The sequence below is a fragment of the Streptomyces sodiiphilus genome (genome assembly GCF_039529215.1).
Lineage (GTDB): Bacteria > Actinomycetota > Actinomycetes > Streptomycetales > Streptomycetaceae > Streptomyces > Streptomyces sodiiphilus.
This window is the reverse complement of record NZ_BAAAMJ010000068.1, coordinates 1-53,750: the sequence shown is the minus strand read 5'-3', so window position 1 is coordinate 53,750 and position 53,750 is coordinate 1. Positions and strand designations below refer to the sequence as shown.

The following is a 53,750-nucleotide window of genomic DNA, read 5'->3' as shown; positions in this document are numbered from 1 at the left end:
GGGCGACAGCCAGTGGTGGAGCGGTATGGGCGACAGCCTGAGCAACACTCTGACCCGCACCGTCGACCTGGGCCACCGGGACTCCGCCACGCTGGAGTTCACCGGCTGGTGGGAGATCGAGGAGGACTACGACTACCTGTACGTCGAGGCCTCCCGGGACGGAGGCAGCACCTGGACGGCGCTCGACGGCACCGCCGACGGCGAGACGGTCCCGCGGGACGGTTCGGACCGCCCCGCGCTGCACGGGCACTCCGAGGGCCACGCGGCCATGTCCTACCCGCTCGACGACTACGCCGGTGAGACCGTCGGACTGCGGTTCCGCTACCAGACCGACTCCGCGGTGGCCGAGCTCGGCTTCACCGCGGACGAGATCACCATCACCGCGGACGGCGAGGTGATCTTCGAGGACGGCGCCGAGGACGGCACGGGCGACTGGGCCGCCGACGGCTTCGAGATCGTCGGTGCCGCCATGACCGACGAGTACGCGCAGTTCTACATTGTGGAGAACCGCCAGTACGTCGGCTACGACCGCACGCTGAAGGTGGGGCCGTACAACTTCGGCTTCCTGGACCAGCGTCCGGACTTCGTGGAGCACTTCCCCTACCAGAGCGGGATGCTGGTGTGGCTGTGGGACACCTCGCAGCGCGACAACAACACCAGTCAGCATCCCGGTGAGGGCCTGGCCCTGCCGGTGGACGCCAACCCCACGCCGGAGTACTGGGCGAACGGCGCGATGATGCGCAACCGGATCCAGACCCGGGACGCCACGTTCGGCCTCTACCGGACCCCGGCGCTGACCCTGCACAGCAACAGTGAGCCCACCACGCTCCCCGCCAAGCGCGCCAACCCGGTCTTCGACGACCGGCGCGGCAGCTACTGGACCGAGGAGAACCCGATGGGCAGTGTCCGGGTTCCGGACACCAACACGCGGATCACCGTGCTGCACCAGCCCAGGAAGGGCGGCACCATGACCATCATGGTGACGCCGTCCTCGCTGCGCTGATCATCCGGCCGGTCCGGTGACCTGATCACCGGACCGGCCGGCCCCGCGCCCCGCTCGCCGGGGCACCACGGTTTCGTCACCGCACCGCCACCGCATCCCCGTGGTGCCGCCCCCGGGCCCGCGCAGTTCCGGGATTGGATGGGGCCCGCGGGGCGGGGAACCGCCGGGCCGGTGCCCCTACCGGTCGGTGGCCGTCGCCCGTCATGATGGCGGAGTACGCGGCAAGGCGCCGCGGGCCCGGCGGAGGGAGGTGCTCATGGCCGACGGAGGCTTCGTCCGGCTTCCGGACGGAAGCGTGGTCGTCGCCCTCACCCTGCCCAGGCCGGAAGGGCCGGGCAGGGTGCGGGTGCTGGTGCACGCCCGCAACCGGGCGCGGGCCCTGACGCGGCTGCGCAACGCGGGGTTGCGCTCGGTCTACCTGCGGGGAAACGCCTCCCCGCCCACCCCGGACGCCGTCACCGCCGTGCTGCACCACCCCGAGGGGATGGTCTGGCGCGGCTCTCCCGAGGACCTCACGGAGCCGTGGCAGCCCGTCGCGGCCCTGCTGCGACTCGCCCGCGCCCTGCCTTCCTGAGGATGCGCCCCACGGCCGGTGCGGCCGGCTCAGTCCCGGACGACCGGGGTCCCGGTGAGTTCCACGCCCGCGTCCGCCATTTCCCGCAGGGCCGCGTCCACGGTGGGGCGGCTCACTCCGGCGGTCAGGTCCAGCAGGACCCGGGTGCGGAAGCCGGCCCGCGCGGCGTCCAGTGCCGTCGCCCGGACGCAGTGGTCGGTGGCGATGCCCACCACGTCGACCTCCGTCACGCCCCGCTCCCGCAGCCAGTCCGCCAGTGAGGTGCCGTTCTCGTCGGTGCCCTCGAAACCGCTGTAGGCGGCCTCGTGGGCGCCCTTGTCGAAGCACGCCTCGATCGCGCCGGAGGCGACGGCCGGGGCGAAGTTCGGGTGGAAGCCCACGCCCTCGGTGCCGGACACGCAGTGGGCCGGCCAGGACCGTGCGTAGTCGGGGGTGTCTGAGAAGTGGTCCCCGGGGTCGATGTGGTGGTCCCGGGTGGCCACCACGTGCCGGTAGGCGGGTGAGGCGCCGCCGATCAGGTCGGTGACCGCGGCGGCGACGTCGCCGCCGCCCGACACCGGAAGGCTGCCCCCTTCGCAGAAGTCGTTCTGCAGGTCGACGGCGATCAGGGCGCGCTGCATGGGAAGACCTCTCGGCTCGGTGTTGCTCTTCCGCGTGGACGGGGCGGAACGTGCGGACGAGGCCCTCGCGGAGCCTCACTGCCGACCTTACGCCCGGTCACCGGTACTCGGTGGGGAGCACCGGCTCCCCACGGGAGAGCTGGGTGGCCGACAGCGGCAGCCCGGCCCTGGACCGGATGTGCCGTTCGCGGGCGGCCGTCAGCGGCTCGCGGGCCACCGCCCGGCCGTCCCGCATCAGCTCCGCGGTGACCAACCGGTCCGTGAGATCCGCGGGCACCGGGCCGGTGCCCACGACCTCCGCCTCCGCGGTGCCGTCCGCGCCCCGGCGGCGGGCCGCCCACTTCTTCCCGGGCACCGACAGCTTTCCGCCCAGGGACTTCTTCGCCACCGGCACCAGCGGCGCGTCGGGCCCGTCCCCCGCCGCGCGGGCGACCAGCTTGTAGACCATCGAGCACGTGGGGTGGCCGCTCCCGGTGACCAGCCGGGTCCCGACTCCGTAGGCGTCCACCGGCGCCGCGGCCAGCGAGGCGATCGCGTACTCGTCGAGATCGCTGGTCACCACGATGCGGGTGTCCCGTGCCCCGAGCTCGTCCAGCTGCTGCCGTACCCGGTGGGCGACCAGCAGCAGGTCACCGGAGTCGATGCGGACGGCCCCCAGCCGCGGTCCGGCCACCTCCACCGCGGTCCGTACCGCCTCGGTCACGTCGTAGGTGTCCACCAGGAGCGTGGTGCCGGTGCCGAGGGACTCCACCTGGGCGGTGAAGGCGTCCCGTTCGGAGTCGTGCAGCAGGGTGAAGGCGTGTGCGCTGGTGCCGGCGGTGGGCAGGCCGTAGCGGAAGCCGGCCGCCAGATTGGAGGTGGTGTCGAAGCCGCCGACGTAGGCGGCCCGGGAGGCGGCGACGGCGGCAAGTTCGTGCGTGCGGCGCGCGCCCATCTCGATCAGCGGGCGGCCGGCGGCGGCCACCGCCATCCGGGACGCCGCGGCGGCCACCGCGGAGTCGTGATTGAGCACCGAGAGGATGACCGTCTCCAGCAGCACGCACTCCGCGAAGGTGCCCTCCACCTGCAGGAGTGGGGCGCCGGGGAAGTACACCTCGCCCTCCCGGTATCCCCGGACGTGGCCGCCGAAGCGGAATCCGGCCAGCCAGTCCAGGGTCGGCGCGTCCACCACGCGCTGTTCCCGCAGGAAGTCCAGCATGGCCGGTTCGAACCGGAAGTTCTCCACGGCGTCGAGCACCCTGCCGGTGCCGGCCACGACCCCGTACCGGCGGCCCTCGGGGAGCCGGCGGGTGAACACCTCGAAGACGGACCTGCGGTGCGCGGTCCCGGCCCGCAGGGCGGCCTGGAGCATGGTGAGCTCGTACTGGTCGGTGAAGAGGGCTGTCGAGGGCACGGCCACCGGCAGCGTCGGCTCTGCGTCGTTCATGAGCCCACCCTAGCCCCATCTCGTCAGTCTGACGATATTGGCTCGCGGTGGGCCGTGTCACGCTCGTTTGGGCTTCCGGCGCCCTCCGATGGCAGCATGGGGGTGTGAATGCCATCCCCGTGGAGATCGAGCGTCCGGAGTCGGCGCAGGCGCCGGAAGAGGTGCCCGCGCCGGAGGTTCCCTGGGTCACTGTCGTTCACAACGACCCGGTGAATCTGATGAGTTACGTGACGTACGTCTTCCAGGCGTACTTCGGGTACCCGAAGGACAAGGCGAAGAAGCTCATGCTGGACGTGCATCACAAGGGGCGCGCGGTGGTCTCCAGCGGCAGCCGCGAGGAGATGGAGCGCGACGTGCAGGCGATGCACGGCTACGGCCTGTGGGCCACGTTGCAGCAGGACCGCTGATGCCGGGCTACTTCGAGGCGGCGCACGGCGCCGGGGGCGGCGCGGTCATCGCCCTGGACGAGGTGGAGATCTCCATTCTGCGGAGTCTCGCGGTGCAGTTGCTGGAGCTGATCGGCCCCGGCGGGAGCAACGGCGCGGACGAGGAGGACCCGCTGGCGGCGCTGATGGCCGACGGCCCGAGCGAGCCGCCGTCCGACCCGGTGCTGGCCCGGCTGTTCCCGGACGCCTACGGAGGGCCCGGCGAGGCCGAGGGCCCGGAGAACCGGGAGCTGTCCGCGGAGTTCCGCCGGTTCACCGAGGAGGAACTGCGGGCCGGCAAGCGGGAGCGTCTGCTCGCCATGGTGCGCGGGCTGGACGCCGCCGGCCGGGACGCGCGAGGTGGCGGCGCGGGGGCAGGGGGAGCGGTGCTGGCGCTGAAGCCCGAGGAGTCCAGGCAGTGGCTGACGGCGCTGAACGATCTGCGCCTGGCCATCGGGACCCGGCTGGGGATCACCGACGAGGAGACGTCCGACCGGCTGCTCCAGCTTCCGGACCGCGACCCGGACAAGCCGCTCGTCATGGCCTATCTCTGGCTCGGCGGACTCCAGGAATCATTGGTCGAGACTCTGCTGCCCTGAGGAATTGCGCCCTCCGGGGCGAGTCGCCCAAAGAATTGCCAGGCGGCGCCGGGGCGAGTCGGAGGGTGTCCCATTAGTGGACCAGGACCGCCACGTCAATACGCAGAGTGAAGCCTTATTGTCCGATATTCGGACCGGTGAAATAGATGCATGGGGCATGTGCCCGGTATGGTGGTAAATTACTTGTCGGAAACCTGACCGTTATCCGAACGTGTGATCCCTGTCACATGGATGTCGTCGCGCTGCGTGGTAAAAACACCAAATCCGATTTCCGAGCCGGGGCTCACGCGCGTGCCCGGGCGCTGTCGGTGCATTCATCCCTGTCCCCGCAGCATCAGCCAGAGGTAACCCATGGCAGACGAACAATCGTGGACCGATCGGGTCGATGAGGGCGTCAACAGCGTCTTCGGCCCGGTCTCCGACTTTCTCGGCGACATCGTGTTCTACACGGTCGACATCGCGGGGACCAGCTTCCCGCTCATCGTGGGCTGGCTGGTCGTGGCCGGCATCGTCTTCTCCGCGTACTTCGGGCTCGCTCAGGTCCGTCACCTGAGGACCGCGTTCCGCCTGGTGCGCGGGAAGTACGAGCAGAAGGACGCGCCGGGTGAGGTCACCCACTTCCAGGCGCTCAGCTCGGCCGTCTCCGGCACCGTCGGCCTCGGCAACATCGCCGGTGTGGCCATCGCGATCTCCATCGGCGGCCCGGGTGCCACCTTCTGGATGATCCTGTGCGGTCTGCTCGGCATGGCGACCAAGTTCGTGGAGTGCACGCTGGGCGTGAAGTACCGCGAGGTGCACGCCGACGGCACCGTCTCCGGCGGTCCGATGCACTACCTGCGCAAGGGCCTGGCCGAGCGCGGCCTGCCCCAGGTCGGCAAGGTGCTCGCCGCCCTGTCCGCCGTCATGATCCTGTTCTTCACCTTCTTCGGCGGCAACCTCTTCCAGGTCAACCAGAGCCTGGAGCAGCTCGCCTCGGTGACCGAGGACCACACCGGCTTCTTCGCCGGCTCGGCGGGCGCCCTGTTCTACGGCGTGGTGGTCGCCGCGCTGGTGGCGCTGGTGCTGCTGGGCGGCATCCGGTCGATCGGCAAGGTCACCAGCCGGCTGGTGCCGTCCATGGCGATCATGTACGTGGCCGCCTGTCTGCTGGTCATCCTGTTCAACGTGACCGAGGTGCCCGCGGCGGTCTCCACCATCATCAGCGGGGCGTTCAACCCCGAGGGCGTGGCCGGTGGTCTCATCGGTGCCCTGATCATCGGCTTCCAGCGCGCCGCGTTCTCCAATGAGGCGGGCATCGGCTCCGCCCCGATCGCGCACGCCGCGGTGAAGACCAAGCGCCCCGCCACCGAGGGCCTGGTCGCGATGATCGAGCCCTTCATCGACACCGTGGTCATCTGCACCATCACCGCGCTGACCATCGTCATCGCCTCCGGTCCGCTGTACCTGGAGACGCGCGAGGCGGCGGCCGCCGGTGAGAGCGTCGGCGGTACCACCATGGGTATCTCCATCACCTCGGACGCCTTCTCCACCGCCCTGCCGTGGTTCCCGGCGCTGCTCACGATCGCCGTGATCCTCTTCGCCTTCTCCACGCTGATCACCTGGAGCTACTACGGCCTGAAGGCCTGGAGTCACCTCTTCGGCGCGAGCAGGACCAGCGAGACGATCTACAAGGTCTTCTTCAGCGCCATCGTGGTCATGGGCGCTCTGGTCTCCCTGGACACCCTGGTCGGCCTCTCGGACTCCGCGCTCTTCCTGGCGGCCCTCTTCAACATCATCGGCCTGTACTTCCTGGCACCGGTCGTGAAGAAGGAGCTCGTCAAGGTCCTGGAGTACATCCGGCGGCGCGACGCCGGCGAGAGCGACGAGGAGATCGACGCGAGCGAGGCCGCTGCCGAGGGCGGCCCCGAGGGCAAGGTCGGCGTCACCAAGTAACGCGCGGCATCCGGCCCCGGGGTACCCCGGGGCCGGACGGGCCCGGACCGTACCGCTCGGGGTGCGGTCCGGGCCCTGCTGTGCCGTCCCGCCGGTGTGTCTAGAGTTGAGGCCATGCTGACCATCACCCAGGAGCTGCGCGACGCCATCGTGGCGCACTCGCGCAAGGACCACCCGGACGAGGCCTGCGGTGTCATCGCCGGGCCCGCCGGAACCGGCCGGCCCGAGCGGTTCATCCCCATGCTGAACGCGGCCCGGTCGCCCACGTTCTACGAGTTCGACTCCGGTGACCTGCTGAAGCTGTACCGCGAGATGGACGACCGGGACGAGGAGCCGGTGGTCATCTACCACTCGCACACCGCCACCGAGGCCTACCCCTCGCGCACCGACGTCGAGTATGCCAATGAGCCCGGGGCCCACTACGTGCTCGTCTCCACCGCCGAGTGCGGCAACGACGAGGGGCCGGTGTCCTTCCGCTCGTTCCGGATCGTGGACGGCGCGATCACCGAGGAGGAGGTCCGCGTGGTCGAGGCGTACGGTATGTGAGACGCGGTTGACCGCATCATGGAACACCCTTACGAAACCGGGGCCGGGAATCGTTACGATGAGCCCATGGTTGACCCTGACGTGATGACTGAGCCCCCGAGCCTGCTGCTCGTGGCGCGCCTGCACGTCGACCTGTGCCGCCTCGCCAGCGCCATGTGTCAGCGCCGCGCCGCCGTGCCCGCCTGACCACGGCGGTCCTCCGACCGCACCAGCACGCCTCCCTCTTCTCACCCACAGGAGTACACCCATGGCCATCGAGGTCCGCGTCCCGACCATCCTCCGCACCTACACCGGCGGCCAGAAGGCCGTCCAGGGCAGCGGCCAGAACCTGTCCGAGCTGTTCACGGACCTGGAGGCCCAGCACCCCGGCATCCAGGAGCGGCTGGTGGAGGACGGCGAACTGCGCCGCTTCGTCAACGTCTACCTCAACGACGAGGACGTCCGCTTCCTGGACGGCATCTCCACCGAGCTGAGCGACGGCGACAACGTGACCATCCTCCCGGCCGTCGCCGGAGGCATGCGCTGATGCGCTTCGACTCCCCGCTGGCCGCGGTGGGCCACACCCCCCTGGTGCGCCTGCCGCGGCTCTCGCCGTCCGAGGACGTGCGGATCTGGGCCAAGCTGGAGGACCGCAACCCCACCGGCTCGGTCAAGGACCGCCCCGCGCTGTTCATGATCGAGCAGGCCGAGAAGGACGGCCGGCTCACCCCCGGCTGCACCATCCTGGAGCCGACCTCGGGCAACACCGGCATCTCGCTGGCGATGGCGGCCAAGCTCAAGGGCTACCGGATCGTCTGTGTGATGCCGGAGAACACCTCCCAGGAGCGCCGCGAGCTGCTCGCCATGTGGGGCGCGGAGATCATCTCGTCCCCGGCCGCCGGCGGCTCCAACACCGCGGTGCGGGTCGCCAAGGAACTGGCCGCCGAGCACCCCGACTGGGTGATGCTCTACCAGTACGGCAACCCCGACAACGCGGGCGCGCACTATGCCACCACCGGCCCGGAGATCCTTCATGACCTGCCCTCCATCACGCACTTCGTGGCCGGGCTGGGCACCACCGGCACCCTGATGGGGGTGGGCCGCTACCTGCGCGAGCACCGCCCCGGGGTGCAGATCGTCGCCGCCGAGCCGCGCTACGACGATCTCGTCTACGGGTTGCGCAATCTCGACGAGGGCTTCGTCCCGGAGCTCTACGACTCCTCCGTGCTGACCAGCCGGTTCTCCGTCGGGTCGGAGGACGCCGTCACCCGCACCCGTGAGCTGCTGGCCCAGGAGGGCATCTTCGCCGGCGTCTCCACCGGCGCCGCCCTGCACGCTGCCATCGGTGTCGGCCGCAAGGCGCTGAAGGCCGGCGAGAACGCCGACATCGCCTTCGTGGTCGCCGACGGCGGCTGGAAGTACCTCTCCACCGGTATCTACACGGCGGCCACCACGGAGGAGGCCGTCGCGCGCCTGCAGGGCCAGCTCTGGGCCTGAGGGCCCGCCCGCCACAGCGAAGCACCGCACCCCCCGGCGGCCCGCCCGGCCGTGCCGGGGGTGCGCTGTTTCCGGCCGCCACCCTCCTCACGCAGTGAACCGGGGCGAACGCGTACAGTCATCCCTGTCCGTTTCGTCCTGACCGTACAGGGAGCGCCCGGTGAGTGTGCGCAGTTTCTCCGGCCACCACACGACCGTGCAGCCCACCGCCTGGACCAGGATCACCGCCCCGGGATCGGTGCTGCGGCAGGTGGACTGGGTCCTGGTGGGTGCCGCGCTGACGCTGACCGCGCTGGGCGCCCTGCTGGTGTACTCGGCCACCCGCGGGCGTACCGATCTCAACAACGGCGACCCTCAGTACTTCCTGCTGCGCCACCTGTTCAACATCGTCGTCGGACTGCTGCTCGCCGCCGCCGTGGTCTGGGTCGGCAGCGCCCGGGTGCGTGATGTGGTGCCCGTGCTGTACGGCGGTTCGTTGCTGCTCACGGCTCTGGTGCTGACGCCGCTCGGCTCCACCGTCAACGGCTCGCAGCGCTGGATCGAGGTGGGGGCCGGCTTCGCCTTTCAGCCTTCCGAGCTGGTCAAGATCGGGGTGATCCTGGCCATCGCGGCCCTGTTCGCCACGCGGATGGAAGCCGACGAGCGGCCCGCTCCGGACGCCCGTACCGTCCTGCAGGCTCTGCTGCTGGCCGCCGTTCCCGCCGTGCTCATCGTCCTCACCCCCGACCTCGGCCAGACGATGGTGATCGCGACGATCCTGCTGGGGGTGCTGCTGGCCTCGGGTGCGTCCCGGGGGTGGATCATCGGTCTGCTCGGCGCAGGGGCGGCCGGAGCACTGGCGGTCTGGCAGCTCGGCCTCCTGGACGAGTACCAGATCAACCGCTTCGCCGCGTTCGCCAATCCGCAGCTAGATCCCTCGGGCGTCGGCTACAACACCAATCAGGCCCGTATCGCCATCGGATCCGGCGGCCTGACGGGCACCGGCCTCTTCCACGGCATGCAGACCGCGGGCCAGTTCGTGCCCGAACAGCACACCGACTTCATTTTCACCGTCGCCGGTGAGGAGCTCGGCTTCCTCGGGGCCGGGTTGATCATCCTGCTGATCGGGGTGGTGCTGTGGCGGGCTGTGAAGATCGCCAAGGAGTCCCCCGACCTGTACGGCAGCATCGTCGCCTCCGGCATCGTCACCTGGCTGGCTTTCCAGTCCTTCGAGAACATCGGCATGGCCCTGGGCATCATGCCGGTGACCGGCCTTCCGCTGCCCCTCGTCAGCTACGGGGGAACCTCGATGTTCGCCGTGTGGACCGCGATCGGCCTGCTCGTCGCCATCCGGGCGCGCTCCCGTCCGCGCGCCTGAGCGCACACCGGGCCGCTGGTGATTCCGCCCACACCCCAGCCCGCCACCGACCCACCGGGGGCAGTTGCGACTTACAGTCGTTCGAACCCCACCACCGGAGGTTCCCCCGCTCATGAAGCTCACCGTTGTCGGCTGCTCGGGATCGTTCCCGTCCGCGGACTCGGCCTGCTCCAGCTACCTCGTCGAGGCCGAGGGTTACCGAATGCTGCTGGATCTGGGTAACGGCGCCCTCGGCGAGCTGCAGAAGTACAGCGGCCTCTACGACATCGACACCATCGTGATCAGCCACCTGCACCCCGACCACTGCATCGACATGTGCGGGTACTTCGTGGCCCGGTACTACCGGCACGAGGGCGGCCGGTGCGCGCCCATTCCGGTCTACGGTCCCGAGGGCACCGAGCGCCGGCTGACCACGGCGTATGCGGACACCCCCTCCGAGAAGTCCATGAGCGAGGTCTTCGACTTCCGGACCCTGGCCCCCGGCGACGTCTTCCGGGCCGGGCCGCTGACGGTCCGGGCGGAGCTGGTCACCCACCCGGTGACGGCGTACGGCTTCCGTATCGAGCACGGCGGCCGGGTGCTCACCTACTCCGGCGACACCGGGCTCAGCCCCGCCCTGACCGAGCTGGCCCGGGACAGCGATCTGTTCCTGTGCGAGGCGTCCTTCACCCACGGCAAGGAGGACCTCCCCGAGGTGCACCTGAACGGCCGCCAGGCCGGCGAGTACGCCCGTGACGCCCGGGCCGGGCGGCTCGTCCTCACGCACATCCCGCCGTGGACCGACGCCCTCACCAATCTCCGCGACGCCCGTGCCGTCTACGACGGCCCCACCGAACTGGCCCATCCCGGCGCGGAGTACGAGGTCTGAGCCGTCAGGGCGGGCACGGTCACCCGGGGTCCTCGTCCGGTTCGCGGCCCGGGGTGGGGAGATCGAACCGGGTGATGGCGAAGCGGAAGACAGCGTAGTAGACGACGCCGAAGCACAGTCCCACCAGGGCCAGCCCGGCGGGATTGGCGGCGATGCCCAGGTTCAGCAGGAAGTCGATCGCCCCGGCCGAGAAGCCGAAGCCGTGCCGCATCTCCAGCGACCACGCCAGGGCCAGGGAGACCCCGGTCAGCACCGCGTGCACGGCGTAGAGCACGGGGGCGATGAACATGAAGGTGAACTCCACCGGTTCGGTCACCCCGGTGACGAACGCGGTCAGGGCGACGGAGAGCATCATTCCCCCCACGGCCTTGCGGCGCCCGGGGCGGGCACAGTGGTACATGGCCAGGCAGGCGGCCGGGAGCGCGAACATCATGATGGGGAAGAAGCCGGTCATGAACTGACCGGCGGCCGGATCTCCGGCGAGGAACCGGGCGATGTCGCCGTGCACCACGTTGCCGTCCGCGTCGGTGAAGGAGCCGGCCTGGAACCAGGGGAAGGAGTTGAGCAGGTGGTGCATGCCCACGGGTACCAGCGCCCGGTTCAGCGCGCCGTAGATGCCCGCCCCCGCCGAGCCCGAGCCGGCCAGCCACTCGCCGATGTGGTGCAGCCCGGAGCCCAGCACCGGCCAGATGTAGCCGACGGCGATGCCCAGCAGCAGCCCGGCGAACGAGGAGAGGATCGGCACCAGGCGGCGGCCGCCGAAGAAGCCCAGCCAGTCGGGAAGCCGGGTGCGGTGGAAGCGCTGGTACAGCAGCGCGGTCGTGACGCCGATGATCACGCCGCCGAGCACGCCGGCGCTGACCGGTTCGCCGGTGGCGGGGTCATGGAACGCCTGGAGCACATTGCCGAAGACCAGGTAGCCGGCGACGGCTGCCAGTGCCGTGGAACCGTCCGACTTCCGGGCGAAGCCGATGGCGATGCCCACGGCGAAGAGCAGCGGCATGTTCTCCAGCAGGGCCCGGCCGCCCGCCGCCATGAAGTCGGCGGCCCGCCGCACGAAGTCCGGCAGGACCTCGGCACCGAGCATGTCCTCGGCGCCGAGCCGGACCAGCAGCGCGGCGGCCGGCAGCGTGGCGATGGGCAGCATCAGGCTGCGGCCGATGCGCTGGGCGACGGCCAGGGCGCCGGACCCCCGGCGCGGCCGGGTGTCCTCCCCGGTGACGGGCGCGGCGGACATCTGCTTCCTCCCGGTGGGATGACCACCACCTGACCCGAATGGTCTACACCAGTGGTCGGCCGGGTCTCTTTCTAGCACGGTGGGAGGGGGACGAGGGGGGAGGTCGAGGCTCGTTCCACGGCGCGTGGCCGCGGATGTGCCCCTGGAGGTGGAGATGACCGGCAAGGCGGAACAGATAGTCGCCGGCCTGGGCGGAATCGGGAACATCATCGAGGCCGAGGGGTGCGTCACCCGGCTGCGCACCGAGGTGGCGGACCCCGCGCTGATCGACGAGGCGGCGCTGCGCGCCGCCGGAGCGCGCGGCGTGGTGATGATGGGCCGGGCCGTCCAGGTCGTCATCGGCACCGATGCCGACCCGATCGCCTCGGACATCGAGGACATGAGATCGGAGACCTGAGCGAGTCCTCTAGGCTCGCCTGCATGTCTCGTATCGACGGCCGAACGGCCGACCAGCTCCGCCCCGTCACCATCGAGCGCGGCTGGAGCAAGCACGCCGAGGGCTCCGTCCTCATCTCTTTCGGGGACACCAAGGTCCTGTGCACCGCCAGCGTCACCGACACCGTGCCCCGCTGGCGCCGCGGCAGCGGGGAGGGCTGGGTCACCGGCGAGTACGCGATGCTCCCCCGGGCCACCAACACCCGTGGGGACCGGGAGTCGGTCCGCGGGAAGATCGGTGGACGCACCCACGAGATCTCCCGCCTGATCGGCCGCTCGCTGCGCGCCGTGACCGATCTCAAGGCCCTGGGGGAGAACACCGTCGTCCTGGACTGCGACGTGCTGCAGGCCGACGGCGGCACCCGGACGGCCGCCGTCACCGGCGCCTACGTGGCGCTCGCCGACGCGATCGCCTGGGCGCAGGACAAGAAGCTGGTCAAGTCCAAGTCCCAGCCGCTGACCGGCACGGTCGCCGCCGTCAGCGTCGGCATCGTCGCCGGCGTCCCGATGCTCGATCTCGCCTACGAGGAGGACGTGCGTGCCGAGACCGACATGAACGTCGTCTGCACCGGGGACGGCCGGTTCGTGGAGGTGCAGGGCACCGCCGAGGGCGAGCCCTTCGCCCGGGAGGAGCTGAACGCGCTGCTCGACCTCGCGGTCGCCGGCTGCGCCCAGCTCGACGGCGCGCAACGACTGGCGCTCGGGACGACCTGACCGGATCTCACCCGCACGGACGCGTCGTCCGCGGGTAAGAGCTCTGCATGCATACATACCGTCGTACTGCGGTGGCCGTTGTGTTGACCGCTGCCCTGTCCGCCGGCACGGCCGCCTGCGACGCGGGGCAGCGGGCGATGGACTGCGCCCGCCTCGCGGGCTCCATCGCGAGCAGTGTCGAGCAGCTCACCCTCGCGGCGGGCGACGCCGCGGACGCCGAGGACATGGGCAGGTTCACCGACGCCATAGAGAAGGAGGCACAGAAGATCAAGGACGACACCGGCGACGCGGATATCGCCGCGGCGGCCGACTCCGTCCTGGAGGCCGTGGAGAACGTGCGCGAGTCCATGGAGACCGACGAGAATCCCGACCTCGGCCCCCTCGGGGACGCCGTCGGCGAACTGACCGCCGTCTGCACACCCGGCTGAGCGGGACCGGGCCCGCGGGCGGGATAATCGCGGCATGCCACGCCTCGTACTCGCCACCCGCAACCAGCACAAGATCGGCGAGCTCCGCGCCATCCTCACCGGTGCCGGGCTCGCCGTCGAACTCCTCGGTGCCGACGAGGTCCCCGGCGCCCCGGAGGTCCCCGAGACCGGCGTGACCTTCGCGGAGAACGCTCTGCTCAAGGCACACGCGCTCGCGCGCGCCTCGGGGCTGCCGGCCGTCGCCGACGACTCCGGGCTCTGCGTGGACGTCCTCGGCGGCGCGCCGGGCATCTTCTCCGCCCGCTGGGCCGGACGGCACGGCGACGACCGCGCCAATCTGGAACTCCTGCTGGCCCAGCTGGAGGAGATCGGGGCACCGCACCGGGGCGCGCACTTCGCCTGCGCCGCCGCGCTCGCCCTGCCGGACGGCACCGAACGCGTCGCCGAGGGGCGGCTGCGCGGCACCCTGCGGCACACCCCGGCCGGCGAGGGCGGCTTCGGCTACGACCCGGTCCTCCAGCCGGACGGCGACACCCGCACCTGCGCCGAACTCACCCCCGGGGAGAAGAACGCCATCAGCCACCGCGGGAAGGCCTTCCGCGCCCTCGCCCCGCAGATCGTGGAACTCCTGACGAAGACACAGCCGGCTGAGCCGGGCACTTGACCGGACGGTCAGACCGAGCTGCGGGCCGGGGAGGTGCCGGAGAGGTAGGCGGAGACCACCACGTTCGCCGAGTACGACTGCCGCTCGCGGTCGAACGTCCCGCCACAGGTGATCAGCCGCAGTTCGGCCAGGCCGTCCTGACCGCCCTCGTAGACCTGCACCGGGTCGAACTGCTCCCGCTCGATCACGTCCACCCCGATCACGGTGAACTCCGCCACGCTGCCGTCCTCCCGCGTCACCCGCACCTCGCTGCCGGGCTCCACCGCGCTCAGCGAATAGAACACCGCCTGCCCGGTGTCCGTGTCGACGTGGCCCACCACCAGGGCGGGCCCCCGGGCGCCCGGTGTGGGCCCGCCCGCGTACCAGCCGGCCACGTCCGGCAGTTCGTAGGGCGGCGGGTCGATTCCGCCGGTGGCGTCCACGCCACGCTCCATCACCTGGGCCCGCACCCCGATCGAGTCGATCTCCAGCAGCACCGGGGCGGGGGCGCCGGGCAGCGGCTCGTGCGGGGCCGGCAGCGGCCGGCCGTCGGTGAGCCGGGACACCGAGGGGCGCTCGCCCAGCACCGTGCGCGGTATCGTGCCGGTCTCCGTCAGGTCGCGGCCCCATTGCCAGAGCACCACCAGCAGCAGCGCCCACGCCACGCAGCTGACCAGGCGGCCGGCACCTCCGGTGCGGGTCGCCCCGGCCATCAGTGCTCCCGCGCGCGCCGCGCCCGGCGGACCGCCAGCAGCACCGTGCCGAGCGCCACGCCCGCGAGCACGACCGGCCCGGCCGCGCTCCACGTGCCCGCGCCGCCGGACTCCTCGACGGCCATCGCCCCGCCGCCGGCCCGCACCGGAGCGGTAGGTTTGGGGTGTTCCCCGTGGTGGTCCGGCTTGTCCGGCACCAGTCCGGAGATGACCACCCGGCCCGACAGCTCGCCGCGCCGGCCCTCGCAGTGGACCTCCACCGGATAGACGCCCGGCTCGATCCTGGACCGGATCATCGCCTCGCCGGACAGCACACCGCCGCCCCGCGGCGCGAGCTTCGCCTCCGCCACGAAAGCCTCCGAGTGCGCCGTGGCATGCCTGCCCTTGCAGCCCCGGGCCTCGATGGTCACCTCCTCGCCCGGGCGCGGGCTGATCGGGGTGACGGTGACCGAGCCCTCCCGCTGGTGGTCGTCCGGCCAGGGCTCGGCCGCCGCGGGCACGGCACCGGCCAGGCCGAGAAGGGTGAGCGTGACGGTACAGAACGTGAGCTTGAGGACGCGAGCGATGCCCATGATGAACCTCCGGGTCGGTACTCCGAAGGTCCCCTCTCCCGCGCCCCAGCGCATCCCCAGCGCCGCCGCGCTGCTCCGTACGGGCGGCGGAGCACCCCGCACGGAGGGCTGCTTCGCTGCCCGGCCGATCCGGAGGCATCGGACCCGGTGTGCCGTGTCAACCGGGAATCCCGGAGAACAATGGACCGGATGTGCCGTGCGCATCTGACAGTTCACGCCATTCAGCCTCGACACGCTGTCCTGACGGCGTGAGGAAGGCGACCATCTGAACGAATCCTCCGTTCTCGGAAAGATGGAGCGCCTTGTGAAGCGAACCGGTTCTTCACCCGTGCTGGTGGAAAATCCTTCCGTCAAGTTCTCCTGTGCTCCTCAGCGTCCACCGCTGCGGCACCTGGGCAAGCCTTCCCGGCGTACGTCACCCTCCGGCACCCGGCGGCGCGTCCTCGGGCAGGCGCCCCGCGTGCTGCTCATCGTGCCCTCGTACACCCGGGTCGTGGAGCCCTCGCCGCAAGGGAGCAGCTTCCGGGCGCTCGGCCTGGACAGGTTCGAAGTCATGAAGCGGGCGGGTACCCCCATCGGCCTGTTACGCATCGCCGCGAACGCCCGCCTGTCCGGCTTCGACGTCAGTATCGTCGACTCGCCCTTCGCCGGCTGGGAGCAGGAACGCCGGCTCGTCGACATCGGGGGCGGCAGCAGCCTGATCCGCTACGGTCTCGACGACTCACAGCTACGGCGAATGATCGAGGAGTACGAGCCGGATGTTGTCGGCATCCAGTGCATCTACACCGTCCAGTGGGGCAACGCACGTGCCCTGGCGGACCTGGTCAAGGAGATCGACCCGGAGATCGTGACCGTCACCGGCGGAGCCCACCCCAGCGGCGACTGGCAGTACGCCGTGCCCGACTCCCCCTTCGATTACGTGGTCATCAACGAGGCTGACCAGACCTTCACCGCTCTTCTGCACGCGCTGACCGAAGGCGGCGACATCGACGCGGTACCCGGCATCGCCTACCGGCGCGCCGACGGGGCCGTGGTCCGGACGACGGCCATGTCGCCGTACATGCGGATCCTGCCCAAGAGGCAAGGGCTGGACGAGCGGCTCGGCATGATGCCGCTGCCCGACTTCGGGATGCTGGACATGAGCCAGTACGAGCAGAGCTACCACTCCTCGGGCAAGCGGGTGCGCGATCACGGTTCCTGGGCACAGATCTTCTCGACGATCGGCTGCAATGTCGGCTGCGACTTCTGCTACATCCCGATGGTGAACGGCCCGTGGCGGGCTTTGGGGACCGACTGGTTCGATCTCCACCTGGCCGAGATCCGCAAGCACGGCGTGACCGAGGTTCTCATCGAGGACGACCACCTGATGCACGACCCGCTGTACGCGATGCACATCTTCAAGCTCCTGCGCAAGCACGACCTGCCGTGGGTCGAGGAGGGCGGTCTGAGCCTGTTCAACCTCGTCCTGCTGCACCTGGGTGCCGAGTTCGCGGACGGCATGAGCGAAGCCGAGCGGCGCAACCCGAATTTCCGCAACGTTCTCGCGGCGATGCGGTCCGGACTCACCTGCCGGGACCTGATCAAGGCCATGGCCGACGGCGGCTGCTACAGCGTCTACCTCGCGGTGGAGAGCGCCAACGAGGACAGCCTGGTCGAGTCGGGCAAACCCCGGCTCAACGCCTTCCAGAAGGCAACCGGCGAGATCGTGGAGATGTTCACCGAGTACGGCATCCAGGTTACCGGCGGCTTCATGCTCGGCTTCGTGAACCCGCCCGAGACGCCCGGGGGGCGGCCGTACATCGAGTCGCTGGAACAGATCGAGAAGACCGTCGACTACGCGGTCACGCTCATGGGCCACGGCATGGCCTACGCCAACCCCTTCATCGTCACCCCTCTGCCGGGAACGAAGATGTGGGACTTTCAGAAGGACTACGTCGTACGCCATTACGACAACGGCTGGTCGCACGAGAAGGGGACCATGGCCACCGACAAGTGGAGCGCCGAGGACATCGAGCGCATGCGGCTGGAGCTCTTGGTGCGGGCCAACGGCGCCGAGCGGGTGACCGAAATGGTGCGCAGGGGAACCTGGCCGGTGGACGCCTGAGGCGGCCGGGCTCCGCTCCCTCCGGAGCGGAGCCCGGCTCAGCCACGACGGCGCGCGGAGCGAAGGGTGTCCGCCGAGGCCAGCATGGCGCCGCCCGCGATCAGCGTGCTGGCGACGGCGACGGGCCAGCTCGGGTCGGCCCGCCCGGTCGCGATGAGCAGTGCGGTGGACAGGAGCGGAGCGAAGTACGCGAAGGTCCCCAGGAGCCGGATGTCTCCGTGCTTGGTGCCGTGGTCCCAGACGTAGAAGGCGCCGCCGACCGGACCGAGGCCCAGAACGAGCACGGCGAGCCACTGCCAGCCCTCGGGCCGGACCGTGGTTTCGAACAGCACGTGGCAGACCGCCGCGAGCGCCGCGGTGGCCAGGCAGAAGAAGGCGACCATGTTCGTGGGGACTTGTGGGTACCGGCGGTTGGCCACCGAGTACGCCGACCACACCAGAGCGCAGACGACGGCTGCTGTGTACCCGAGCAGGTACTCACTGCGCAGGTGCAGACCCTGGCCGCCGGTGACCAGGAGAAAGGTTCCGCCGAGCCCGAGCAGCGCGCCCGCCGTGTGCCACCAGCGCAGCCGCTCACCGGGCAGGAGCGCGGAGAACACGACGATCAGCAGCGGCCACAGGTAGGCGATGAGACCGGCGTCCACCGCAGGGGCATTGCGGAGGGCCAGGAAATAGAAGAAGTGGTAGCCGAACAGACCACCGATGCCGAGGACCCACGCTCCGCCGGGCAGCCCCCGGGCGAGCGTCCAGCCGCCGCGTACGGCCAGGGGAAGCCCGATGATCCCGGCGACCGTGAACGCCATCGCGGTGAGCTGGAACGGCGGTATTCGCCCGGTCAGCGTGGTGAACAGGGCCAGCGACGCCCACAGCAGCACGGCCACCGCGCCGATCCCGGTGGCCCTCAGCCGGCGCGCCGGAAGCTCCGCTTCGCCGTGGCCGTTTCCCGATGTGCCGACGCCCGTCTGTGTGTCCTGCGCGTTCACCCGTCCTCCAGTCCGCTGCGTCCGGTAACCGCGCGTCATCGCGCGAGTACGGGGACATGGTAGTGATGAGATGTCGTGACACCCGGATTTCCGGACAGCGACGGGCATACGGAGGCCCCGGGCCGACGGTCGCGCAGGACGACGTCCCGGGGCCGATGTGCGCGCCGGTCAGATGCGGTCGATCAGGTCCGCGATGGAGTCGGCCACCGTGGAGGGCCGGAACGGGTACCGGTCCACCTCCTCGGGCTTGGTGAGCCCGGTCAGCACCAGGAACGTCTCCATCCCCGCCTCCAGGCCGGCCAGCACATCGGTGTCCATCCGGTCGCCGATCATGGCGCTGGTCTCGGAGTGCGCCCCGATGGCGTTCAGCCCGGCCCGCATCATCAGTGGATTGGGCTTGCCGACGAAGTACGGCTCCCGGCCGGTCGCCTTGGTGATGAGCGCCGCCACCGAACCGGTCGCCGGGAGTGCGCCCTGGGCGGACGGGCCGGTCTCGTCGGGGTTGGTGGCGATGAACCGCGCACCGTCGTTGATCAGCCGGATGGCCTTGGTGAGCGCCTCGAAGCTGTAGGTGCGGGTCTCACCCAGGACCACGTAGTCCGGGGCCGTGTCGGTCAGCACGTAGCCCGCGTCGTGCAGGGCGGTGGTCAGGCCGGCCTCGCCGATCACGTACGCGGTGCCGCCGGGCCGCTGGTCGTCCAGGAACTGCGCGGTGGCCAGCGCGGAGGTCCAGATGTTGCCGACCGGCACGTCCAGGCCGATCCGGAACAGCCGGGCGTGCAGGTCGCGCGGGGTGTAGATCGAGTTGTTGGTGAGGACCAGAAACGGCTTGCCGGACTCGCGCAGCCGCTCGATGAAGCGGTCCGCGCCGGGGACCGGCACGCCCTCGTGCATGAGGACGCCGTCCATGTCGGTGAGCCAGGATTCGACCGGCTTGCGCTCTGCCACTGTTCTCGGACTCCTGCCGTTCGCGATGCTGGGGGGCGTCGGCGGCGCACCCCGCTGTGCCGAAGCCGACGCCGTCAGCCTAATCGAGGTGCCTCGCGCCCGTCCGGCCCGGCAGCGCCCGGGCCGGACCGGCGGGAGCGGTGCCCGGCGGGGCCGGTGTCAGACGCCCAGGTCCTTGATGAGTTTGGCCACGTGACCGGTCGCCTTCACGTTGTACAGCGCCCGCTCGACCTTCCCCGACTCGTCGACCACGACCGTGGAGCGGATGACACCCGTGACCGTCTTGCCGTAGAGCTTCTTCTCGCCGAACGCGCCGTAGGCCACCATGACCTCCTTGTCCGGGTCCGACACCAGGGTGACCGTCAGCTCCTCGGCGGAGCGGAACTTCGCCAGCTTCTCCGGCTTGTCCGGCGACACGCCGATGACGTCGTAGCCGGCACCGGCCAGCAGTGCCAGATTGTCGGTGAAGTCGCAGGCCTGCTTGGTGCAGCCGGGAGTCAGTGCCGCCGGGTAGAAATACACGATGACCTTGCGCCCCGCGTGGCCGGCCAGCGACACCGGCCTGCCGTCGGCGTCGGGCAGGGTGAAGGCAGGGGCCGTGTCGCCGGGCTTCAAGCGCTCGCTCATGGGTACTCCTGTGGACGGTTCTTCCTGGGCACAAAGCCTAAACGGGGGATCGGACACAAAAGTCGGCGGGCGAACTGACACACTGTGCGGTACCTGCGCGGACAGACGTGAACGGGCAGACGGATTCAGCGGACGACGGAGGCGGAACGGTGTCGGAAACCCCGGCGGAGATCGAAGCGCGTATCGCCAAGCGGCGCCAGGACCTCGCGGCGACCCTGGACGAGATCGCCGTCCGCGTGCACCCGAGGACCATCGCCGGAGACGTGCGCGCCCGGGCCCTTTCGGCGGTGGACCGCACGGCGGGCCGGGCCTACGTGGCGGTCAACCGCACCGTCGGCGACGTCAGGTCCCAGTTCGTCACCGAGGACGGCAGGCCGCGCCTGGAGCGGGTCGTCCCGGTCGCCCTCGTCGCCGTCGCGGCGGTCGGCGTGATGCTCTCGCTCCGGCACCGCCGCCGGTAGCCAGTACCCCGGTGGGGTGAGATACGGTCTGTCCCGTGAGCACCCATCCCCCCCACGACAAGCTGCCCATCCGGATGCTGCACGACCGGGTGCTGGTCCGTTCGGACGTGTCCGAGGGCGAGCGGCGTTCCTCGGGAGGCATCGTGATCCCGGCGACGGCCGCCGTCGGCCGCCGGCTGGAGTGGGCCGAGGTCGTGGCCGTCGGGCAGAACGTCCGCACCGTCGAGACGGGCGACCGCGTGCTCTACGACCCGGAGGACCGTGCCGAGGTCGAGGTGCGGGGTGTCTCCTACCTCCTGATGCGCGAGCGGGACCTGCACGCGGTGGCCGCCGAGCGTCTGCAGGGCTCGGAGGACTCCACCGGTCTGTACCTCTGACCGCGCCGCCCCACGGCTAGTCCCCGGTCGGCGGCCCGCCCGACGGTGACGGGGACCGCCCGGCCCGCAGCTCGACGTCGTTCTCCTCGTCCGGGCCGGACTCCTCGCCGTCGTCACGCCCGTCGTCGGGGGAGGGACGGTAGCGCTCGGGGACGACCAGATCGAACTCCTCGGCCGGCGCGCCCGCCAGGGCAGTGGCGGTGTAGTGGGCCCAGATGCGTGCCGGGTAGCTGCCGCCGCTGATGCTGGACAGACCCGCCATCCGGTACAGGGACTCCTGTCCGCCGGTCTCCGGGTCCTGCCCCACCACGGCGATCACGGTCGCCAGTTCGGGGGTGTACCCCGCGAACCAGGCAGCCCGGTTGTGCTCGGCGGTGCCGGTCTTGCCCGCCGCCGGGCGGCCGGCGGCCTGCGCCGCGGTGCCGGTGCCGCCGCGCACCACGTTCAGCAGGACCGCCGTCGTTCCGTCGGCCGCTTCCCGGGAGATCGCCCGCTCCGGCTCGCGCCTGGGCAGATCGATCTCCCGGCCGCCCTCGGTGACGCTCTCCACCAGGACCAGGGGATGGCGCACCCCGTGGTTGGCCAGGGTCGCGTAGGCGCCGGCCATGTCCAGCGGGCTGGGGGTGGCGGTGCCCAGCGAGATGGAGCTCGCGGCGTCGTCCAGGCCCGGGGTGCCCGGCGGGATGCCGAGCGCGACGGCGGTGCCGCGCACCCGCTCCGGCCCGATGTCCTGGCCCATCTGGGCGAAGACGGCGTTGACGGACTTGTCCATCGCGGTGCTCACCTTGATGTCGCCGTGGTCCTTGTCGCCCTCGTTCCCCGGTGACCAGCCGGTCGGCCGTCCGTCGCGGGCGACCACCTCCCGGCCGCTGGTGCCGTCGTACTCGGTGTCGGGGCCGATCCGGTTGCCCTCCGCGTCGGTGGCGCCGTGCTCCAGCGCGGCGGCGTAGACGAACGGCTTGAAGGTGGACGCCGCCTGGTAGTCGCGGCGGGTGGCGTTGTTCACGAACTGCTCGGTGAAGTCGGTCCCGCCGTACATCGCGAGCACCCGGCCGGTCCCGGTCTCCACCGAGGCGCCGCCGGCCCGCACGTAGGCGTCCCGCTCGTTGTCCTCGTCCAGGTGCTCCAGCAGTTCCTCCCGGACGGCCTCGGCGAGCGCCTCCTGCAGGTCCGGCTCGATGGTCGTGGTGATCTTGAAGCCGCCGGCCGCCAGTTGTTTCTCGTCGAGCACACCGGTCTCCACCAGGTGCTCGTTGACCGCCTCGATGAGGTAGCCGCGCTGCCCGGCCAGCCAGTTGTGGGGTGCCGTGGCGTCCGGCTCGGGGAACGTCAGCGATTCCAGCTCGCCGGGGTCGAGCCAGCCCTGGGAGACCATGCCGCGCAGCACGTACTGCCAGCGGGCGATCACCCGCTCGCGGTTGTCCGGGCGGGCCTGGGGGTCGAAGGCGCTGGGGGCGTTCAGCACGGCGGCGAGGTAGGCGCCCTCGGAGACGTCGAGGTCGGCGGCGTCCTTGCCGTAGTAGGCGTGAGCGGCGGCCTGGATGCCGTAGGAGTTGCGGCCGAAGTAGCTGGTGTTCAGGTAGCCCTCGAGGATCTCCTCCTTGCTGACCTCCCGGTCCAGCTTGATCGCGATGAAGAACTCCCTGATCTTGCGGTCCACCGTCTGCCGCTGGTCCAGGTAGTAGTTCTTGACGTACTGCTGGGTGATGGTGGACCCCGACTGCTTCCCCGCCCCGCGCAGCATGTTCCACCCGGCCCGCGCCATCGCCTTCACGTCCACCGCCGAGTAGCCCCAGAAATCGCGGTCCTCGGCCGCCAGCACCGCGTGCTGCACGTCCGTCGGCACCTCCGACAACGGGATCTTCTCCCGGTTGACCTCCCCGACCCGGGCGATCTGCGTCCCGTCCGCGTACAGATACACGTTGTTCTGCGCGGCGGCCGCCGCCTTCGGTTCGGGGATCTCGATCAGCAGGTAGCCGGCGACCAGGCCGCCCACCACCACGGTGGCCGCCACGAGCACGGTGGCCAGCAGCGTCCGCCAGGACGGGAGCAGCCTGCGCGGCCCGGAGCGGGGCGCCGGCGTAGGGCTCCCGGTCCTGGAGGGCCAGCCCCAGGAACCGCTTTCGCGTGCGGGCTCGTCGCTGTCGTCGCTCATGGCTCGGGACTCCTCGCCGCCGTGGCTCGGCAGGACAGAAAGGTCGTATGGATGACAAAGCGGTTGTATGCCGCATAAGACACTGTCGCACCGGCGGTGCCCGACCCCGGGGAACGGCCACCCCGCGAGCCGCCGCACTGTCCCCCGGACGGCGGGCCGGGCTCACCCGTCGGAGCACAGCCGCTGACGGACCGGCACAATGCAGCAGAGCGACGCGGAAGGGCGGCAGCGGATGGAACGGCAGCAGCCGGAGGCATTGCCAGGGGATTCCGGGCGGCGCCCGTCAGGACCGGGCGGCGGGTCCGGCGGCGCCGGGGCTCACGACGGGACACCCGGTGAGCCGGGCCCGCCCGGCGGCGGACTGTTCACCGAGGCCGACGCCGAGAAGCAGCGCGGGCTGCGCCGGATGAAGACCGTCGCCACCGGCCTGCTGGTCTTCGTCGGTGTGGTGTACGCCCTGGCCACCTGGGCGGAGCACCGCGGCGCCGGGGCCTGGGCCGGATACGTGGCCGCCGCCGCCGAGGCCGGGATGGTCGGGGCCCTCGCCGACTGGTTCGCGGTCACCGCGCTCTTCCGTCACCCGCTCGGCCTGCCCATCCCGCACACCGCGATCATCCCCACCAAGAAGGATCAGCTCGGCCGGTCGCTGGGCGACTTCGTCGGGGAGAACTTCCTGTCCGAGGAGGTGGTCCGCCGCAAGCTCGGCTCGGTCCGTCCCGGCAGCCGGATCGGCACCTGGCTGGCCCAGCCGCAGAACGCCGACCGGGTGACCTCCGAGCTGGCCACGGCCGTCCGCGGCGGGCTCAGGGTGCTGCGCGACGCGGACGTCCAGGCGGTCGTCGGCGAGGCCGTCATCCGGCAGGTCGCCGGCCAGGAGATCTCCCCCGGGCTCGGACGCCTGCTGGAGAGAACCGTCGCCGACGGCGGCCATCACCGGACCGTGGACCTGGTGTGTGCCAGGGCCCACGACTGGCTCGTCCGGCACCGTGAGTCCGTCATGGACGCCGTGGTCGGCGGAGCCCCGGGATGGACCCCCCGCTTCGTCGACCGGAAGGTCGGCGACCGCGTCTACCGCGAGCTGCTGCGCTTCGTCACCGAGATGCGCGACGTCCCCGACCACCCGGCCCGCGCGGCGCTGGACCGCTTCCTCGACGACTTCGCCCAGCAGCTCCAGCACGACCCGGACACCCGCGCCCGGGTCGAGCGGCTCAAGACCGACCTGCTGAACCGCCCCGAACTCCAGGACCTGATCGCCACCGCCTGGGCCAACCTCCGCGCCATGATCATCACCGCCGCCGAGGACGAGCGCAGCGCGCTGCGGCTGCGCGCCCGTGCCGCGCTGCTCTCGCTCGGCGCCCGGCTGGCCACCGACGCCCGCCTGCAGGACAAGCTGGACCGCTGGACGGCGGACGCGGTGATCCACGTCGTCTCCGGCTACCGCGGCGAGATCACCTCGCTCATCACCGACACCGTGGCCTCCTGGGACGCCGCCCACACCTCCCGCAAGATCGAACTGCACATCGGGCGCGACCTGCAGTTCATCCGCCTCAACGGGACGATCATCGGAGCCCTGGCCGGCCTGGTCATCCACACGGTCACCCAGCTCCTGAGCGGCTGAGCCCGGAACCCGGAGGCCCCGCGCCGGGCGCCCGCCCGCTAGCATGGCCGGGTGTCAGGCGGCGGTGGCGCAGTGGCGACGCAGCTGGTTTAGGTCCAGTGACCCGTGACAGGGTTTGAGGGTTCGAATCCCTTCCGCCGCACTCGAGGAAGGATCCCGCCCGGTCCCACGACCGGGCGGGATCTCGTCGTTCCCGGGACCGTGCCCGGCTCGCGGCGGGCCGGCCCGGTTCACTCACCCCCGCCGTCAGGTGCGGACGGCCCGGCGCCGGGGAAGAGCCGAGATGGCCGTGGACAGGCCGGTGACAAGGAGCGTGGTACATGCGGTGGACGGTGCACGGGGAGCGGCAGATCTACCGCAACGAGTGAGTGAATCTGTGGCTGGCGGACGTCCAGGAGCCGGACGGGCGGCGCTACGAGCACCACGTGGTGCGGCTGCGCGACGTCGCGGTGGCGGCGCTGATCGACGAGCGGCAGCGGGTTCTGATGATGTGGCGGCACCGCTTCGTCACCGATGTGTGGGGCCGGGAGCTGCCGATGGGGCTGATCGAGGCGGGCGAGACGCCCGAGGAGGCGGCCAGGCGCGAGGCCGAGGAGGAGACGGGCTGGCGGCCCGCGACCGTCAAGCCGCTGATCTACGCCCAGCCGGCCAACGGGATCTCCGACTCCGAGCACCATGTGTTCCGCTGCGAGGGCACCCGCTGCACCGGTCCGCCGGTGGAGCGGAACGAGCCCGACCGGATCGAGTGGATCCCGCTGGCCGAGCTGCGAGGCATGATCGACCGCCGGGAGATCGTGAGCAGCGCCACGCTGGTCGGGCTGGCGTATCTGATGGTCGACGAGGCGGCCGGGCAGGTGTCCGACCGGACCGGCCGTCAACCTGTACCAGGAGACGAGCGGTTCCCGCACGCCGGGCCCGCGCAGCGATAGCGTGGGCCGGGCACGTCCGCTTATCCGTTCTGGAGGATCCGTTCATGGCAACCACGCGCATCGCCACCACCAACTGGCAGGGCTCGCTGATGGAGGGCGCGGGCACCGTTTCCCTCGACTCCTCGAAGACCGGCACCTTCGACGTGACCTGGCCCTCCCGCGCGGAGGAGCCGCAGGGCCGCACCAGCCCGGAGGAGCTCATCGCGGCGGCGCACTCGTCGTGCTTCTCGATGGCCCTGTCGCACGGGCTGGCCGGCGCGGGGAACCCGCCGGAGTCCCTGGAGACGACGGCGCACGTCACCTTCCAGCCGGGTGAGGGCATCACCGGCATCGCCCTGAGCGTCAAGGGCCGGGTGCCCGGCATCTCTGCCGAGGACTTCGAGGCGGCGGCGCAGAAGGCGAAGGAGAACTGTCCGGTGAGCAAGGCGCTGGCCGGAGTGTCCATCACGCTGGAGGCCGAGTTCCTGGCCTGACCGGGCCGGATGCCCCCGGGTCCGGTGACGGTGTGTCACCGGCCCGGAGGGGCGGACGGGACCGCCGCGCTACTCCCCGCGAATCCCGCGTGCCTGGGGAGGGCGGCGGTCAGCCGCCGGCGAGCGCGGGCGCCGGCTCCCTGCCGGCGGCCCCGTTCCGCTCGTGGCCGGGCAGGCCGCGCAGGCCCAGCCAGCCGAAGAGACCGCCCAGAGCCGCCCACAGGACCGTGTGCGCGGCCAGGGACAGCACCCGGAACTCCCACACCAGATCCGCGGGCAGCGGCACCGGGTCACCGTGGGAGGGCAGCAGGAACAGCGCGGCGGCCGTCGCCGCGTCGGCCGCCGCGGCCGCCGTCTGACGGACCGGCGCCGGGTGGCGGTCCAGCCGCCGGTACAGCTGCCAGGCGGCCAGCAGGCCCAGGATGCCGATGAGCAGGGCCGCGAGCCACAGGACCTGTCGTTCGGCCACGGTCGAGGACTCGCCGACACCCGGCGGGTCGGCGGGGTAGCGCAGCCCGGGGAGCAGGGACAGGGCCGCGAATCCCGCGCCGGCCAGCAGCAGCGCGCGCTGCCACGGCCGGTGGGTGAGCGCCGTGGAGCGGTGGATCAGGGCGTAGGCCAGGGCGAAGAAGACGCCCAGGGCCAGGCCGGTGACCACCGCGGTCACCACCAGCCCGAAGTGCTGGGTGCCCCGGCTGAAGAGCTCTTCGTGGACGTGGCCGTGGGCCGCGCCCGTTGCGTGTTCGCGCTCCTCCTCCAGCCGGACCGCGCGGTCCAGCAGCGGTCCGGCCAGCAGCAGGGAGAAGAGGCCCGAGGCGAGCCCGGCGAGTCCGCCGGCGGCCAGGCCGCGGGTGAGCAGGGGCAGGACGGGGTAGGGAGTCGGCTGTGTCATGTGAGGTTCTCCGTCGCTCCGCGCGCGTCAGTGGCAGGGGGCGCCGAAGAGGTGGCGGCCGTCGTGGGAGAACTCGTGCAGATACGAGCCGGTGGCGGCGACGGCCTGGCCGTTGTCGAAGAAGACGGCCCACAGGGCGAGCAGGGCGATGACCGCCGCGAGTGCGGCGATGCTCCAGTCCCGGGTCCGGGTGACGGCCTGGGCCGAGGGGACGGCGGGGTGGCCGGCGGTGTGCTGAGACATCCGTGTTCCTCCTCCTGGGGTTTCCACGCCCCATGGGTGGGAGAGCGACGGGTCAGTTCCTGACTCCCTTGCGGCCATCGGCCGTTCGGTCACAGTGGCGGGACCGTCCCGGATTCGCACCGGGTTCCTGCTCGCCGTCGCCTCGATATGAAAATGTGCCTGAATTGAGCGTGGCAGGGGGCCGGAGGGCTGTCAACGGCGCCCGGGCGTGGCGCACATCTCCCCGCGACGGGAGGGACGGGCGGTGCGGCAGCGGCCGAGTCCTGTCGTGCTGGGGGATCATGGAGACATGAGCGTAGTGAAGATCAACGTGCTGACCGTTCCGGAGGACCAGCGCGAGACGCTGGAGAAGAGGTTCGCGGCCCGGGCCGGCGCGGTGGAGAACTCCGACGGGTTCGAGTGGTTCGAGCTGCTGCGGCCGGTGGAGGGAACCGACACCTACCTGGTGTACACCCGCTGGCGCAGCGAGGAGGACTTCCAGAACTGGATGAACGGCCCCATGCAGCAGGCCCATCGCGGTGGCGGAGGAGGCGCGGGCGACGCCGCCGGCGGGGAGGGGCAGGCGCGGCGTCCGGCAGCCTCGGACTCCACGCTGTGGTCCTTCGAGGTGGTGCAGCAGGCGGGCGCGCCCCGGCAGTGAGCCCTTCCGTCTTCCGCCGGTCACCAACCTGCTCTTCGTCCTCCTCGGGCAGTGGGTGACCGGCCGACGGGGGCACAGCGCCGGACCGGCAGGAGAGAACGCCGCGGGCCCTCCTGCTCACGCAAGAGGGCCCGCGATGTGTGGTACGCCGCCAGGGACTCGAACCCCGGACCCGCTGATTAAGAGTCAGCTGCTCTAACCAACTGAGCTAGCGGCGCCCGTCTGCTCTCCACTCTACCGTCTCCGGGGAGATGCTCCCGACCACCCCGGTGCCATCCGCTCACAGGGCCAGCGTCAGCAGGGCCGGGGCGGCCTGTTCGTTGAGCCGCTCGGCTGCCCGCCACAGCCGGTGTGCCTCGGCGGCGGGCAGCGACAGGGCGAGGCATCCCACGGTCGCGCCGGCGGTCAGCGGAACCGCCGCGCACATGGTGCCCACGGCGTATTCCTGCAGGTCGAGGACCGGCATGCCGGCCGGTTGCTGATCCAGGGCGGACAGCAGGATCCGGCGGTCGGTGATGGTCCGCGAGGTGAGCCGGGCGGCCCGGTGCCGTGACAGATGGTCCTGGCGCCCGTCGTGGTCGAGCTGGCCCAGCAGGCACTTGCCGATCGCGGTGGCGTGCGCGGCGGACCGGAAGTCCACCCACTCGTGCACCGCGGGCGCCTGCGGTGCCGCCGAGTGCTGTGGGACGCTGATCTCTCCGTCGGCGTACCGTCCCAGGTACACCGCCGCGCCGACGGAGTCGCGCAGGGCGTCGAGCACCCGCTGCAGCTGTTCCTCGTTGGCCCGCTGCCTCTCGGAGAGGGCGCCGATGCGGAGCAGTGCCTCGCCGGCTGTCCAGGCGCCGTCCGGCAGCAGGCGCACATACCCCTCGCGGCGCAGCATGGACAGCAGATGGGTCAGCCGGGCGGCGGGCAGCCCGGTGGACCGGGCCAGGGTCTCCTCGGTGAGCCCGTCCGGGCGGGCGGCCACGGCTTCGAGAAGCCGCAGCGAGTTCTGCACGGACCGGTACGGGGCGGTCAGCCCGGAGTCGAGCGCCACGGCGTCCTCCCAGGAAGCGGATGCGGCCTCAGCGTATCCAGGAATGCACTCCGCCGGTGGGCGGTTGCGATGCGGGACGGCCCGGGACCCTGCGAGGCCGCCCCCGCCCGCGGTGGCGGACGGAGGCGGCGGGACGGGCGGCGGCGGGGCCCGGCGGCCCCGGGGTCAGAGCACGGAGGTGAGGAAGTCCCGGGTGCGCTGGTGCTCGGGCTCGGTGAACATCTTGTCCGGCGGTCCCGACTCGATGATCTTGCCGTGGTCGAACATCAGCACGCTGTCGGAGATGTCCCGGGCGAAGCTCATCTCGTGGGTGACGACCACCATGGTGATGTCGGTGGTGTGTGCGATGTCCCGCAGCACGTCCAGCACACCGGCCACCAGCTCCGGGTCCAGCGCCGAGGTCACCTCGTCCAGCAGCAGGACCTGCGGGCGCATCGCCAGCGCCCGGGCGATCGCGACCCGCTGCTGCTGACCGCCGGAGAGCTGCGTGGGGTACTTGTCGAGGTGCTCGGTGAGGCCGACCATCTCGATCAGTTCCCGGGCCCGCTGATCGGCCTCGTCCTTGGACATGCCCAGCACATGCACCGGGGCCTCGGTGACGTTGCGCAGCACCTTCATGTTGGGGAAGAGGTTGAACTGCTGGAAGACCATGCCGATCTTCTTGCGCACCTCGCGGGAGTGGCGCTCGCTCGCCCGGACGAGCTTGTCGCCCTTCTTCTCGTGGGTGAGGTACTCGCCGTCCACGGTGATGGTGCCGCCGTCGGGCTTGAGCAGGGTCATCAGCAGCCGCAGGATCGTGGTCTTGCCGGAACCCGACGGGCCGATCAGCGTCACGTGCTTCCCGGTGTCCACGGCGAAGTCCAGTTCGTCCAGGACGGTCAGCGCGCCGAACCGCTTGGTGACCTTGTCGAAGCGGATGAGTTCGGTGCCGCTGGCCCGGCTGCCGTTGCCCGGGCCCTCGCCGGTCCCCGCGCCCGTGGTGGTGTCCACCCCGGCCTCCCTGGTCTCGTTCTCGTTCTTCTTCTCGGGGGTGCTGTCAGTGGGTGGCAAGACGACGCTCCAGGGCTCGGATCAGGAGAGATGCCGGGTAGGCGATGAGGATGAAGGCGATGCCCACGACCGTGATCGGCTCCATGTACTGGAAGGTCTGGGCGTTGAAGGCCCGGGCCTGGCCGAGCATCTCCATGGCCCCGATCATGGCGATCAGCGGGGAGTCCTTCAGCATCGCCACGACGTAGTTGCCCAGCGCCGGCACCACCCGGCGGATCGCCTGCGGCAGGATCACCGATGTCCAGGTGCGCACCGGCGGCATGCTCAGCGCGGTGGCGGCCTCCCACTGGCCGGCGGGGACGCCCTCGATGCCGGCCCGGTACACCTCGGCGGTGTAGGTCGAGTAGTGCAGTCCCAGGCCGATGGCGCCGGTGATCAGCGCCGGCATGGTCGGCCCCCACTCGGGGAGGACGAAGTACAGGAAGAACAGCTGGACCAGCAGCGGCGTGTTGCGGATGAACTCGGTGAACACGGTCACCGGCCACCGCACCCAGGCGAACCGCGAGCGCTGGGCGAGCGCCCAGACCAGGCCCAGCGAGAAGGCGATCAGCGTGCCGAGCCCGAGCGCCTGCAGGGTGACCAGCAGGCCGTCCCAGAACCGCGGCATGAAGTCGGCGACGACGTCCCAGTTCCAGTTCACTTGGCGCCTCCGGTGGTGACGACCCCGTCGGCCTCGACGGTCTCACGGCTGCCGATGGACAGCAGCCCCCGCAGCCCGCCGCCGCGGGGCGGTGCCTGGCCGACGCGGGTCTTGGCGTGCCGCTCCACCACGCGCATCCCGCGGGTGATGAAGAACGCCAGCACGAAGTACATGACCAGGATGATCGTGTAGATGGGGGCGCTGTCCTGGGTGGTGATGCGGACCAGGTTGGCGGCGAAGGTGATGTCCGCGACAGAGATGACCGAGACCAGCGCGGTTCCCTTGAGCAGCTCGATCGCCAGGTTGTTGAACGGCGGGACCATCTCGGGCCAGGCCTGCGGGATCTCGATCCGCCGAAGTCGCTGGAGCCGGGTGAAGCTCAGCGCGATGCCGGCCTCCCGCTGGGCGACCGGCACCGCCGCGAGTGCCCCGCGCACGATCTCCGAGCCGTAGGCGCCGTAGGTCAGCCCCAGCGCCAGCACGCCGGCCCACATGGGCACCAGCTGCCAGCCGAACATCAACGGGAAGGCGAACATGAACCAGAAGAGCATCACCAGGGCCGAGGCGCCCCGGAAGATCTCGAAGTAGGTCCCGGAGAGGAACCGCACGATCCAGAACCGCGAGGTGCGCAGGGTGCCGATGCTGAACGAGACCACCAGGGCCACCGCCGCGCTGTACAGCGTGACCTGGATGGTGATCCACAGCCCGGGCAGCATCCAGGAGTTCCACAGACCCCAGGTCATGAGCACAGCTCCTCTGCGGTCAGATCCGTCATGTCGTCCTCGGTGAAACCGAAGGGTTCGACGATCTCCAGCAGCCGGCCGCTGTCCTTGAGCTTGTGCAGCTCCTCGTTGAAGGCGTTGCGCAGGTTGGTCTCGGGCGGGCGGAACGCGAAGCCGCCGGCGCCGATCTGGGGCTCGCCGTCCACCTCGGGCAGGAACGGTTCTGTCGCCTCCACCCCCGAGACGCCCTCGGCGGCCGAGTCGATCGTCGGCCGGGTTCCGAAGAACACGTCGGCACGTCCTTGCCGCACCGCGTCCAGCCCGGCGACCTGGTCGGGATAGTAGGTGATGGAGCCGGCCGGAACTCCGTTTCCGATGGCATAGCCGCCCTGGGCCCATCCGGTGCCGGTGGCCGCCCGGATTCCCTCCGCCGCCGCCACATCGGCGTAATCATGCAGGTCGAGCGGGTTTCCGGCGGGGACGAGAAAGGCGTCCATGGTCACGTAATCGGGATCGGAGAAGATCACCTGTGCGCAGCGCTCGGGGGTGATCCACATGCCCGCGGACACCACGTCGAACTGGAGCGAAGCAAGCCCGGGGATCAGGGAACTGAATTCGCTGGGCACCGGTTCCAGGCGCTCCACGCCGAGTTCCTTGAAGATCACCTTCGCGATCTCCGGCGCCTGGCCGGTCAGATTGCCCTGGTCGTCGATGTACGCGTAGGGGATCTCCCCGGCGATGCCCAGCCGGACCATGCCCTGGTCACGGAGTCGGTCCAGCAGGTCACCGCCGTCTTCGGCCGCCCCCGTGTCCACCCGTGCACAGGCACCCGTGGCCAGCACGCCGAGTGCCGCGGCCCCGGTGAGCAGCGAACGGCGACTGATCCCTCTTCCTGTGATGGTCGAATTTTTCCTCAGTGGTGGAGCCATGGGCCCCCCGCTACCCAGATATCACGCAGTTATGCAGAGAGTTTCCCGGCGTATGGGTGGTCTCGATGAGATCGTGATCTCTGCGTCACCATGGAGGGCCGCAACAACTGCCAGGAGGCTTCATGTCCGAAGAGACCGCCACCGAGCGCTTTGTCGAGGTATCCCTGGACAAGCGAGGTGTCAGCTGTACCGCGAAGCTGCTGACCGACCGGGCGCCCATTACCTGTGCGGCGGTGTGGGACGCGCTTCCGCTGGGCGGCGACGTCTATCACGCGAAATACGCGCGCAACGAGATCTACGCGCTGCTGGAGCCGTTCGCTCCCCAGGAGCCGCCGCTGGAGAACCCCACGATCACGCCCATCCCCGGTGACCTGTGTTATTTCACCTTCACCGAGACCCAGCTGGTCACCTCCTCCTACGGCTACGAGGCGGATGCCAAGCACCAGGGCAGGAAGACGGTGGTGGACCTCGCGCTGTTCTACGAGCGGAACAACCTGCTGATCAACGGGGATGCCGGGTGGGTGCCCGGCATCGTCTGGGGCTCGGTCGTGGACGGACTGGACCGGATGGCCGACGCCTGCCAGGACCTGTGGCGCGCCGGCGCGATCGGGGAAACCCTCAGCTTCCGCCGGGCCTGAACCCGTCCAGCATCGCCGGGGGCGCGATGTCGGCGGCTCCCGATTCGTAGAGGGCGTGCGCGGCGCGCAGGACCAGCGCGTCCTGGTGCCGCGCGCCCACGAGCTGGACCCCGATCGGCAGCCCGTCCGCGTCCGTCCCGCAGGGCACGGTGGCGGCGGGCTGCTGCGTCATGTTGAACGGGTAGCTGAACGGCGTCCAGTCCGTCCAGCGCTCCAGCCCCGAACCCTCGGGGACCTCCAGGCCCAGCCCGAACGCGGTGATCGGCACCGACGGGGTGACCAGCAGGTCGTAGCGCTCGTGGAAGCCGCCCATGGCCTTGCCCAGGGCCATCCGGACGTCGACCGCCGCCAGGTAGTCCAGCGCGCTGTAGCGCGCGCCCTGCTCGCAGATCTCGCGCAGCCGGGGGTCCATGGCCGCCCGCTGCCCCGCGTCGTAGGACTGCGTGACCCGCGCGGCCCCGCTGAACCACAGGGTGTGGAAGGCCTCGCGGACCGTCGCCAGCGGCAGCATCGGGGGATCGGCCTCGACCACCTCGGCTCCGAGCTCCGACAGGTGCCGCACGGCCTTCTCCACCGCCGCCGCGACCTCGGCGTCCACCGGCACCGGTCCGCCGCCCCCGGGGAAGCCCAGGTCCCGTGACCAGGCCACCCGCAGCCCGCGCACCCCGTCGGCACCGTGCGACAGTGCCTGCCGGAAGCTGCCGGACGCCGGCCCCAGGTGCGACCAGTCGCGGGTGTCGGGAGCCGAGATGACGTCCATCAGCAGCGCGGCGTCCGCCGCGTCCCGGGTCATCGGCCCCACGTGTGCCAGTGTCCCGAACGCGCTGGCCGGGTACAGCGGCACCCGTCCGTAGGTGGGCTTGAGCGCGAAGATGCCGCAGAACGAGCCGGGGATGCGGACCGAACCGCCGCCGTCAGTGCCCAGACCGGCCACCCCCGCGCCGAGCGCCGCGGCCGCCGCCGCGCCGCCGCTGGAGCCGCCCGCGGTGCGTGAGGGGTCGTAGGGGTTTCCCGTGGCGCCCTGTGCCGGTGAGTCGGTGACGCCCTTCCAGGCGTACTCCGGGGTGGTGGTCTTGCCGATGATCACCGCACCCGAGTCGCGCAGCCTGGCCACCGACGGGGCGTCCTCGTCCCAGGAGCCGACGGCCCCGGAAGCTCCGGCCGAGCCGCGCAGTGTCGGGTGCCCGCGCATCAGGAGGATGTCCTTCACGGTGACCGGCACGCCGTCCAGCGGGCCGGCCGGCTCGCCGCGCCGCCAGCGGTCCTCCGCCCGGCGCGCCTGCTCCAGAGCCGCCTCGGGATCGAGGAAGACGAAGGCGTTGACCAGGGGCTGCACGGCCGCCGCCCGGTCCAGTGCCGCCCGGGCCACCTCGGCCGGGGAGAACTCCCCGGCCTCGAAGCTCCGGGTCAGGCGGTGGGCGGTCAGCATGGCGAGATCGGTCATCGGGGCTCCGTCCTCGGGCCGTCCCCTGGGTGACGGCCGGTCGCGGGGGTGGGGGAGGGGCTCCGGTCAGTGGTCCGGCACGTAGCCCAGCTTCTTGTCGACGACATTGAACAGCGGCTCGCCGGCGTACCAGCGGTCGAAGTTGTCGAGGAACTGCTCGGCGAGGTCGTCGCGCCAGCCGAAGGTGTCCCCGCTCATGTGCGGCGAGATCATCAGGTTCGGCGCGTCCCACAGCCGGCTGGAGTCCTGGAGCGGCTCCTGGGCGAAGACGTCCAGCGCGGCCCCGGCGATCCGGCGCTCCTGCAGCGCCTCGACGACGTCGTCCTCGACAACGTGCTGGCCGCGGCCGATGTTGATGAAGTGGGCCTCCGGCCGCATCAGGGCGAACGCCCGCGCGTCGAACATCCCGTGCGTCTCGGGGGTGAGCGGCGCGGCGCAGACCACCCAGGAGGCCTCCGGCAGCAGGTCCGGGAGGGCGCCGGTGGCGTGGACCCGGCCGAAGTCCGGGTCCCCGGTCCGCTCGCGGCGGCCCACCAGATCCACCCGGACCCCCATCGCGCCCAGCAGCAGGCCGATCCTGCGGCCGATGGGCCCGGATCCGACCACCACTGCCCGGCTGCCGTGGACCTTGAAAGTCTCCCGGTGCTGCCACCGGTGTTGCCTCTGCAATTCCCAGCTACCGCGAAAATCTTTGGCCATGGCCAGCACGAGACCCGCCACGTATTCGGCGATGGGCTGGTCGAACACGCCACGGGCATTCGTGAGCACGGCGTCGGACTCCAGCAACTCCGGGAAGAGCAACCGGTCCACGCCGGCGCTGGCGGTGTGGACCCAGACCGGCCGGCCTCCCGGGCCCGGCCACGCCTCGCGCACCGCGTCCGAGGTGAAGTCCCACACCAGCAGGACGTCCGCCTCCGGCAGCCGCTCTGCCAGGGATTTCTCGTCCGTGTGGAGCACCCGGGCGCGTGCGCCCAGACGGTCCAGCCGGGGCAGGGGGTCGGCGTCGAGCACGAGAACGCGAGCTTCGGTCATGGCGGGGAAACCGTTTCGCAACGAGGGATTGATTGTCTGGGTCAGGAGTGTCCGGGCGGGAGTGATGAGACAGCGATTGACCACGGTAGGGAGGAGAAACTACCGTCGTCAATGAAGGCATCTTCCCAGCTTCCCGGTTTCCCTGCCGGTTCACACCCTCGTTCGGCCAGACTGGCTCTGCGCCGCCCCTTCGCTCGTATTGGGGTTTGCAATGGATGTCTCCTTCCTCGGTGGCCCCCGGCCACAGCGTGGCGTGGGCATCGTCGCGCCCTTCGACTTCGCCCTCGACCGCGAACTGTGGCGATGGGTGCCCGACGACGTGTCCCTCCATCTGACGCGGACGCCCTTCGTCCCGGTCGAGGTCAGTCTCGACCTGGCCCGGATCGTCAGCGAGCACGAAACCCTGCGGGAAGCTGTGCGGGCGCTGTGCGCGGTGAGTCCCGAGGTCGTGGCCTACGCCTGCACCTCGGGGAGCTTCGTGGGCGGCGGGGCGGGAGAGCGGGCGATGTCCGCGGCGATGGCCCAGGCCGGCGAGGTGCCCGCGCTGACCACTTCGGGGGCGCTGCTCTCCGCCCTGCGCGAGCTGGATGCCCGGCGTGTCGCCGTTGTCACCCCCTACACGAAGTCGGTCACCGACGCGCTGGAGGATTACCTCTCGGACGCGGGCATCGAGGTCAGCGGGCGCAGCTACCTCGGGCTCACCCGGGAGATCTGGCGGGTGGGGTACCGCGAGGTCGTCGAGATGGCCCGGGACGCGGTGGCCGAGGACTCCCCGGACGCGCTCTTCATCAGCTGCACCAACCTGCCCACCTACGACGCGATCCCCCAGCTCGAGGCCGAGCTGCGGATGCCGGTGATCTCGGCGAACCAGGTCACGGTGTGGGCGGCCCTGCGGCGGATCGGCAAGGAGGCCGTCGGTCCCTACCAGGCGCTGCTGGACCCGGTGGCGCGGCGCGGACCGGCCGCCATGTCGGGCCTGCCGTCCCCAGCGGTCGACCCGGTTCCCGGTGGTCCGTCGCGGCCGCAGGAGCCGGAGGCGGCCCTGGCCGGCTCGGCGCTTCCCGAGGAAGGGCCGGTGGACGCCGCCGATCCGCCGGTGCCTCCGTACCCGGAGGATCCCGGCGGCCCGGGACCGCACTGACCGCCTTCTCCCGCCTCTCCTCCGGCACCGGCTCACTGCCGGTGCCGGAGGAGGGGCGGGAGCGCGCACGGCCGGTGGCCGGGGGGCGGCGGCGCACCGGGCCCACCCGTGTGGGCTATTGCCCGCGCACCGGAGCGGGCCGGACCGTGGCAGACGGACGGGACGAAAGACACGAGAGGCGCAGGCATGACACTCGCGGCAGGGAACACCGCCGGCTTTCTCTACCCCGGCTACTCGGCGGAGGACGAGTTCCCGCGGATGGAGAAGATGCTCAACGAGGCGGGCGCGGACGTCCGTCTCCCCCTGGTGCACACCGACATCGGCACCGACGCGCACAGGGTGGACGCCCTGCTGGAGATGGGCTCGGTGGCCCGTCTGGCGGCGAAGACCGGTGAGGTGAAGGAGCACGGCGCGCAAGCCGTCGTGTGGGCGTGCACCAGCGGCAGCTTCGTCTTCGGCTGGGAAGGCGCGCACCAGCAGGTCCGGGACCTGTCGCGGGTGGCCGGCCTGCCGGCCTCCAGTACCTCTTTCGCCTTCGCGCACGCCGTGCGGCACATCGGGGCGGGGCGGGTCGCGATCGCGGCCACCTATCCGGAGGACGTGGCCGAGCTGTTCGCCGTCTTCCTCAGGGCGGCGGGCACCGAGGTCACCGGGATGCGCGGCAGCGGCATCATCACTGCGGCGGAGGTCGGCACCTGGAGTCGTGAACAGGTCCTGGAACTCGCCAGGGCCGGTGACGACCCGTCGGCCGACGCGGTGCTGCTGCCGGACACCGCGCTGCACACCGCCGAGTGGCTGACCGATCTGGAGCAGGAGCTGGGCAAGCCGGTGCTCACCGCCAACCAGGTGACCGCGTGGGAAGGGCTGCGTCTGCTGGGCCGCACGGAGACCTGCCCCCGGCTGGGCACGCTGTTCGGCGGGCACTGACCGCCCCGGGTACACCCGGACCGGGTCCGGCGGACCGTCCCTCTGCGGGCGGTCCGCCGGACCCGGCCCGGCCGGGAGTCAGGCTGCCGGGGGGCAGGGGATGAGCAGGTCCGCCACCCGGTCCGCCGCCAGCGGCCGGGACCAGTGCCAGCCCTGACCGCTGTCGCAGCCGATCCGGCGCAGCCGCTCGGCCTGTGCCGGCCCCTCCACACACTCGGCGGTGACGGTGATCCCCAGCTTGTGGGCGAGGTCCACCAGCGAGGTGACGATCGTCTCGTCCGCGCTGCTGAGGTGCCGGGCGGTGCGGAAGCCGCGCACAAAGGTGCCGTCCAGCTTCAGGGTGCGCACCGGCAGCCGGCTCAGATAGGCGAGGTTGGAGTAGCCGGTGCCGAAGTCGTCGATGGCGATCCGCACGCCCATGTCCGACAGCGCCCGCAGGGCTTCCAGCGGCCGCCCGCCGGAGCCCATCACGGCCGACTCGGTCAGCTCCAGCTGGAGCAGTCCCGGCGGCAGCTCGGACTCGGCGAGCACCCGGCGGACATCGGCGACCAGGTCGGAGTCCCACACCTGCCGCACCGCCACGTTGACACTGACGAACGGCGGCGGGCCGCCATGCGTGAGCTGCCATCCACGGGCCTGCCGGCAGGCCTCGGTGAGCACCCAGCGTCCGAGCGGGACGATGGCGCCGTTCTCCTCCGCGAGCCCGATGAAGCGGTCCGGGGTGAGCGTGCCGAACTCGGGGTGCCGCCAGCGCACCAGCGCCTCGAAGCCGCACAGGGTGTTGTCGGCGAGCGAGACGATGGGCTGGTACTCCAGGACGAACTCCCCGCGGTCGATCGCCTGGCGCAGCGACGCGGAGAGGTTCTGCCGCGTCATGCGGTGGGCGTTGCGCTCGGGATCGAAGAGGGCCCAGCGCGCCTTGCCGTCCGCCTTGGCCCAGTAGAGCGTGGTGTCGGCGGCCTGCATCAGCCCGGTTGCGCTGGTGCCCGCGCACTCGCGCTCCACGACTCCGATGCTCGCGGAGACCGACACCCGGCGTCCCTCCAGGTCGAAGGGGCGCTGCAGCGCGTCGAGCACCGTCTCGGCCAGGGCGGTGAGCTGCCGGGTGCCGGTCGAGTTCTCGACCAGCAGGGCGAACTCGTCCCCGCCGAGCCGGGCCACCAGATGACCTCCGGCTCCGGTGTGCGCGGCGCACTGGGCGAGCCGCCGGGCGGCGGCGTCCAGCAGCTGGTCGCCGACCCGGTGTCCCAGGGTGTCGTTGACGGCCTTGAAGTCGTCCAGGTCGAGGCAGCACAGGCCGATGCGGCCGGATTCGGACTCGGCGAGCGCGGCGGTCAGCCGCTCGAAGAACAGCACCCGGTTGGGCAGTCTGGTGACCGGGTCGTGCACCTGGAGATGACGCAGGCGCTCCTGAAGCTCCCGGTGCTCGCTGATGTCGGAGACGGTCAGCAGCGCTCCGCCGGCGCCTTCCCGGCCGAGCGGAAGCACGGTGATCTCCGTCCACAGGGCATGGCCGTCGCGGTGTTTGAGCCGCCGGGTGCAGCGCAGCCGGTCACCCTTTCCGCGCAGCACCGCCTGGTACGTCGCACGGGTCCGGCCGTCCGGGCCGAGGCCCGCGACGGTGTCGGCGCTCCGTCCGGTGAGCTCGCCCGGATCTCTGCCGAGCAGGGCACCCAGCGCGCGGTTGGCCACCAGCACATGGCCGGACCGGCCGACGAGTGCCATGGGCAGCGCGGAGCTGTGGAAGGCGGCCCGGTAGTCGCCCCGGGTCTCACTCTCCGTGATGGTTGGGGTGGCGGTCTCGGTGCCGCCTCCGGGATCATGGCCCGGTCCGTCGAGGGGTGCGTTCACTGATCGCTCCCGGAGGGACTGGTCGCGTGCGGATGGCGTCGGACGGGCTCCTCGACGGCCCGCGCGGGCCATCCGCGCTGGAAATGTGCCGATCATAGAGGCTTTGGGACCTGCCGAGCCAGTGCGCCGTGCGCGCCCCCCGGGTGGCCGCCCCGGTGGCGGCGGCAGTTTGTCGACCGCTTGATCGTTTCTGCTCGATGGCTGATCCTTCCGGAGCGCTTACGCCTGAACATTACGCAGTGTGAATATCGGGCATTGGTCCGACCGGCCCAGCCTGAGAGGTGCGTAACGGGCATATCGCCCACAGTGGTGGCGGTGTTCCGATGGGCGGCGGGAGGTCCGCGTGGTGCGAGCGGCTGCGTTCGGGGAGTCCTCGGGGACCCGCTCGGCGGGGCGCCGGCGCTGCCCCTGGCTGCGGTCCGCGGCGATCCTCGGGGCATTGGCCGTGCTCATCGGCAGCGCCCTGACCGCCGGGCCCGGAGGGGACGCCGTGGCCGACGAGCCGTGCACCCTGGCGCGCACCGGCATCCACCACTCCCTGGGGGTGGACTCCTGGGACGAGAGCTACCGGCGCCCGGACGGCACGGTGACGGCGGTGATGCTCTTCCTCTCGTTCCCCGACGCCGATCCGGTGGCCGACCCCGGGGACCTGGCCGCGGAGTACTTCCCCGCGACCTCGGAGTTCTTCCACCGCGCCTCGTACGGAGCGGTCCGCCTGGAGCCGCACGTGGTGCCGCGGTGGGCGCGGATGCCGGGCACCTCGCGGTCCTACGGGATCAGCCGGGACTGGGACCCGCGACTGCGCTCGGCCTACCTGCGGGACGCCCTCGCCGCGGTCGGACCGCTGGTGGATGCGGGCGCCCACGACATCGTCTACCTGGTGGCGGACCCGGACGCGCCCGGCGTGGACTCCGATGCCACGAAGGTGGTGAACTTCGAGCGTCCTGTCGAGGTGGGCGGCGCGGAGATCAGCCGGCTCGTCACGGTGTTCGAGCGGCGTTCCCCCGACCGCAATGTGCTGGCCCACGAGACCGGCCATCTGTTCGATCTCCCGGATCTGTACAACCGTCCGGAGGGTGACATCGGGGATTGGGACACCCATGTGGGGGACTGGGACGTCATGGGCAGCCAGTTCGGTCTGGCACCGGAGCTGCTGGGGTGGCACAAGTGGAAGCTGGGCTGGCTGGGACCCGAGGTGATCGACTGCGTCCGGGGGGCGGGTACCTCCCGGCACACCCTGGAGCCGCTCGGGGCCCCGCTGGACCGTGAGTACCCCGCCGGCGACACCCGGATGGCGGTGGTGCCCCTGGGGACGCACGAGGCGCTGGTCGCCGAGGCCCGTACGCGGACCGGGAACGACGCGACGGCGTGCACGGAGGGCGTGCTGCTGTACCGGGTGCGCAGCGACGTGGCGTCCGGCGAGGGACCGGTCGAGGTGCTGGACGGCCATCCGGGCCCCGGCGCGTGCCACGGGAGCTCGGTGCACCCGCGGCTGGCGGACGCCCCGCTGGGCGCGGGGGAGGGTTTCCATCTGGTGGACGAGGGGGTGCGCGTGGAGGTCGGCGACCGGACCGCCTCCGGCGGCTGGCACCTCAAGATCGTGATCGATCCACCGGGCCGCACCCCTGCCGGGCCGGAGCACCGGGACTGAAACGTGCGGGACCTGTCCGGCCGCGCCCGGTCCTGCCCGAGAACGGGCGCGGCAGAGCGAAGGCCCCTCGTGTGGCGAGGGGCCTTCGGCCTTGCGTGCGCCGCCAGGGACTCGAACCCCGGACCCGCTGATTAAGAGTCAGCTGCTCTAACCAACTGAGCTAGCGGCGCCTGCTGACACAGAGACCTTAGCATCCGCACCGGCGACCGCGAAAATCGGTATGTCCGACCCTCAGCGCCGCCACCTGCGCCGACGCGCCGGGGCCTCAGGCGCGGGGCTGCCCGCGCAGCAGGTCCCGGCCGTACTCGATCATCTTCCCGGCGTAGTCCTCGGTCCAGCCGGCCCGGTCCGCGATCGCCGCGGCCGGCAGCCGGTCGAACCGCTTCGGATCCGCGAGCTGGGCGGCGGCCATCGCCTGGAACTCCACGGCCCGGTCGGCCGCGGTCCGGAACGCCACGGCCAGCTCCGTCGACCGGGCCAGCAGCTCCCGCGGATCGGTGATCGACTCCAGGTCGAAGAAGTGCTCCTGATCGGGCTGCCCGGCGGGCGGCTCGGAGAACAGTGCGGCCGGCCGCCGGAAGCGCGGGGCGCCACCGCGCGGCTCGGGATGCTGGCCGGGCTCGGACATCGGTTCTGCCTCCACGGTCGACGGTCCCCCTGGCGATGGTGCGGCGATCCATTGTGCCGCGCGAATCCGTCCTGTCCACCGGATCGCCGGGAGTCGCGGGAGGCCGCCGCCCGTACCGCACGGCCCGCCCGCCGGCGCCGGCCGGGGGACCGCCGGTGCCCGGGGTGCCACCCGCCCCTTCGCGTCAGCCGGCCCGTTCCCGGTCGCGCTGCCGGGCCAGGAAGCGGGCCACCTCCGGAACGGACCGGCAGGGCCGCAGCCGGCCGGCGGTTTCCCGCAGCATCCCGCTGATCCGGGTCGACTGCACCTGGCCGAGCAGGTCCAGCGAGCGGTGGCCGGCGGCCGCCGCCTCCTCCGCCTCCCCCTGGCCGGCCAGGTCACCGGCCAGTTCGGCCGAGAACAGGGCGGTGTTCCGCACGAAGTGCGGCTGCTGGAGTGCCACCGCCAGCCGGGCGCACCGGGCGGCTCGGGGCCAGTCCTCCAGGGCCGACCAGCACTGCGCCTCCAGCCCGGCGAGTTCGGCGGGGCCGAAGAAGGTCATCCATTCCGGGTCGGCCTCGTGCGGGCCGCGTTCGAAGAGAGTGCGGGCCCGGCCGAGGGCCTCCTCGCAGGCGCTCCGCTCCCGCATACCGGCCCAGCCGCCCGCCTCCCGCAGGGCGAGCAGTGACCGCAGCCGGTCGGAGGGCAGCCGCCGTGCGGCCTGCTGTCCCGCCTGGGCGGCACGCACGGCCTCCCGGGGGCGGTCCGCGTCACGGGCGAGGAAGGCGGTGTTGCAGAACGCGTGGGCCTCCAGGCCCAGGTCGCCGCTGACCCGGGCCGCTGCCAGCGCCTCGGCGTAGCTGGAGCGGGCGTCCGCGAACCGCCCGGAGTCGTGGGCCAGCCATCCGACGGTGATGGCCAGCTCACCGGCCCCGGAGTGCAGCCGGTCGCTGACTGCCTGCTGCCGGGCCCCGGCGTCCAGGAGTTCCTGGGCGGCCCGGAGGGACTCCCCGGCATGCCGGTAGAGGCCGTCGGCGCCGTACCGGTCGTCGGCGACCCGGATGTCCCGCACGGTCCGTTCCACCGCGGCGGCGTCCGCCGAGCCCGCCGGGCCGGGCGCGGCTGCGGCGGGGGCGGCTGCCCCCAGGGGGGTCAGGGATGCGACGGCGGCCGGTGCTGTGGCCATGAATGCGCGACGCAGCACGTCGCTCTCCTCGCTGTGCTCGGTGGTGCTGTACTCGGTGGTGCTGTGCTCGGGGGGAAGGTGCCCGGCGGTGCGGGCGGCGGACGCGCGCCGGCGTACGGCTTCTCGCGGCTCGAATCCCAGATCGGTCAGGGTCCGGCCCGGGAACATGTGACGGAAGACCCGTTCATAGGCATAGTTGGGGCAGCGGATCTCGCCGGCCTCCACCCGTCCGATGTAGCGGGCGTCGCAGGAGACCCGTTCCCCGATCTCCCGCGCCGCGCGCCGCACCGCCGCGGCGAACTCACCGGGCGAGAGAGGGCCCCGCAGCTCCCGGAAGACGCGGTTGGGACTCGTCGCCATGGCGGGACAGTACCGGCTGGCGAAACCAGGGATTGCCCCATGTGGGTGCAAAACGGATATTCGGCGTGCGGTCTGCCATGAACTGCCATCCTTTGCGGGGGTCCCCGGCCGTAGCCCTTGACAGCCGTGCCGCGTTGCACCTGGTGTACCGACAGTGCGGAGGAGGAGCCCCATCATGGTGGACACCGTCCCGGATACCGCCGGCCCACGGACAGCGTCCCGGCCCGACGGCCCCGATCTGATCACCGTCCCGGTCCGCGAGGGCCTGGAGGCCGTGGACGTCCTGCGGCTGCGCGACGGACTCGGTCCGGTCGTCCACGACAGCGGCAGCGACACGCTGACGTTCCTGGTCCCGGCCGGCACGTCCGGCCACTGGGACCTGCCGGCCAGCGTCTGCTCCCGGGCCGGGGCGGCCGCCCGCCCGTGCGGGGCGGGGCGTTCGTGGCTGGTGCCCCCCGGGGCCGCGGGGGTCCGCCCCTTCACCGACCCCGCCCGGCTGCGACGGGCGCTGATCGAGGCCACCCAGACCCTGGCGGTGGTCGAGGCCGCGTCCCTGCTGAGGTCCCTGCATACTGGGCCGGGTGGCGGGCAGCGGCGAACGGCGGCGTAGTGGCGGCAGGCGAGCGGTGACGGAGGAGGTCGGGGGCGGCCTGGCCCGGTTGCTTCCCGACCCGGACCGGCCGCGCGGCTGGGAACTGCTGCTGGACGGGGCGCCCCAGTCGCACGTCGATCTCGACGATCCCGCCCGGCTGTCCTACGCCTACCAGCGCCGCCTCGGCCACGTCGCCGACCTCGCCGGCCCCCCGGGCCGGCCGTTGTCGGTGCTGCACCTGGGCGGCGGCGCCCTCACCCTGGCCCGCTACATCGCCGTCACCCGGCCGCGCTCGGCCCAGCAGGTGGCCGAGCCGGACACCCGCCTCACCCAGCTCGTCCGCCGCGAGCTCCCGCTGCCCGGTGGCAGCCGCATACGGGTACGCGGCGCGGACGCCCGCGCCGTTCTGGAACGGACCCCTCAGGGCTGGGCGGACCTGGTCGTCGCGGACGTCTTCGAGGCCGCGCGCACGCCCGCCCACTGCACCAGTGCGGAGTTCCTGGACGCCGTCCGCGGCACGTTGCGCCACGGCGGGAGGTACGCGGCCAACATCACCGACGGCCCGCCCCTGCGTCACCTCCGCGCGCAGGTGGCCACCGTGCTCAGCCGCTTCCCGCATGTGTGCCTGGTCTCCGAGCCGGCGGTGCTGCGGGGCAGGCGGTTCGGCAACGCGGTCCTGATGGCGGGAGACACCCCGCTGCCGCACGCCTGCCTGGCCCGCCGCTGCGCCACCGACCCCCAGCCCGCCCGGCTGCTGACCGGCCGTGAGCTCGCGGACTTCACGGCGGGCGCGCCGGTGACCACCGACGCGACGGCAGGCGCCTCCCCGGCGCCGCCGCCCGGTACCTTCGGCTGATCCGGTTCACTCCTCGTGGGTCTCGATCACCGGTTCGTGGCCGTGCCAGGTGCAGAACACCGAGTGCGCGCCCTCCCCCGAGGAGAAGGTCACCCGGATCCACTGCTCCTGAGTCCACACCCGCATCTCCCAGCCGTGCTCGGGGGTCGCGGAGACCAGCGCGCAGGAGCCGGGCCCCACGTCGAACACGGCGCGGCCGCCGGCGGTGGCCACCGTCTCCACGTCACCGGGCGGGGCAGCGGACGGGGGCCGTGCGACGGACGCGCCGGGTGTCTCCGGCCCGCCCGGGGGCCCGCCCGCGGAGGCATCGGTGTCGGCCGGGCTTGTTCCCTCCTCCTCGCGTGGCTCGCCGGCGTCCGTGGGTTCCCCGTCGGCCGGCGGGCGCTGGGTGGACGAGGCGTCCGGCGCCGGGATGTCCTCCGGCTCCCCGGCCGGAGCGGCCAGTGGCACCGCACGAGGCGGATCGTGCGCCGCACCGGTGAGTACCGCGTGCACGCCGAACCAGGAAACGGTGCCGGCCGCGCCCGTGGCCGCCAGCCAGGCACCGGCATGCGCCAGTTGTCGTCGCATCAGGCTCACCCTAATGGCGTACGGTGCCGCGCATGGCTCACGTGCTCGTGGTCGAGGACGACCAGTTCGTCCGCTCGGCACTCATCCGGCATCTGACCGACGCCTCCCACACCGTCCGCAGCGTGGGCACCGCCCTCGAAGCGCTGCGCGAGGTCTCGCGGAGGGACTTCGACGTGGTGATCCTCGACCTGGGGCTCCCCGACCTGGACGGCGGGGAGGCACTGAAGATGCTGCGCGGCGTCACCGACGTGCCGGTCATCATCGCCACCGCGCGGGACGACGAGGCCGGCATCGTCCGGCTGCTCAACGACGGTGCCGACGACTACCTGGTCAAACCGTTCTCGGTGGAACACCTGGCCGCGCGGATGGCCGCCGTGCTGCGCCGGTCCCGCGGCGTGCGCGGCCCGGGACAGGACAGTGCGCTGCGGGTCGGCGGACTGGTCGTCGATCCGCTGCGGCGCCGGGCGGAGCTGGACGGAAGGGCGCTGGATCTCACCCGCCGGGAGTTCGACCTGCTGGCCTTCCTGGCAGCCCGGCCGGGTGTGGTGGTGGCCCGCAGGGAACTGCTCAGCGAGGTCTGGCAGCAGGCCTACGGGGACGACCAGACGATCGACGTCCACCTGTCCTGGCTGCGCCGGAAACTGGGCGAGACGGCGGCCCGGCCACGCTATCTGCACACGTTGCGCGGGGTCGGCGTGAAGCTGGAGGCGCCCGCGCCGGGACATCCGGCATGAGGTGGGCCCTGGTCCGGATCGCGCTGGCCGTCACCTCGATGGTCACGCTCGCCTTCGCGGTGCCGCTGGGGCTGGTGGTCAAGGAGATGGTCGGGGACCGGGCGCTCGCCGATGCCGAGCGGCAGGCGGCCGCCATCGGCCCGGCGCTGGCCATCACCACCGACCGGGAGCAGCTGCGGCGCGCGGTGGCCAGTACCCGGGCGGGTGCCGAGGGGCGGATCGCCGTGCACCTGCCGGCCGGCGGGGAGGGCCGGGAGGAAGAAGGCAGGGAGCGGGAGGGCGGCGACGAGGCGGGGGCGATCGGCCGGCACCGGGTCTCCGGCAGTGACCTGCGGGAGGCCGCGGAGCTGGGACGGGCCGCCACGGTCGAGGTGGAGGGCGGCGTCTCCCTGCTCCAGCCGACCGCTGTGGGCGGCGGCCGGATCGCGGTGGTCGAGGTTTTCGTCCCCGCCGCCGCGTTGACCGCCGGGGTCGGCACCTCCTGGCTGGTGCTGGCCGGGGTCGGGCTGGCGCTGGTGATCGGCTCGGTGGCGGTCGCCGACCGGCTGGGCCGGCGCACCGTCCGTCCGGCCGAGCAGCTGGCGAGTGCCGCGCGCGAGCTGGGGGAGGGGCGGCTGGAGGTCCGGGTACCCGAGCAGGGCCCGGCGGAACTCCGCGCCGCAGCGGCGGCGTTCAACGCGATGGCCGGCCAGGTGACGCGGCTGCTGGCCAACGAGCGGGAACTGGCCGCCGATCTCTCCCACCGGTTGCGGACCCCGCTGACGGTGCTGCGGCTGAACGCCGCCTCGCTGGGGGAGGGCGACGCGGCGGAGCAGACCCGGCAGGCCGTCGAGCACCTGGAGCGCGAGGTGGACGGCATCATCCGCGGCACCCGCGAGCAGCGGGCCGCGGTGGAGGGCGCCGTGCGGGAGCGGGCCGGGGGACGGCCGGCCGGAACGGACGCGGCCGCGGTGATCCGGGAGCGGATGGACTTCTGGTCGGCCCTGGCCGAGGACGAGGGGCGGCAGGTCCGGCTGGCGGGGGTGGACCGGCCGTTGCGGGTCCCGGTCGCGTCCGCCGAGCTCACGGCGGCGCTGGACGCACTGCTGGGCAACATCTTCCGGCACACCCCGGAGGGCACGCCGTTCGCGGTGGACGTCCACCACGTCGAGGCGGAGAACGCGGTCATCGTGCTGGTGTCGGACGCCGGGCCGGGCATCGCGGACCCCGCGGCGGCGCTGCGCCGTGGCCACGGGGACGGCGGCCCGGGATCGACGGGCCTGGGGCTGGACATCGTCCGCCGGGTGGCGGAGTCCACCGGCGGCGATGTGACGGTGGGCCGCTCGGTGCTGGGCGGAGCCGAGGTGCGGCTGTGGCTCTCGCTGGAAGGCGCGCCCGGCGGCCCCCGGGCGGTCCGGCCGTCCCCTCCGGCGGCCGGGCCCGCCCGGGTAGCCGTCAGCCGGCGACGGGCAGCTCGCCCGACCCGATGACCCGGGAGTACCAGCGGGCGCTGGACTTCGGGATGCGCTGGAGCGTCTCGAAGTCCATGTAGACCATGCCGAAGCGCTTGCTGTAGCCGTAGGCCCACTCGAAGTTGTCCAGCAGGGACCACAGGAAGTAGCCGCGGACGTCGGCACCTCGGTGGATGGCCTCGTGCACCGCGGACAGGTGGCCGCGCACGTAGGCGATCCGCTCCGGGTCGTGCACCTGGCCGGAGGCGTCCGGCTTGTCGTCGAAGGCCGCGCCGTTCTCGGTCACGTAGATCGGCAGGCCGGGGGACTCGCCGTGGAACCGCAGCAGCAGGTCGGTCAGACCGGTGGGGTCGATGCTCCACCCCATCTCGGTCAGCTCGCCCGGGTGCTGGTGGAACACCACGTTCTCCGACCCGACCCAGGGGGAGTGGGAGGAGGAGCCGTGGCCGTCGTGGCCCTTGACGGCCTCGTCCCCGGTGGGGGCCGATACCAGGGTCGGGCAGTAGTAGTTGATGCCCAGGGAGTCCAGCGGCCGGCAGATGGCGGCCAGGTCGGAGTCCCGCACGAAGGACCAGTCGGTGACGTGGGAGGTGTCCGCCAGCAGGTCCTCGGGGTAGGCGCCGTGCAGCAGCGGGCCGGAGAAGATCCGGGTCTGCAGGGCGTCGATGCGCCGGGCGGCGTCCGCGTCCGCCTCCGAGTCCGAGTACGGGCGCACCACTCCGGGGTTGAGGGTGACGGACACCTCGGCGGTGCGCGGCAGGACCGACCGCAGGGCCGCGGTGCCCAGCCCGTGCGCCAGGTTGAGGTGGTGGGCCGAGCGCAGTACCGACTCCGGTTCGGTCCGGCCCGGGGCGTGCACCCCGGAGCCGTAGCCGAGGAACGACGAGCAGAACGGCTCGTTGAGTGTGGTCCACATCTGCACACGGTCGCCGAGGGCCTCGCCGACGAGTCGCGCGTACTCGGCGAACCGCTCGGCGGTCTCCCGCTCGGGCCAGCCGCCGGCGTCCTCCAGCTCCTGGGGAAGGTCCCAGTGATAGAGGGTGAGCACTGGCTTGATCTCGCGGTCCAGCAGTCCGTCGACGAGCCGTCGGTAGAAGTCCAGGCCGCGCTGGACCGCCGGTCCCCGGCCGGTGGGCTGCACCCGCGACCAGGAGACCGAGAACCGGTAGGCGCCCAGGCCGAGCTCGGACATCAGGTCGATGTCGTCCTGCCACCGGTTGTAGTGGTCGCAGGCCACGTCGCCGGTGTCGCCCGCGAGCACCTTGCCGGGGGTGTGGCTGAAGGTGTCCCAGATGGAGGGGGTGCGACCGCCCTCGCGGGCGCCTCCTTCGATCTGGTAGGCGGCGGTGGCCGAACCCCAGACGAAGTCGGAGGGGAAGACGCGGGGTTTGTTTTCAGTCATGGAAGCGCTCCCATTTACGGGTGTCGTTGAAGAGTGCGAGGCCGTGCGAGGGGCCGGCTCAGCCCTTGATGGCGCCGTGCATGATGCCTCCGACGATCTGTCTGCCGAACAGGGCGAAGGCGATCAGCAGGGGCAGCGTGCCCAGCAGCGCGCCGGCCATGATGACGCCCTGGTCGGGCACGTAGCCGCGGCCCAGACCGGTCAGGGCGACCTGGACGGTCGGGTTCTGCTGGGTGAGCGCGATGATCGGCCAGAAGAACTCGTTCCAGGCCATCACGAATGTCAGCATGCCCAGCACCGCCATGGCCGGCCTGGCCACGGGGAACACCACGTGCCACACCACCCGCAGGCTGTGCGCACCGTCCACCCGGGCCGCCTCGATCAGCTCGGTCGGCAGGGCCTGGCTCAGGTACTGCCGCATGAAGAAGACGCCGAAGGCGCTCACCATCATCGGCAGGATGACCGCCTGCAGGTGGTTGGTCCACTGCAGTTCGGCGATCGCCATGAACAGCGGCACGACGCTCAGCTGCGGCGGGACCATCATGGTGCCGATCACCAGCAGCAGCAGGAAGTTCTTCGCCCGGAACTGCAGCTTGGCGAACGCGAACCCGGCCAGGGTGGCGAACAGCACGGTGCTCACCGTGATGGTGCTCGCGACGAACAGCGTGTTGTACAGCGCCAGCCCCATGTTGGCGGTGTTCCACGCCTGGTCCAGGTTGGACCACAGCTCGCCGCCGAACCAGAAGGGCGGCGGCGTCTGGGCCAGCCGGGTGTTGGTGTGCGAGGCGGCGAACGCGGTCCACACCAGCGGGAACAGCGACCCGATGGTGAACAGGATGAGGATGACGTAGGTCAGCCAGCCCGCGTGCAGCGTCCGGCCGGCGCTGCCCGCCTTCGCCCTGCGGCGCCGGCGTCCCGAAGGCGGACGGGGAGGTGTCGGTTCAGTGGCCCGCTGAGGGCCCGGAGCCGGCCGTACGGTCGCACCGCTCATGGTCAGGCCCCCTTTCCGGTACTGCGTCCGATCCAGCGGGCCACGGCCCAGTAGAGCAGACCGATGATGATCAGGATCAGGAACATCGCCCAGGCGATCGCGGAGGCCCGGCCGAGGTTGTAGAAGGACCAGCCCACCTCGTACAGATGGAGGCCCAGCGTCTGGTACTGGTGCTGGGACCCGCCGGAGGGAGTGCCGCCGAAGAGCAGCGGCTCACCGAAGAGCTGGGTGGCCCCGATGGTGGAGACCACCACCGTGAACAGGATGGTCGGCCGCAGCGAGGGGATCGTCACATGGATGAACTGCTGCCAGCGCGAGGCCCCGTCCAGTGCCGCGGACTCGTACAGGTCGTTGGGCACGGCCTGCATGGCGGCCAGGTAGATCAGCGTGTTGTAGCCGGTCCACCGCCAGATCACGATGGTGGACACCGCGAACTGGGAGGTCCATGTCCCGGCTTCCCAGGCGATCTTGTCGATGCCCACCAGCCCCAGCGCCCAGTTGATCATGCCGTAGTCGCGCCCGTAGAGCATGGCGAAGACCAGGGTGGCGGCGGCGACCGAGGTGGCGTACGGGGTCAGCATCGCGACCCGGAAGAACATGCTGTTGCGCAGCTTGTAGTTGAGCAGGTGCGCCAGCATCAGCGCCATCAGCAGCTGCGGCACCGTGGCGATGAGGCCGATGGTGAAGGTGTTGCGCAGGGCGTTCCAGAAGAACTCGTCGCTCAGCAGCCGGGTGTAATTGTGCAGCCCGGCCCACTCCATGGTGGTGGGCTGCTGCAGCGTCACCCGGTGCAGGGACGCCCAGCCTGTGAAGATCAGCGGAAAGAGCCCGAACGCCCCGAAGAACAGGAAGAACGGGGCGATGAACGCGTACGGGCTCCACTTGGTGTCCCGCATATAGCGGCGGGAGCGGCGCCGGGCGCGGCGCTGCTCCTTCGGGTCGGGTGATGAGGCGGTGGGCGGGGCCGCGCCCCCCAGCTTCGTGGGGGGCGCGGCGGCGCGGTGATCAGTCGTCATGGCTCTCTGTCCGGGTCGGGTCAGTCGGCCAGGGCGTTCTCGATGCGGCGGACGGTGGCGTCCCAGGCGTCGTCGGGGGACTCGCCCTGCTGCTCGATCATGACCAGACCGTCGGTCAGCGACTCACGGATCGTCTGGTTCCGCGGGCCGACGATGATCGTCGGGATGCCCTGCGCGGCGTCGGAGAAGATCTGGCCGATCGGAGCTCCGCGGAAGTAGTCGTGCGTCGTGTCCTGGACGTCGGGGGAGTCCTGTGCGGTGGCCGAGCTCGGGAAGTTGCCCTGGGTGTTGAACAGCTTGGCCTGCTGTTCGGGCGCGGTCAGCCAGTTGGCGAGCTTGACGGCCTCGTCCTGGTTCTTGGAGGCCTCCGGGACGGCGAGGAAGGAACCGCCCCAGTTCGCCGGACGGGGGGCAGCGGCGACGTCCCAGTTGCCCTCGCCGTCCTGGCCGGCCTTGTCCTGGATGTAGGCGAGCATCCAGGCCGGGCAGGAGATGGTGGCGAAGTCACCGTTGGAGAAGGCGCGGTTCCACTCCTCGGAGAACTGGTCCTGGCCGGCGCTCATCTCCGCCTCGGCCACCGCGACGCCCAGGTCCCAGGCGTTCTGCACGGCCTCGCTCTCCTGGTAGATGACCTCGCCGTCGGCGCTGTACATCTGCTCGGAGAAGCTGTTGAGGACGGCGTTGAACATGCCGCCGGCGGAGTCGACGTAGGCGATGTCGCTCGGCGTGTTCTCCATGAACCGCTCGCCGACCTCAATGTACTGAGCCCAGTCGTCCGCCCACAGCTGCCCGACCTCCTCGCGGTCGGTGGGCAGGCCCGCCTCCTCGAAGCGGTCGGTGCGATAGCAGATGGCCATCGGGCCGATGTCGGTGCCGAAGCCGATGGTCCGGCCGTCCTGGCTGGTGGCCTGGTCGCGCTTCCACTCCACGAAGTGGTCCAGGTCGGCGTGCTCGGAGTCGTTGAGGTTCACCCAGTACTGGCCGAGGTCGTTGGCCATCTCGTAGATGTTGTCGACCTCGATGGCCTGGATGTCGCTCAGGCCGCTGCCGGTGGGCAGCCGGGTGATCAGCTGCTGGTAGTAGTCCCGGTTCTCCTGGATCGAGTTCTGCTCGATCTTGACGTGCGGGTTCTCGTCCATGTACTCGTCGTACAGCTCGGTGAAGTCCATCTGACCGAAGACGCCGACGGAGATCGTGACGTCGCCCGAGCCGTTGCCGCCGTCGCCTCCGCCGTTGTCGTCGCTGCCGCAGGCAGCGAGCAGGCTGGTCCCCAGGGCGGCGGCGATGCCCGCCGCGACGGCTCTGCTGGTCCGGCTGTGCCGGTGGGGCGTACGGGTTGTCCTGCGCATGGTGGTCGTCCTCCTGGCGGTGACGTTGCCTTTCCCGGCCGGTGTCTGGTGCGGCACGTGGGGGTGGGCCCGGGCTCGGAACGTACGGGTTCTGTAGGGTTTGACGGGAGTGGGAGCGCTCCCAACGGTGATGGGTTGAACATTTCCCGACCCCCCGACGGGTGTCAAGCCGTCAGACATAACGTCCTGGTTTCCGTGATGTAGTTGGACCCTGGGCGACCACCGGAGGAAACGATGACGATGGTTAGGCGCGGCAGCGGCCGCGGCGGAAGACCGACACTGGAACAGGTCGCGGCCCGCGCGGGGGTGGGCCGCGGGACCGTGTCGCGGGTGATCAACGGATCGCCGCGGGTGAGCGACCGGACCCGGGCCGCCGTGGAGCGGGCCATCAAGGATCTCGGCTACGTGCCGCATCAGGCGGCCCGCACCCTGGCCGCCAACCGGGCGGACGCCATCGCGCTGGTGGTGCCCGAGCCGGAGGCCCGGCTCTTCGCCGAGCCGTACTTCTCGGGCATCATCCGCGGGGTCAGCGCCGAGCTGGCGGACACCGACATCCAGCTCCTGCTCACCCTGATCCGCACCCCCAAGGAGCGGCAGCGCTTCGCGCAGTACGCCTCCGGCCACCGGGTGGACGGGGTGCTGATGGTCTCCGTGCACGGCGAGGACCCGCTGCCCGACGAGCTGTCCCGGATCGGGATGCCGGCGGTGATGAACGGCCGCCGCTCGGCGGAGGAGTCCTTCCCGCACGTCGACTGCGACAACTTCGGCGGCGCGCAGCTCGCGGTGGAGCACCTGCTGGGCCGGGGCAGGCGCACGGTGGCGACCATCACCGGTCCGCTTGACATGTACGCCGCCCAGTGCCGTCTGGAGGGCTACCGCGAGGCGATGCGGGCGGCCGGCCGGCCCGACGCCGCCGCCCTGGTGGCGCACGGGGACTTCTCCGAGGAGAGCGGCCACGCGGCGATGCACGAGCTGCTCGGGCGCCGGCCCGATCTGGACGCGGTCTTCTGCGCCTCCGACCTGATGGCTGTCGGTGCCCGCCGTGCACTGCGGGAGCTGGGCAGGTCGGTCCCGGAGGACGTGGCCCTGGTGGGCGTCGACGACTCGGCCATGGCCCGGCACATGGACCCGCCGCTGACCAGCCTCCGCCAGCCGCTGGAGGAGATGGGCCGGGCCATGACCCGGGCGCTGCTCGCGCAGATCCGCGGAGAGGCCAAGGAGAGCGCCCGGATGGTACTGCCCACCGAGTTGGTGCGGCGGACTTCGTCGTAGCCGGGCGGCGGGCGCTGTCCCGCTGTCCGGCTGCGCCGCCGGGCGTGCGGGGCGGCGGTGGCGGTTCGGGGGAGATTCGCCGCCCGGACCGGCAACGTGCCCCCGGTCCGGAGACCTCTCGGGTGGCGCCATGCGTTCATGTCCTGAACGCGGGCCGCCCCCGGCACCTCGGGTGCCGGGGGCGGAATGGTCACCGGCCGACTGCCGGTATCTCACCGGAAGCCGTACCGGGTTCCACCGCTGTCAGTTGACGGGCGGGTGGGCGTTGGCGAGGAGTTCCTG

At 71.5% G+C, this 53,750-nt stretch carries 57 protein-coding genes, 3 tRNA genes and 1 riboswitch (1 of these 61 running past the window's edge); of the genes, 32 read left to right on the top strand and 28 right to left on the bottom strand.

The annotated features are described in order from the left end of the window. Together ABD299_RS22100 and ABD299_RS22095 are read left to right on the top strand one after the other, a co-directional pair. Window positions 1–1,003, top strand: partial view of an immune inhibitor A domain-containing protein gene (locus tag ABD299_RS22100; protein WP_344265533.1) — the 3' end only. Its footprint begins 1,361 nt before the window's first position; 1,003 of the gene's 2,364 nt are visible here — the last part of the coding sequence; its start codon lies beyond the left edge, outside the window; it ends in the stop codon at window positions 1,001–1,003. Between the two features lie 256 nt (window positions 1,004–1,259). After that, complete coding sequence (locus tag ABD299_RS22095; RefSeq protein WP_344265530.1) at window positions 1,260–1,577, top strand: hypothetical protein; 318 nt, start codon at window positions 1,260–1,262, stop codon at window positions 1,575–1,577. A 29-nt stretch (window positions 1,578–1,606) separates the two neighbouring features. On the opposite strand, the gene ABD299_RS22090 is transcribed toward ABD299_RS22095, so the two are convergent. After that, on the bottom strand, window positions 1,607–2,197 hold the full coding sequence (locus ABD299_RS22090; protein ID WP_344265527.1) for an isochorismatase family protein: 591 nt from the start codon (window positions 2,195–2,197) through the stop codon (window positions 1,607–1,609). Window positions 2,198–2,294: 97 nt separating this feature from the next. Further along, a complete protein-coding gene (locus ABD299_RS22085; RefSeq protein WP_344265524.1) occupies window positions 2,295–3,623 on the bottom strand; it encodes a nicotinate phosphoribosyltransferase in 1,329 nt (442 codons plus the stop codon). Between the two features lie 104 nt (window positions 3,624–3,727). Between ABD299_RS22085 and clpS the strand changes: the two genes are divergently transcribed. From clpS to ABD299_RS22040, 9 genes are all read left to right on the top strand, one after another. Beyond that, a complete protein-coding gene (clpS, locus tag ABD299_RS22080; RefSeq protein ID WP_344265521.1) occupies window positions 3,728–4,030 on the top strand; it encodes an ATP-dependent Clp protease adapter ClpS in 303 nt (100 codons plus the stop codon). Continuing rightward, window positions 4,030–4,647, top strand: a complete 618-nt coding sequence (locus ABD299_RS22075; protein ID WP_344265518.1) for a DUF2017 domain-containing protein — start codon at window positions 4,030–4,032, stop codon at window positions 4,645–4,647. The genes clpS and ABD299_RS22075 overlap by 1 nt, the downstream gene beginning before the upstream one ends. A 351-nt stretch (window positions 4,648–4,998) precedes the next feature. Continuing rightward, entirely contained in the window at window positions 4,999–6,579 is a 1,581-nt protein-coding gene (locus ABD299_RS22070) for an alanine/glycine:cation symporter family protein (RefSeq protein ID WP_344265515.1), read from the top strand. A gap of 114 nt (window positions 6,580–6,693) precedes the next feature. Then, a complete protein-coding gene (locus ABD299_RS22065; protein WP_344265512.1) occupies window positions 6,694–7,125 on the top strand; it encodes a M67 family metallopeptidase in 432 nt (143 codons plus the stop codon). A gap of 66 nt (window positions 7,126–7,191) precedes the next feature. After that, a complete protein-coding gene (locus ABD299_RS22060; protein ID WP_344265509.1) occupies window positions 7,192–7,311 on the top strand; it encodes a putative leader peptide in 120 nt (39 codons plus the stop codon). Between the two features lie 61 nt (window positions 7,312–7,372). Further along, entirely contained in the window at window positions 7,373–7,651 is a 279-nt protein-coding gene (locus tag ABD299_RS22055) for a MoaD/ThiS family protein (RefSeq protein WP_344265506.1), read from the top strand. Then, window positions 7,651–8,601: a PLP-dependent cysteine synthase family protein gene (locus ABD299_RS22050; RefSeq protein ID WP_344265503.1), complete on the top strand. Its 951-nt coding sequence runs from the start codon at window positions 7,651–7,653 to the stop codon at window positions 8,599–8,601. Before ABD299_RS22055 ends, ABD299_RS22050 begins: the two co-directional genes overlap by 1 nt. Window positions 8,602–8,761: 160 nt before the next feature. Continuing rightward, a complete protein-coding gene (rodA, locus tag ABD299_RS22045) occupies window positions 8,762–9,958 on the top strand; it encodes a rod shape-determining protein RodA (RefSeq protein WP_344265501.1) in 1,197 nt (398 codons plus the stop codon). A gap of 112 nt (window positions 9,959–10,070) precedes the next feature. Beyond that, entirely contained in the window at window positions 10,071–10,826 is a 756-nt protein-coding gene (locus ABD299_RS22040; RefSeq protein ID WP_344265499.1) for an MBL fold metallo-hydrolase, read from the top strand. A gap of 19 nt (window positions 10,827–10,845) precedes the next feature. Here the strand turns inward: ABD299_RS22040 and ABD299_RS22035 are convergent, their stop codons facing one another. Next, a complete protein-coding gene (locus ABD299_RS22035) occupies window positions 10,846–12,063 on the bottom strand; it encodes a PTS transporter subunit EIIC (protein WP_344265496.1) in 1,218 nt (405 codons plus the stop codon). Window positions 12,064–12,217: 154 nt separating this feature from the next. Here ABD299_RS22035 and ABD299_RS22030 point away from each other — a divergent pair, with 154 nt between their 5' ends. The 4 genes from ABD299_RS22030 to rdgB all read left to right on the top strand — a co-directional run bounded on the left by ABD299_RS22030 (window position 12,218) and on the right by rdgB (window position 14,304). Continuing rightward, window positions 12,218–12,460 carry a PTS sugar transporter subunit IIB gene (locus ABD299_RS22030; protein WP_344265730.1) on the top strand — a complete coding sequence of 81 codons (243 nt, stop codon included), beginning with the start codon at window positions 12,218–12,220 and terminating at the stop codon, window positions 12,458–12,460. 23 nt (window positions 12,461–12,483) lie between these two features. Beyond that, complete coding sequence (rph, locus tag ABD299_RS22025) at window positions 12,484–13,212, top strand: ribonuclease PH (protein ID WP_344265493.1); 729 nt, start codon at window positions 12,484–12,486, stop codon at window positions 13,210–13,212. 71 nt (window positions 13,213–13,283) lie between these two features. Further along, on the top strand, window positions 13,284–13,640 hold the full coding sequence (locus tag ABD299_RS22020; RefSeq protein WP_344265490.1) for a hypothetical protein: 357 nt from the start codon (window positions 13,284–13,286) through the stop codon (window positions 13,638–13,640). 34 nt (window positions 13,641–13,674) lie between these two features. After that, window positions 13,675–14,304: an RdgB/HAM1 family non-canonical purine NTP pyrophosphatase gene (rdgB, locus tag ABD299_RS22015; RefSeq protein WP_344265488.1), complete on the top strand. Its 630-nt coding sequence runs from the start codon at window positions 13,675–13,677 to the stop codon at window positions 14,302–14,304. A gap of 8 nt (window positions 14,305–14,312) precedes the next feature. Here rdgB and ABD299_RS22010 read toward each other — a convergent pair whose 3' ends face one another. Then, on the bottom strand, window positions 14,313–14,996 hold the full coding sequence (locus tag ABD299_RS22010) for a class F sortase (RefSeq protein WP_344265485.1): 684 nt from the start codon (window positions 14,994–14,996) through the stop codon (window positions 14,313–14,315). Next, window positions 14,996–15,568, bottom strand: coding sequence for a hypothetical protein (locus ABD299_RS22005; RefSeq protein WP_344265482.1), 573 nt, complete (start codon window positions 15,566–15,568; stop codon window positions 14,996–14,998). The genes ABD299_RS22010 and ABD299_RS22005 overlap by 1 nt, the downstream gene beginning before the upstream one ends. Window positions 15,569–16,028: 460 nt before the next feature. Here ABD299_RS22005 and ABD299_RS22000 point away from each other — a divergent pair, with 460 nt between their 5' ends. Next, the gene (locus ABD299_RS22000) at window positions 16,029–17,672 is read left to right on the top strand and encodes a B12-binding domain-containing radical SAM protein (RefSeq protein WP_344265480.1); all 1,644 of its coding nucleotides are present in this window, start codon (window positions 16,029–16,031) and stop codon (window positions 17,670–17,672) included. 38 nt (window positions 17,673–17,710) lie between these two features. On the opposite strand, the gene yddG is transcribed toward ABD299_RS22000, so the two are convergent. The 3 genes from yddG to bcp form a co-directional block, all read right to left on the bottom strand. Beyond that, complete coding sequence (yddG, locus tag ABD299_RS21995; protein WP_344265477.1) at window positions 17,711–18,655, bottom strand: aromatic amino acid exporter YddG; 945 nt, start codon at window positions 18,653–18,655, stop codon at window positions 17,711–17,713. Between the two features lie 168 nt (window positions 18,656–18,823). Then, window positions 18,824–19,603 carry an HAD-IIA family hydrolase gene (locus ABD299_RS21990; RefSeq protein WP_344265474.1) on the bottom strand — a complete coding sequence of 260 codons (780 nt, stop codon included), beginning with the start codon at window positions 19,601–19,603 and terminating at the stop codon, window positions 18,824–18,826. A 159-nt stretch (window positions 19,604–19,762) separates the two neighbouring features. Further along, the gene (gene bcp / locus ABD299_RS21985) at window positions 19,763–20,230 is read right to left on the bottom strand and encodes a thioredoxin-dependent thiol peroxidase (RefSeq protein ID WP_344265471.1); all 468 of its coding nucleotides are present in this window, start codon (window positions 20,228–20,230) and stop codon (window positions 19,763–19,765) included. Window positions 20,231–20,379: 149 nt separating this feature from the next. Between bcp and ABD299_RS21980 the strand changes: the two genes are divergently transcribed. Further along, window positions 20,380–20,691, top strand: a complete 312-nt coding sequence (locus tag ABD299_RS21980) for a DUF3618 domain-containing protein (protein WP_344265468.1) — start codon at window positions 20,380–20,382, stop codon at window positions 20,689–20,691. A gap of 74 nt (window positions 20,692–20,765) precedes the next feature. Continuing rightward, window positions 20,766–21,068: a GroES family chaperonin gene (locus ABD299_RS21975; RefSeq protein ID WP_344265727.1), complete on the top strand. Its 303-nt coding sequence runs from the start codon at window positions 20,766–20,768 to the stop codon at window positions 21,066–21,068. 16 nt (window positions 21,069–21,084) lie between these two features. Here the strand turns inward: ABD299_RS21975 and ABD299_RS21970 are convergent, their stop codons facing one another. Continuing rightward, window positions 21,085–23,223, bottom strand: coding sequence for a transglycosylase domain-containing protein (locus ABD299_RS21970; RefSeq protein WP_344265465.1), 2,139 nt, complete (start codon window positions 23,221–23,223; stop codon window positions 21,085–21,087). A gap of 232 nt (window positions 23,224–23,455) precedes the next feature. Between ABD299_RS21970 and ABD299_RS21965 the strand changes: the two genes are divergently transcribed. The 4 genes from ABD299_RS21965 (at window position 23,456) to ABD299_RS21950 (ending at window position 26,243) form a co-directional block, all read left to right on the top strand. After that, window positions 23,456–24,841, top strand: a complete 1,386-nt coding sequence (locus ABD299_RS21965; RefSeq protein WP_344265724.1) for a DUF445 domain-containing protein — start codon at window positions 23,456–23,458, stop codon at window positions 24,839–24,841. Window positions 24,842–24,899: 58 nt separating this feature from the next. Next, window positions 24,900–24,983: transfer RNA gene (locus tag ABD299_RS21960), tRNA-Leu, on the top strand. 226 nt (window positions 24,984–25,209) lie between these two features. Beyond that, a complete protein-coding gene (locus tag ABD299_RS21955; protein ID WP_344265462.1) occupies window positions 25,210–25,770 on the top strand; it encodes an NUDIX hydrolase in 561 nt (186 codons plus the stop codon). Window positions 25,771–25,814: 44 nt separating this feature from the next. After that, a complete protein-coding gene (locus ABD299_RS21950) occupies window positions 25,815–26,243 on the top strand; it encodes an OsmC family protein (RefSeq protein WP_344265460.1) in 429 nt (142 codons plus the stop codon). A gap of 109 nt (window positions 26,244–26,352) precedes the next feature. Here the strand turns inward: ABD299_RS21950 and ABD299_RS21945 are convergent, their stop codons facing one another. Both ABD299_RS21945 and ABD299_RS21940 read right to left on the bottom strand, forming a co-directional pair. Next, the gene (locus ABD299_RS21945) at window positions 26,353–27,135 is read right to left on the bottom strand and encodes a CbtA family protein (protein ID WP_344265457.1); all 783 of its coding nucleotides are present in this window, start codon (window positions 27,133–27,135) and stop codon (window positions 26,353–26,355) included. Window positions 27,136–27,162: 27 nt separating this feature from the next. After that, window positions 27,163–27,378 (bottom strand): CbtB domain-containing protein, encoded by a 216-nt coding sequence (locus ABD299_RS21940; protein ID WP_344265454.1) that lies wholly within the window; start codon window positions 27,376–27,378, stop codon window positions 27,163–27,165. Between the two features lie 32 nt (window positions 27,379–27,410). Next, a riboswitch (cobalamin riboswitch) is annotated at window positions 27,411–27,532 on the bottom strand. Window positions 27,533–27,667: 135 nt separating this feature from the next. Between ABD299_RS21940 and ABD299_RS21935 the strand changes: the two genes are divergently transcribed. Then, a complete protein-coding gene (locus ABD299_RS21935) occupies window positions 27,668–28,018 on the top strand; it encodes an antibiotic biosynthesis monooxygenase family protein (protein ID WP_344265451.1) in 351 nt (116 codons plus the stop codon). A 141-nt stretch (window positions 28,019–28,159) separates the two neighbouring features. Here ABD299_RS21935 and ABD299_RS21930 read toward each other — a convergent pair. The 6 genes from ABD299_RS21930 to ehuB all read right to left on the bottom strand — a co-directional run bounded on the left by ABD299_RS21930 (window position 28,160) and on the right by ehuB (window position 32,398). Continuing rightward, window positions 28,160–28,236: transfer RNA gene (locus ABD299_RS21930), tRNA-Lys, on the bottom strand. A gap of 62 nt (window positions 28,237–28,298) precedes the next feature. Next, on the bottom strand, window positions 28,299–29,057 hold the full coding sequence (locus ABD299_RS21925; RefSeq protein WP_344265448.1) for an IclR family transcriptional regulator: 759 nt from the start codon (window positions 29,055–29,057) through the stop codon (window positions 28,299–28,301). A 165-nt stretch (window positions 29,058–29,222) separates the two neighbouring features. Further along, the gene (gene ehuA / locus ABD299_RS21920) at window positions 29,223–30,047 is read right to left on the bottom strand and encodes an ectoine/hydroxyectoine ABC transporter ATP-binding protein EhuA (protein ID WP_425581397.1); all 825 of its coding nucleotides are present in this window, start codon (window positions 30,045–30,047) and stop codon (window positions 29,223–29,225) included. 46 nt (window positions 30,048–30,093) lie between these two features. Continuing rightward, the gene (ehuD, locus tag ABD299_RS21915; protein ID WP_344265445.1) at window positions 30,094–30,747 is read right to left on the bottom strand and encodes an ectoine/hydroxyectoine ABC transporter permease subunit EhuD; all 654 of its coding nucleotides are present in this window, start codon (window positions 30,745–30,747) and stop codon (window positions 30,094–30,096) included. After that, on the bottom strand, window positions 30,744–31,490 hold the full coding sequence (gene ehuC / locus ABD299_RS21910) for an ectoine/hydroxyectoine ABC transporter permease subunit EhuC (RefSeq protein ID WP_344265442.1): 747 nt from the start codon (window positions 31,488–31,490) through the stop codon (window positions 30,744–30,746). Before ehuC ends, ehuD begins: the two co-directional genes overlap by 4 nt. After that, on the bottom strand, window positions 31,487–32,398 hold the full coding sequence (gene ehuB, locus ABD299_RS21905; RefSeq protein WP_344265439.1) for an ectoine/hydroxyectoine ABC transporter substrate-binding protein EhuB: 912 nt from the start codon (window positions 32,396–32,398) through the stop codon (window positions 31,487–31,489). The genes ehuC and ehuB overlap by 4 nt, the downstream gene beginning before the upstream one ends. A 122-nt stretch (window positions 32,399–32,520) precedes the next feature. Between ehuB and ABD299_RS21900 the strand changes: the two genes are divergently transcribed. Continuing rightward, window positions 32,521–33,036, top strand: a complete 516-nt coding sequence (locus ABD299_RS21900) for a DUF3830 family protein (protein WP_344265436.1) — start codon at window positions 32,521–32,523, stop codon at window positions 33,034–33,036. Here ABD299_RS21900 and ABD299_RS21895 read toward each other — a convergent pair. Both ABD299_RS21895 and ABD299_RS21890 read right to left on the bottom strand, forming a co-directional pair. Continuing rightward, window positions 33,017–34,480 (bottom strand): amidase, encoded by a 1,464-nt coding sequence (locus ABD299_RS21895; RefSeq protein WP_344265434.1) that lies wholly within the window; start codon window positions 34,478–34,480, stop codon window positions 33,017–33,019. The genes ABD299_RS21900 and ABD299_RS21895 overlap by 20 nt on opposite strands. 66 nt (window positions 34,481–34,546) lie before the next feature. After that, on the bottom strand, window positions 34,547–35,512 hold the full coding sequence (locus ABD299_RS21890; RefSeq protein ID WP_344265431.1) for a D-2-hydroxyacid dehydrogenase: 966 nt from the start codon (window positions 35,510–35,512) through the stop codon (window positions 34,547–34,549). A gap of 211 nt (window positions 35,513–35,723) precedes the next feature. On the opposite strand from ABD299_RS21890, the gene ABD299_RS21885 reads away from it, so the two are divergent. Both ABD299_RS21885 and ABD299_RS21880 read left to right on the top strand, forming a co-directional pair. Then, window positions 35,724–36,653: a maleate cis-trans isomerase family protein gene (locus ABD299_RS21885; protein WP_344265427.1), complete on the top strand. Its 930-nt coding sequence runs from the start codon at window positions 35,724–35,726 to the stop codon at window positions 36,651–36,653. Window positions 36,654–36,839: 186 nt separating this feature from the next. After that, on the top strand, window positions 36,840–37,580 hold the full coding sequence (locus ABD299_RS21880) for a maleate cis-trans isomerase family protein (protein WP_344265424.1): 741 nt from the start codon (window positions 36,840–36,842) through the stop codon (window positions 37,578–37,580). 78 nt (window positions 37,581–37,658) lie between these two features. On the opposite strand, the gene ABD299_RS21875 is transcribed toward ABD299_RS21880, so the two are convergent. After that, window positions 37,659–39,503, bottom strand: coding sequence for a putative bifunctional diguanylate cyclase/phosphodiesterase (locus ABD299_RS21875; protein WP_425581391.1), 1,845 nt, complete (start codon window positions 39,501–39,503; stop codon window positions 37,659–37,661). 274 nt (window positions 39,504–39,777) lie between these two features. On the opposite strand from ABD299_RS21875, the gene ABD299_RS21870 reads away from it, so the two are divergent. Next, entirely contained in the window at window positions 39,778–41,082 is a 1,305-nt protein-coding gene (locus tag ABD299_RS21870; RefSeq protein ID WP_425581396.1) for a M6 family metalloprotease domain-containing protein, read from the top strand. Between the two features lie 96 nt (window positions 41,083–41,178). Here the strand turns inward: ABD299_RS21870 and ABD299_RS21865 are convergent. The 3 genes from ABD299_RS21865 to ABD299_RS21855 form a co-directional block, all read right to left on the bottom strand. Further along, window positions 41,179–41,252, bottom strand: a tRNA-Lys gene (locus ABD299_RS21865). Window positions 41,253–41,347: 95 nt separating this feature from the next. Beyond that, complete coding sequence (locus ABD299_RS21860) at window positions 41,348–41,710, bottom strand: hypothetical protein (protein ID WP_344265421.1); 363 nt, start codon at window positions 41,708–41,710, stop codon at window positions 41,348–41,350. A gap of 184 nt (window positions 41,711–41,894) precedes the next feature. Further along, window positions 41,895–43,235: an NsdA family TPR-like regulatory protein gene (locus ABD299_RS21855; RefSeq protein WP_344265418.1), complete on the bottom strand. Its 1,341-nt coding sequence runs from the start codon at window positions 43,233–43,235 to the stop codon at window positions 41,895–41,897. A 175-nt stretch (window positions 43,236–43,410) separates the two neighbouring features. Here ABD299_RS21855 and ABD299_RS21850 point away from each other — a divergent pair, with 175 nt between their 5' ends. Next, the gene (locus ABD299_RS21850; protein ID WP_344265416.1) at window positions 43,411–43,845 is read left to right on the top strand and encodes a hypothetical protein; all 435 of its coding nucleotides are present in this window, start codon (window positions 43,411–43,413) and stop codon (window positions 43,843–43,845) included. A 16-nt stretch (window positions 43,846–43,861) separates the two neighbouring features. Continuing rightward, window positions 43,862–44,683 carry a spermidine synthase gene (locus ABD299_RS21845; protein ID WP_344265414.1) on the top strand — a complete coding sequence of 274 codons (822 nt, stop codon included), beginning with the start codon at window positions 43,862–43,864 and terminating at the stop codon, window positions 44,681–44,683. A gap of 6 nt (window positions 44,684–44,689) precedes the next feature. On the opposite strand, the gene ABD299_RS21840 is transcribed toward ABD299_RS21845, so the two are convergent. Further along, on the bottom strand, window positions 44,690–45,253 hold the full coding sequence (locus ABD299_RS21840; RefSeq protein ID WP_344265412.1) for a hypothetical protein: 564 nt from the start codon (window positions 45,251–45,253) through the stop codon (window positions 44,690–44,692). Between the two features lie 32 nt (window positions 45,254–45,285). Here ABD299_RS21840 and ABD299_RS21835 point away from each other — a divergent pair, with 32 nt between their 5' ends. Next, window positions 45,286–45,987, top strand: coding sequence for a response regulator transcription factor (locus tag ABD299_RS21835; protein ID WP_344265409.1), 702 nt, complete (start codon window positions 45,286–45,288; stop codon window positions 45,985–45,987). Next, entirely contained in the window at window positions 45,984–47,456 is a 1,473-nt protein-coding gene (locus ABD299_RS21830) for a sensor histidine kinase (protein ID WP_344265406.1), read from the top strand. The genes ABD299_RS21835 and ABD299_RS21830 overlap by 4 nt, the downstream gene beginning before the upstream one ends. Here the strand turns inward: ABD299_RS21830 and ABD299_RS21825 are convergent. From ABD299_RS21825 to ABD299_RS21810, 4 genes are read right to left on the bottom strand one after another with little or no spacing between them, the layout of a single operon-like run. Continuing rightward, window positions 47,422–48,840, bottom strand: coding sequence for a GH1 family beta-glucosidase (locus ABD299_RS21825; RefSeq protein WP_344265404.1), 1,419 nt, complete (start codon window positions 48,838–48,840; stop codon window positions 47,422–47,424). The two genes, ABD299_RS21830 and ABD299_RS21825, sit on opposite strands and share 35 nt — an antisense overlap. Before the next feature lie 58 nt (window positions 48,841–48,898). Beyond that, on the bottom strand, window positions 48,899–49,831 hold the full coding sequence (locus tag ABD299_RS21820) for a carbohydrate ABC transporter permease (protein ID WP_344265402.1): 933 nt from the start codon (window positions 49,829–49,831) through the stop codon (window positions 48,899–48,901). 2 nt (window positions 49,832–49,833) lie between these two features. Beyond that, window positions 49,834–50,847: a carbohydrate ABC transporter permease gene (locus ABD299_RS21815; protein ID WP_344265400.1), complete on the bottom strand. Its 1,014-nt coding sequence runs from the start codon at window positions 50,845–50,847 to the stop codon at window positions 49,834–49,836. Window positions 50,848–50,867: 20 nt separating this feature from the next. Beyond that, window positions 50,868–52,196, bottom strand: coding sequence for an ABC transporter substrate-binding protein (locus ABD299_RS21810; protein ID WP_344265397.1), 1,329 nt, complete (start codon window positions 52,194–52,196; stop codon window positions 50,868–50,870). 234 nt (window positions 52,197–52,430) lie between these two features. Here ABD299_RS21810 and ABD299_RS21805 point away from each other — a divergent pair, with 234 nt between their 5' ends. After that, complete coding sequence (locus ABD299_RS21805; protein WP_344265394.1) at window positions 52,431–53,468, top strand: LacI family DNA-binding transcriptional regulator; 1,038 nt, start codon at window positions 52,431–52,433, stop codon at window positions 53,466–53,468. Window positions 53,469–53,750 lie beyond the last annotated feature (282 nt).

What these genes read in the sequence shown, in the direction of transcription:
- ABD299_RS22095 (WP_344265530.1), top strand. Translation starts at nt 1,260, where the DNA reads ATGGCCGACGGAGGCTTCGTCCGGCTTCCGGACGGAAGCGTGGTCGTC.
- ABD299_RS22090 (WP_344265527.1), bottom strand. Translation starts at nt 2,197, where the DNA reads ATGCAGCGCGCCCTGATCGCCGTCGACCTGCAGAACGACTTCTGCGAA.
- ABD299_RS22085 (WP_344265524.1), bottom strand. Translation starts at nt 3,623, where the DNA reads ATGAACGACGCAGAGCCGACGCTGCCGGTGGCCGTGCCCTCGACAGCC.
- ABD299_RS22075 (WP_344265518.1), top strand. Translation starts at nt 4,030, where the DNA reads ATGCCGGGCTACTTCGAGGCGGCGCACGGCGCCGGGGGCGGCGCGGTC.
- ABD299_RS22070 (WP_344265515.1), top strand. Translation starts at nt 4,999, where the DNA reads ATGGCAGACGAACAATCGTGGACCGATCGGGTCGATGAGGGCGTCAAC.
- ABD299_RS22065 (WP_344265512.1), top strand. Translation starts at nt 6,694, where the DNA reads ATGCTGACCATCACCCAGGAGCTGCGCGACGCCATCGTGGCGCACTCG.
- ABD299_RS22060 (WP_344265509.1), top strand. Translation starts at nt 7,192, where the DNA reads ATGGTTGACCCTGACGTGATGACTGAGCCCCCGAGCCTGCTGCTCGTG.
- ABD299_RS22055 (WP_344265506.1), top strand. Translation starts at nt 7,373, where the DNA reads ATGGCCATCGAGGTCCGCGTCCCGACCATCCTCCGCACCTACACCGGC.
- ABD299_RS22050 (WP_344265503.1), top strand. Translation starts at nt 7,651, where the DNA reads ATGCGCTTCGACTCCCCGCTGGCCGCGGTGGGCCACACCCCCCTGGTG.
- ABD299_RS22040 (WP_344265499.1), top strand. Translation starts at nt 10,071, where the DNA reads ATGAAGCTCACCGTTGTCGGCTGCTCGGGATCGTTCCCGTCCGCGGAC.
- ABD299_RS22035 (WP_344265496.1), bottom strand. Translation starts at nt 12,063, where the DNA reads ATGTCCGCCGCGCCCGTCACCGGGGAGGACACCCGGCCGCGCCGGGGG.
- ABD299_RS22030 (WP_344265730.1), top strand. Translation starts at nt 12,218, where the DNA reads ATGACCGGCAAGGCGGAACAGATAGTCGCCGGCCTGGGCGGAATCGGG.
- rph (WP_344265493.1), top strand. Translation starts at nt 12,484, where the DNA reads ATGTCTCGTATCGACGGCCGAACGGCCGACCAGCTCCGCCCCGTCACC.
- rdgB (WP_344265488.1), top strand. Translation starts at nt 13,675, where the DNA reads ATGCCACGCCTCGTACTCGCCACCCGCAACCAGCACAAGATCGGCGAG.
- ABD299_RS22010 (WP_344265485.1), bottom strand. Translation starts at nt 14,996, where the DNA reads ATGGCCGGGGCGACCCGCACCGGAGGTGCCGGCCGCCTGGTCAGCTGC.
- ABD299_RS22005 (WP_344265482.1), bottom strand. Translation starts at nt 15,568, where the DNA reads ATGGGCATCGCTCGCGTCCTCAAGCTCACGTTCTGTACCGTCACGCTC.
- bcp (WP_344265471.1), bottom strand. Translation starts at nt 20,230, where the DNA reads ATGAGCGAGCGCTTGAAGCCCGGCGACACGGCCCCTGCCTTCACCCTG.
- ABD299_RS21975 (WP_344265727.1), top strand. Translation starts at nt 20,766, where the DNA reads ATGCTGCACGACCGGGTGCTGGTCCGTTCGGACGTGTCCGAGGGCGAG.
- ABD299_RS21970 (WP_344265465.1), bottom strand. Translation starts at nt 23,223, where the DNA reads ATGAGCGACGACAGCGACGAGCCCGCACGCGAAAGCGGTTCCTGGGGC.
- ABD299_RS21965 (WP_344265724.1), top strand. Translation starts at nt 23,456, where the DNA reads ATGGAACGGCAGCAGCCGGAGGCATTGCCAGGGGATTCCGGGCGGCGC.
- ABD299_RS21950 (WP_344265460.1), top strand. Translation starts at nt 25,815, where the DNA reads ATGGCAACCACGCGCATCGCCACCACCAACTGGCAGGGCTCGCTGATG.
- ABD299_RS21945 (WP_344265457.1), bottom strand. Translation starts at nt 27,135, where the DNA reads ATGACACAGCCGACTCCCTACCCCGTCCTGCCCCTGCTCACCCGCGGC.
- ABD299_RS21940 (WP_344265454.1), bottom strand. Translation starts at nt 27,378, where the DNA reads ATGTCTCAGCACACCGCCGGCCACCCCGCCGTCCCCTCGGCCCAGGCC.
- ABD299_RS21935 (WP_344265451.1), top strand. Translation starts at nt 27,668, where the DNA reads ATGAGCGTAGTGAAGATCAACGTGCTGACCGTTCCGGAGGACCAGCGC.
- ehuC (WP_344265442.1), bottom strand. Translation starts at nt 31,490, where the DNA reads ATGACCTGGGGTCTGTGGAACTCCTGGATGCTGCCCGGGCTGTGGATC.
- ehuB (WP_344265439.1), bottom strand. Translation starts at nt 32,398, where the DNA reads ATGGCTCCACCACTGAGGAAAAATTCGACCATCACAGGAAGAGGGATC.
- ABD299_RS21900 (WP_344265436.1), top strand. Translation starts at nt 32,521, where the DNA reads ATGTCCGAAGAGACCGCCACCGAGCGCTTTGTCGAGGTATCCCTGGAC.
- ABD299_RS21895 (WP_344265434.1), bottom strand. Translation starts at nt 34,480, where the DNA reads ATGACCGATCTCGCCATGCTGACCGCCCACCGCCTGACCCGGAGCTTC.
- ABD299_RS21890 (WP_344265431.1), bottom strand. Translation starts at nt 35,512, where the DNA reads ATGACCGAAGCTCGCGTTCTCGTGCTCGACGCCGACCCCCTGCCCCGG.
- ABD299_RS21885 (WP_344265427.1), top strand. Translation starts at nt 35,724, where the DNA reads ATGGATGTCTCCTTCCTCGGTGGCCCCCGGCCACAGCGTGGCGTGGGC.
- ABD299_RS21880 (WP_344265424.1), top strand. Translation starts at nt 36,840, where the DNA reads ATGACACTCGCGGCAGGGAACACCGCCGGCTTTCTCTACCCCGGCTAC.
- ABD299_RS21875 (WP_425581391.1), bottom strand. Translation starts at nt 39,503, where the DNA reads ATGGCCCGCGCGGGCCGTCGAGGAGCCCGTCCGACGCCATCCGCACGC.
- ABD299_RS21860 (WP_344265421.1), bottom strand. Translation starts at nt 41,710, where the DNA reads ATGTCCGAGCCCGGCCAGCATCCCGAGCCGCGCGGTGGCGCCCCGCGC.
- ABD299_RS21855 (WP_344265418.1), bottom strand. Translation starts at nt 43,235, where the DNA reads ATGGCGACGAGTCCCAACCGCGTCTTCCGGGAGCTGCGGGGCCCTCTC.
- ABD299_RS21850 (WP_344265416.1), top strand. Translation starts at nt 43,411, where the DNA reads ATGGTGGACACCGTCCCGGATACCGCCGGCCCACGGACAGCGTCCCGG.
- ABD299_RS21840 (WP_344265412.1), bottom strand. Translation starts at nt 45,253, where the DNA reads ATGCGACGACAACTGGCGCATGCCGGTGCCTGGCTGGCGGCCACGGGC.
- ABD299_RS21835 (WP_344265409.1), top strand. Translation starts at nt 45,286, where the DNA reads ATGGCTCACGTGCTCGTGGTCGAGGACGACCAGTTCGTCCGCTCGGCA.
- ABD299_RS21830 (WP_344265406.1), top strand. Translation starts at nt 45,984, where the DNA reads ATGAGGTGGGCCCTGGTCCGGATCGCGCTGGCCGTCACCTCGATGGTC.
- ABD299_RS21825 (WP_344265404.1), bottom strand. Translation starts at nt 48,840, where the DNA reads ATGACTGAAAACAAACCCCGCGTCTTCCCCTCCGACTTCGTCTGGGGT.
- ABD299_RS21820 (WP_344265402.1), bottom strand. Translation starts at nt 49,831, where the DNA reads ATGAGCGGTGCGACCGTACGGCCGGCTCCGGGCCCTCAGCGGGCCACT.
- ABD299_RS21815 (WP_344265400.1), bottom strand. Translation starts at nt 50,847, where the DNA reads ATGACGACTGATCACCGCGCCGCCGCGCCCCCCACGAAGCTGGGGGGC.
- ABD299_RS21810 (WP_344265397.1), bottom strand. Translation starts at nt 52,196, where the DNA reads ATGCGCAGGACAACCCGTACGCCCCACCGGCACAGCCGGACCAGCAGA.
- ABD299_RS21805 (WP_344265394.1), top strand. Translation starts at nt 52,431, where the DNA reads ATGACGATGGTTAGGCGCGGCAGCGGCCGCGGCGGAAGACCGACACTG.